General features: G+C 60.1%; 59 protein-coding genes and 1 pseudogene (1 of these 60 only partly in view). 18 read left to right on the top strand and 42 right to left on the bottom strand.

What is annotated here, in order from left to right:
• Window positions 1-181: the final stretch of an iron-responsive transcriptional regulator RirA gene (gene rirA / locus D3227_RS25925; protein WP_120017121.1), read on the top strand. 281 nt of this gene lie to the left of the window's left edge; 181 of the gene's 462 nt are visible here — the last part of the coding sequence; its start codon lies off the left edge, out of view; it ends in the stop codon at window positions 179-181.
• Between the two features lie 15 nt (window positions 182-196).
• Here the strand turns inward: rirA and D3227_RS25920 are convergent, their stop codons facing one another.
• From D3227_RS25920 to hemP, 5 genes are read right to left on the bottom strand one after another with little or no spacing between them, the layout of a single operon-like run.
• Complete coding sequence (locus tag D3227_RS25920) at window positions 197-985, bottom strand: heme ABC transporter ATP-binding protein (protein ID WP_120017120.1); 789 nt, start codon at window positions 983-985, stop codon at window positions 197-199.
• A gap of 7 nt (window positions 986-992) precedes the next feature.
• A complete protein-coding gene (locus D3227_RS25915; RefSeq protein WP_120017119.1) occupies window positions 993-2096 on the bottom strand; it encodes a FecCD family ABC transporter permease in 1104 nt (367 codons plus the stop codon).
• Window positions 2097-2106: 10 nt separating this feature from the next.
• On the bottom strand, window positions 2107-3012 hold the full coding sequence (locus D3227_RS25910; RefSeq protein ID WP_120017118.1) for a heme/hemin ABC transporter substrate-binding protein: 906 nt from the start codon (window positions 3010-3012) through the stop codon (window positions 2107-2109).
• 11 nt (window positions 3013-3023) lie between these two features.
• Entirely contained in the window at window positions 3024-4085 is a 1062-nt protein-coding gene (locus tag D3227_RS25905) for a hemin-degrading factor (RefSeq protein ID WP_120017117.1), read from the bottom strand.
• 27 nt (window positions 4086-4112) lie between these two features.
• Window positions 4113-4319: a hemin uptake protein HemP gene (hemP, locus tag D3227_RS25900; RefSeq protein ID WP_120017116.1), complete on the bottom strand. Its 207-nt coding sequence runs from the start codon at window positions 4317-4319 to the stop codon at window positions 4113-4115.
• Window positions 4320-4542: 223 nt separating this feature from the next.
• On the opposite strand from hemP, the gene D3227_RS25895 reads away from it, so the two are divergent.
• The 6 genes and pseudogenes from D3227_RS25895 (at window position 4543) to D3227_RS25870 (ending at window position 10314) form a co-directional block, all read left to right on the top strand.
• Window positions 4543-6630, top strand: a complete 2088-nt coding sequence (locus D3227_RS25895) for a TonB-dependent receptor domain-containing protein (protein ID WP_208646430.1) — start codon at window positions 4543-4545, stop codon at window positions 6628-6630.
• 23 nt (window positions 6631-6653) lie between these two features.
• Window positions 6654-7079 (top strand): hypothetical protein, encoded by a 426-nt coding sequence (locus D3227_RS25890; RefSeq protein WP_425374550.1) that lies wholly within the window; start codon window positions 6654-6656, stop codon window positions 7077-7079.
• Window positions 7080-7121: 42 nt separating this feature from the next.
• Window positions 7122-8441 carry a TonB family protein gene (gene tolA / locus D3227_RS25885; protein ID WP_120017113.1) on the top strand — a complete coding sequence of 440 codons (1320 nt, stop codon included), beginning with the start codon at window positions 7122-7124 and terminating at the stop codon, window positions 8439-8441.
• A gap of 149 nt (window positions 8442-8590) precedes the next feature.
• A complete protein-coding gene (locus tag D3227_RS25880) occupies window positions 8591-9562 on the top strand; it encodes an energy transducer TonB (RefSeq protein ID WP_120017112.1) in 972 nt (323 codons plus the stop codon).
• Window positions 9563-9628: 66 nt separating this feature from the next.
• Complete coding sequence (hmuQ, locus tag D3227_RS25875; RefSeq protein WP_120017111.1) at window positions 9629-9943, top strand: heme-degrading protein HmuQ; 315 nt, start codon at window positions 9629-9631, stop codon at window positions 9941-9943.
• Window position 9944: 1 nt separating this feature from the next.
• Window positions 9945-10314: pseudogene (locus D3227_RS25870) on the top strand (bleomycin resistance protein).
• 21 nt (window positions 10315-10335) lie between these two features.
• Here D3227_RS25870 and D3227_RS25865 read toward each other — a convergent pair.
• On the bottom strand, window positions 10336-11424 hold the full coding sequence (locus D3227_RS25865; protein ID WP_245451880.1) for a glycosyltransferase family 2 protein: 1089 nt from the start codon (window positions 11422-11424) through the stop codon (window positions 10336-10338).
• 60 nt (window positions 11425-11484) lie between these two features.
• Window positions 11485-15096: a bifunctional proline dehydrogenase/L-glutamate gamma-semialdehyde dehydrogenase PutA gene (gene putA / locus D3227_RS25860; protein WP_120017109.1), complete on the bottom strand. Its 3612-nt coding sequence runs from the start codon at window positions 15094-15096 to the stop codon at window positions 11485-11487.
• A gap of 161 nt (window positions 15097-15257) precedes the next feature.
• Between putA and D3227_RS25855 the strand changes: the two genes are divergently transcribed.
• Complete coding sequence (locus tag D3227_RS25855) at window positions 15258-15710, top strand: Lrp/AsnC family transcriptional regulator (RefSeq protein WP_120017155.1); 453 nt, start codon at window positions 15258-15260, stop codon at window positions 15708-15710.
• A gap of 1 nt (window position 15711) precedes the next feature.
• Here D3227_RS25855 and D3227_RS25850 read toward each other — a convergent pair whose 3' ends face one another.
• Window positions 15712-16908, bottom strand: coding sequence for a cytochrome-c peroxidase (locus D3227_RS25850; RefSeq protein WP_120017108.1), 1197 nt, complete (start codon window positions 16906-16908; stop codon window positions 15712-15714).
• A gap of 4 nt (window positions 16909-16912) precedes the next feature.
• The gene (locus tag D3227_RS25845; protein WP_120017107.1) at window positions 16913-17356 is read right to left on the bottom strand and encodes a FixH family protein; all 444 of its coding nucleotides are present in this window, start codon (window positions 17354-17356) and stop codon (window positions 16913-16915) included.
• Window positions 17357-17500: 144 nt separating this feature from the next.
• On the opposite strand from D3227_RS25845, the gene D3227_RS25840 reads away from it, so the two are divergent.
• A complete protein-coding gene (locus D3227_RS25840; protein WP_120017106.1) occupies window positions 17501-18415 on the top strand; it encodes a sugar kinase in 915 nt (304 codons plus the stop codon).
• Here D3227_RS25840 and D3227_RS25835 read toward each other — a convergent pair.
• The 4 genes from D3227_RS25835 to D3227_RS25820 all read right to left on the bottom strand — a co-directional run bounded on the left by D3227_RS25835 (window position 18412) and on the right by D3227_RS25820 (window position 22894).
• Window positions 18412-19437 (bottom strand): aldose epimerase family protein, encoded by a 1026-nt coding sequence (locus tag D3227_RS25835; protein WP_120017105.1) that lies wholly within the window; start codon window positions 19435-19437, stop codon window positions 18412-18414. The two genes, D3227_RS25840 and D3227_RS25835, sit on opposite strands and share 4 nt — an antisense overlap.
• Before the next feature lie 57 nt (window positions 19438-19494).
• Window positions 19495-20952: an NAD-dependent succinate-semialdehyde dehydrogenase gene (locus tag D3227_RS25830; RefSeq protein WP_120017104.1), complete on the bottom strand. Its 1458-nt coding sequence runs from the start codon at window positions 20950-20952 to the stop codon at window positions 19495-19497.
• A 203-nt stretch (window positions 20953-21155) separates the two neighbouring features.
• Window positions 21156-22106, bottom strand: a complete 951-nt coding sequence (locus D3227_RS25825) for an AEC family transporter (protein WP_120017103.1) — start codon at window positions 22104-22106, stop codon at window positions 21156-21158.
• Between the two features lie 521 nt (window positions 22107-22627).
• Window positions 22628-22894 (bottom strand): hypothetical protein, encoded by a 267-nt coding sequence (locus tag D3227_RS25820; protein ID WP_120017102.1) that lies wholly within the window; start codon window positions 22892-22894, stop codon window positions 22628-22630.
• 92 nt (window positions 22895-22986) lie between these two features.
• On the opposite strand from D3227_RS25820, the gene D3227_RS25815 reads away from it, so the two are divergent.
• The 7 genes from D3227_RS25815 (at window position 22987) to D3227_RS41765 (ending at window position 26807) form a co-directional block, all read left to right on the top strand.
• The gene (locus tag D3227_RS25815; RefSeq protein WP_208646428.1) at window positions 22987-23196 is read left to right on the top strand and encodes a helix-turn-helix domain-containing protein; all 210 of its coding nucleotides are present in this window, start codon (window positions 22987-22989) and stop codon (window positions 23194-23196) included.
• Window positions 23193-23651, top strand: a complete 459-nt coding sequence (locus D3227_RS25810; RefSeq protein WP_120017101.1) for a hypothetical protein — start codon at window positions 23193-23195, stop codon at window positions 23649-23651. Before D3227_RS25815 ends, D3227_RS25810 begins: the two co-directional genes overlap by 4 nt.
• Window positions 23652-23663: 12 nt before the next feature.
• Window positions 23664-24071, top strand: coding sequence for a hypothetical protein (locus D3227_RS25805; protein ID WP_120017100.1), 408 nt, complete (start codon window positions 23664-23666; stop codon window positions 24069-24071).
• Between the two features lie 166 nt (window positions 24072-24237).
• A complete protein-coding gene (locus tag D3227_RS25800) occupies window positions 24238-25314 on the top strand; it encodes a type I restriction endonuclease (protein WP_120017099.1) in 1077 nt (358 codons plus the stop codon).
• Window positions 25315-25583: 269 nt separating this feature from the next.
• Window positions 25584-25844, top strand: a complete 261-nt coding sequence (locus tag D3227_RS41200; protein ID WP_147377680.1) for a Rap1a/Tai family immunity protein — start codon at window positions 25584-25586, stop codon at window positions 25842-25844.
• Between the two features lie 280 nt (window positions 25845-26124).
• Window positions 26125-26634, top strand: a complete 510-nt coding sequence (locus D3227_RS25790; RefSeq protein WP_425374549.1) for an SOS response-associated peptidase family protein — start codon at window positions 26125-26127, stop codon at window positions 26632-26634.
• Window positions 26631-26807: a hypothetical protein gene (locus D3227_RS41765; protein WP_167480843.1), complete on the top strand. Its 177-nt coding sequence runs from the start codon at window positions 26631-26633 to the stop codon at window positions 26805-26807. The genes D3227_RS25790 and D3227_RS41765 overlap by 4 nt, the downstream gene beginning before the upstream one ends.
• A 63-nt stretch (window positions 26808-26870) precedes the next feature.
• Here the strand turns inward: D3227_RS41765 and D3227_RS25785 are convergent, their stop codons facing one another.
• The gene (locus D3227_RS25785; RefSeq protein WP_245451879.1) at window positions 26871-27674 is read right to left on the bottom strand and encodes an ATP-dependent DNA ligase; all 804 of its coding nucleotides are present in this window, start codon (window positions 27672-27674) and stop codon (window positions 26871-26873) included.
• 304 nt (window positions 27675-27978) lie between these two features.
• Between D3227_RS25785 and D3227_RS25780 the strand changes: the two genes are divergently transcribed.
• A complete protein-coding gene (locus D3227_RS25780; RefSeq protein WP_167480844.1) occupies window positions 27979-28281 on the top strand; it encodes a PadR family transcriptional regulator in 303 nt (100 codons plus the stop codon).
• A complete protein-coding gene (locus D3227_RS25775) occupies window positions 28278-28823 on the top strand; it encodes a hypothetical protein (RefSeq protein ID WP_147377678.1) in 546 nt (181 codons plus the stop codon). The genes D3227_RS25780 and D3227_RS25775 overlap by 4 nt, the downstream gene beginning before the upstream one ends.
• 226 nt (window positions 28824-29049) lie before the next feature.
• Here D3227_RS25775 and D3227_RS25770 read toward each other — a convergent pair whose 3' ends face one another.
• The 28 genes from D3227_RS25770 to D3227_RS25615 form a co-directional block, all read right to left on the bottom strand.
• Window positions 29050-29280 (bottom strand): anaerobic dehydrogenase, encoded by a 231-nt coding sequence (locus tag D3227_RS25770; RefSeq protein WP_245451878.1) that lies wholly within the window; start codon window positions 29278-29280, stop codon window positions 29050-29052.
• Between the two features lies 1 nt (window position 29281).
• Entirely contained in the window at window positions 29282-29656 is a 375-nt protein-coding gene (locus D3227_RS25765) for a hypothetical protein (protein ID WP_120017095.1), read from the bottom strand.
• 88 nt (window positions 29657-29744) lie between these two features.
• Window positions 29745-30176 (bottom strand): lysozyme, encoded by a 432-nt coding sequence (locus tag D3227_RS25760; RefSeq protein ID WP_245451877.1) that lies wholly within the window; start codon window positions 30174-30176, stop codon window positions 29745-29747.
• Between the two features lie 37 nt (window positions 30177-30213).
• A complete protein-coding gene (locus D3227_RS25755) occupies window positions 30214-30432 on the bottom strand; it encodes a DUF7940 domain-containing protein (protein WP_120017093.1) in 219 nt (72 codons plus the stop codon).
• Between the two features lie 267 nt (window positions 30433-30699).
• Window positions 30700-32031, bottom strand: a complete 1332-nt coding sequence (locus tag D3227_RS41195) for a hypothetical protein (protein ID WP_147377677.1) — start codon at window positions 32029-32031, stop codon at window positions 30700-30702.
• Between the two features lie 4 nt (window positions 32032-32035).
• On the bottom strand, window positions 32036-32446 hold the full coding sequence (locus D3227_RS25745; RefSeq protein ID WP_120017091.1) for a putative Ig domain-containing protein: 411 nt from the start codon (window positions 32444-32446) through the stop codon (window positions 32036-32038).
• A gap of 1 nt (window position 32447) precedes the next feature.
• Window positions 32448-33311 carry a hypothetical protein gene (locus D3227_RS25740; protein ID WP_120017090.1) on the bottom strand — a complete coding sequence of 288 codons (864 nt, stop codon included), beginning with the start codon at window positions 33309-33311 and terminating at the stop codon, window positions 32448-32450.
• 8 nt (window positions 33312-33319) lie between these two features.
• Complete coding sequence (locus tag D3227_RS25735) at window positions 33320-36550, bottom strand: phage tail protein (protein WP_120017089.1); 3231 nt, start codon at window positions 36548-36550, stop codon at window positions 33320-33322.
• Window positions 36551-37609: a DUF2163 domain-containing protein gene (locus D3227_RS25730; RefSeq protein ID WP_120017088.1), complete on the bottom strand. Its 1059-nt coding sequence runs from the start codon at window positions 37607-37609 to the stop codon at window positions 36551-36553.
• The gene (locus D3227_RS25725) at window positions 37606-38217 is read right to left on the bottom strand and encodes a DUF2460 domain-containing protein (RefSeq protein WP_120017087.1); all 612 of its coding nucleotides are present in this window, start codon (window positions 38215-38217) and stop codon (window positions 37606-37608) included. Before D3227_RS25725 ends, D3227_RS25730 begins: the two co-directional genes overlap by 4 nt.
• Window positions 38217-40049, bottom strand: a complete 1833-nt coding sequence (locus D3227_RS25720; protein WP_120017086.1) for a hypothetical protein — start codon at window positions 40047-40049, stop codon at window positions 38217-38219. Before D3227_RS25720 ends, D3227_RS25725 begins: the two co-directional genes overlap by 1 nt.
• Before the next feature lie 281 nt (window positions 40050-40330).
• Window positions 40331-40726, bottom strand: a complete 396-nt coding sequence (locus D3227_RS25715; protein ID WP_120017085.1) for a hypothetical protein — start codon at window positions 40724-40726, stop codon at window positions 40331-40333.
• On the bottom strand, window positions 40726-41175 hold the full coding sequence (locus D3227_RS25710) for a phage tail tube protein (RefSeq protein WP_120017084.1): 450 nt from the start codon (window positions 41173-41175) through the stop codon (window positions 40726-40728). The genes D3227_RS25715 and D3227_RS25710 overlap by 1 nt, the downstream gene beginning before the upstream one ends.
• Before the next feature lie 42 nt (window positions 41176-41217).
• Window positions 41218-41604: a tail completion protein gp17 gene (gp17, locus tag D3227_RS25705; protein ID WP_120017083.1), complete on the bottom strand. Its 387-nt coding sequence runs from the start codon at window positions 41602-41604 to the stop codon at window positions 41218-41220.
• Window positions 41605-41830: 226 nt separating this feature from the next.
• Window positions 41831-42154 (bottom strand): phage head closure protein, encoded by a 324-nt coding sequence (locus D3227_RS25695; RefSeq protein WP_120017081.1) that lies wholly within the window; start codon window positions 42152-42154, stop codon window positions 41831-41833.
• On the bottom strand, window positions 42151-42603 hold the full coding sequence (locus D3227_RS25690; protein WP_147377676.1) for an HK97 gp10 family phage protein: 453 nt from the start codon (window positions 42601-42603) through the stop codon (window positions 42151-42153). Before D3227_RS25690 ends, D3227_RS25695 begins: the two co-directional genes overlap by 4 nt.
• 39 nt (window positions 42604-42642) lie before the next feature.
• On the bottom strand, window positions 42643-43050 hold the full coding sequence (locus D3227_RS25685) for a hypothetical protein (protein ID WP_120017079.1): 408 nt from the start codon (window positions 43048-43050) through the stop codon (window positions 42643-42645).
• A 27-nt stretch (window positions 43051-43077) separates the two neighbouring features.
• On the bottom strand, window positions 43078-43608 hold the full coding sequence (locus D3227_RS25680) for a head-tail connector protein (protein WP_120017078.1): 531 nt from the start codon (window positions 43606-43608) through the stop codon (window positions 43078-43080).
• A 189-nt stretch (window positions 43609-43797) separates the two neighbouring features.
• Complete coding sequence (locus D3227_RS25670; protein ID WP_147377675.1) at window positions 43798-44169, bottom strand: hypothetical protein; 372 nt, start codon at window positions 44167-44169, stop codon at window positions 43798-43800.
• Between the two features lie 48 nt (window positions 44170-44217).
• Window positions 44218-45495, bottom strand: a complete 1278-nt coding sequence (locus D3227_RS25665) for a phage major capsid protein (protein ID WP_120017075.1) — start codon at window positions 45493-45495, stop codon at window positions 44218-44220.
• Window positions 45496-45597: 102 nt separating this feature from the next.
• Entirely contained in the window at window positions 45598-46227 is a 630-nt protein-coding gene (locus D3227_RS25660; RefSeq protein WP_120017074.1) for an HK97 family phage prohead protease, read from the bottom strand.
• On the bottom strand, window positions 46224-47525 hold the full coding sequence (locus D3227_RS25655; RefSeq protein WP_120017073.1) for a phage portal protein: 1302 nt from the start codon (window positions 47523-47525) through the stop codon (window positions 46224-46226). The genes D3227_RS25660 and D3227_RS25655 overlap by 4 nt, the downstream gene beginning before the upstream one ends.
• Window positions 47526-47537: 12 nt before the next feature.
• Complete coding sequence (locus D3227_RS25650; protein ID WP_120017072.1) at window positions 47538-49433, bottom strand: terminase large subunit; 1896 nt, start codon at window positions 49431-49433, stop codon at window positions 47538-47540.
• Window positions 49399-49659 carry a hypothetical protein gene (locus D3227_RS25645; RefSeq protein ID WP_245451876.1) on the bottom strand — a complete coding sequence of 87 codons (261 nt, stop codon included), beginning with the start codon at window positions 49657-49659 and terminating at the stop codon, window positions 49399-49401. Before D3227_RS25645 ends, D3227_RS25650 begins: the two co-directional genes overlap by 35 nt.
• A gap of 1261 nt (window positions 49660-50920) precedes the next feature.
• A complete protein-coding gene (locus tag D3227_RS25630; RefSeq protein ID WP_120017068.1) occupies window positions 50921-51355 on the bottom strand; it encodes a hypothetical protein in 435 nt (144 codons plus the stop codon).
• On the bottom strand, window positions 51352-52311 hold the full coding sequence (locus D3227_RS25625) for a hypothetical protein (protein ID WP_120017067.1): 960 nt from the start codon (window positions 52309-52311) through the stop codon (window positions 51352-51354). The genes D3227_RS25630 and D3227_RS25625 overlap by 4 nt, the downstream gene beginning before the upstream one ends.
• Window positions 52312-52352: 41 nt before the next feature.
• Window positions 52353-53042, bottom strand: coding sequence for a hypothetical protein (locus tag D3227_RS25620; protein ID WP_120017066.1), 690 nt, complete (start codon window positions 53040-53042; stop codon window positions 52353-52355).
• Window positions 53043-53320: 278 nt separating this feature from the next.
• Window positions 53321-55528, bottom strand: coding sequence for a DNA-primase RepB domain-containing protein (locus D3227_RS25615; RefSeq protein WP_120017065.1), 2208 nt, complete (start codon window positions 55526-55528; stop codon window positions 53321-53323).
• Window positions 55529-55647 lie beyond the last annotated feature (119 nt).

The following is a 55647-nucleotide window of genomic DNA, read 5'->3' as shown; positions in this document are numbered from 1 at the left end:
CGACGCGGCCGAATGCCCGCTGGTCGACAGCTGCGCGCTGAATTCGGCGTTGCGCGAGGCGCTCAACGCCTTCTTTGCCGTGCTATCGCGCTATACGATCGCCGACCTGGTGGCGGCGCGTCCGAACGTGCGCCAGCTGCTCGGCATCGACATGCTGGTAAAGCGGGCGCCTGCCGCCTGATCCTCTGGCCTGTCGCTAAGCGGCCGATTGCGGCAGCACGAACGGTACGTTGCCGGCCGGCAGCACGCCGACCCTCAGCCGGCAATCGAAGACCTTCTCTATCAGCTCGTCACTGAGCACATCCTGCGGCGCGCCGGCGGCGGCGAGCCGCCCGCGATGCATGACATGGATGCGGTCGGCATACATGGCCGTCAGGTTGAGGTCGTGCAGAATGGCGATCACGCTGCCGCCGCGCCTGGCGAAGTCGCGGGCGATGTTCATGATGATCAGCTGGTGCTTGATGTCGAGACTGGAAACCGGCTCGTCGAGGAACAGATAGCGTGGCTTGCCGTCCAGCACCGGCGCCCAGACCTGGCACAACACGCGCGCAAGCTGGACGCGTTGCTGCTCGCCGCCCGAAAGCTCCTGATAAAAACGCCCGGCAAAACCTTCGAGGTCGACACGCGCCAGCGCCCGTTCAGGCAAACGCGCATCCTCGCCTGGCAAGACGCCTGAGCGGCCGCCGACAAGGCCAAGCTTGACCACCTCCCGCACCGTGAACGGGAAGGACAGCGTCGTCGCCTGCGGCAGCACCGCTCGCTGCGTCGCGGCCTCGACCGGCCTCATCGCCGACATGTCGCGGCCGTTGAGGGCGACGCGCCCCGTATAGGCAAGCTCTCCCGACAGCGCCCTAAGGAAGGTCGTCTTGCCGGATCCGTTGGGGCCGACAATAGCGGCCACTTCACCTGGCCGCGCATCGAAATCGACACCGGTAACGATAGGTTTGCCCGCAATCGCCACCGAAACATCCCTTGCCTCGATCATCCAGGCCTCACAGGTCGATGACGCCGCGCTTGCGCAGCAGGATCCAGAGGAAGAACGGCGCGCCGGCAACCGCGGTGACGATGCCGATCGGCAATTCCGCGGGCGCCACGATGGTGCGCGCGACAGCGTCGGCCAGCAGCAGCAGCGACGCGCCGAGCAGCGCCGAGGCCGGCAGCAGGTAACGATTGTCGGGGCCGATCAGCAGGCGCAACAGATGCGGCACGACGATGCCGACGAAACCGATGCCGCCGCTGACCGCGACGGATGCGCCGACCGCTGCCGAGACACCGACGATCGCCGTGTATTTCAGCCGCTGGACCGGAATGCCGAGATGGCCGGCGGTCGCTTCGCCGAGCGCCAGCGCATTGAGGCCACGCGCCAGGAACGGCATCGCCGCCAGCGCCAGCACGATGACCGGCCCGACCGAGCCGATCTTCTGCCAGGTGGCACCGGCGAGCGAACCGAGCTGCCAGAAGGTCAGGTCGCGCAGCTGCCGGTCGTCGGCCATGAAGATCAGGATGCCGGTCAGCGCCATGGCAAGCGCCGCCAGCGCGATGCCGGCAAGCAGCATGGTGGCCACAGAGGTTCGGCCTTGCCGTGTTGCAACCTGATAAAGCAGCAAGGTCGTCGCCAAACCGCCGCAAAAGGCTGCCAGCGGCAAGGCGAGCGTGCCGAATGCCAGCGTGAGCGGCGCCAGCACCGTCGCGCCAAGCACGATGACGGCCACCGCACCGAGGCTCGACCCCGCCGAGACGCCGATCAGGCCGGGGTCGGCCAGCGGATTGCGGAACAGCCCCTGCATCACCGCGCCCGACACGGCGAGTGCTGCCCCGATCAGCACGCCCAGGATGACGCGCGGCAGACGGATGTCATAGACGATGAGACGATCGCGGGCGCTCAGCGCCGGGTCGCCCGGCACCGCGCCGAACAGCCAGTCGCTGATGACGCCGATGGGCGACGCGTCGGAAGCGCCTGATGTCAGCGACAACAGCACGGCAACGACAAGACCGAGGCATAGCAGAAGGATCACGAAGCGGGCGCGTCGTGAACGGTCTCCGTCTGTTGCAGCCGCCATCGTTCCCGCCGCAGCGACGATTGAATGATCGACCATGATGACCCGCTCAGTCCGTGACCTGGCCGCCGTAGAGCGAGACGGCAAGGTCGTGGATGGCGTTGGCCGTGCGCGGCCCGAAACCGAGCAGATAGCCGCCGTCCATGCGGATCAGCTTGCGCGCGGCACCGGCCGGCGTTGACGAAATGGCCGGATTGGCGAACAGTTCTTCGTCTGGCGTGGCACGCCCGGCATTGTTCATCATCAGGATCACATCCGGCTTCGCGGTGATAACAGCCTCGTCGGACATTTGCTTGTAGCCCGAAAAGCCGTCGATCGCGTTGACCCCGCCGGCGAGCTTGATGATGCCGTCGGCGGCGGTGTCGGTACCTGATGCCAGGATCTTGCCGCCTTGCATTGACAGCACGAACAGGATGCGCTTGCGGTCCTTGATCGAAGCGGTCTGCTTTTCCGCTGCCTTCAGCCTGGCATCGGTCTCGACCGCCAGTTCGGCGGCCTTGGCATCGGCGCCGATCGCCTTGCCGACGATACGGATCTTTTCGAGGATGCCCTCATGGTCATAGCGATCTGGCACCTCGATAAAGGGGACGCTCGATTTTTTCAGCACGTCGAGGGCTTCCTTTGGGCCGCTGCCGTGCAGCGCCAGGATGCCCGACGGATTGACCGACAGTACGCCTTCCGGCGACAACTGGCGCATATAGCCGACGTCAGGCAGCCGGAGTGCGGCCTCCGGATAGCGGCTGGTCGAATCGCGGGCGACCAAATGGCTCTGCTCGCCGAGCGCATAGACGATCTCGGTGATGGATCCGCCGATTGCCGCGATCTTCGATGCATCGGCAAAGACGCCAGTACTTTCGGTGGCACGAGCCGACGGCGGAGCCATGACCGGCGTCAGACCGATCACCGGTCCGAGCGCCAGCCTGAGCAAACCCGAGAGGCTGGGAAATAAAGCCATTGTCGTCGTCCTCAGGCTGCGGTCGGGCTTGGAATGCGTGGCAGGTTCTCGGCCAGGAACCGCCAGTCGTCGCGTTCGCCCTCGCCTTCATGGCGCTTGCCAAAGAACTGGATGATCATCCTGCCATCGGCTCCATAGACCTCGAGCGAGGTGACATGGCCGTCCTTGGTCGGTTTGCGCACGGCCCAGACCTCGTGGATGTGGTCGGTTCGCAGATGCAGATGGAAGGTCTCGTCAAGCACGTTGATCCACGGGCCCATCGGCTTGATCGACCTGACCGGGCCGGAATGGATCTGGATGCAGCCGCGATTGCCAACAAAGCACATGATCGGCATTTCACCGGCGGCGGCGTGGTGGAACATGGCGCCGACGGCGTCATTGTCGACCAGCCAGGCATAGTCATGGCCGACCATGCGCACCGCCTGGCGGCGGCTGAGCTTGAGCGTCTTCAGCATGCCGAAGAACTGGTGCACATCGGTCAGCCTGCTCCAACGGTCGCGCAGATCATCGACGCTTGCCACGGCACCCTGAACCTCGTTCTCCTCCTCGGCGCCGCTTGCCGAGACCGCCACGGTCGGTTCCTGGTTCGACGATTCCAGCCCCGCCACCAGCTTCTGATAGGCGTAGAGGTTGGATGCGGGCCGCAGATGCACCTTGTGCACGGCCTCGCCTGTCGCGTCGAAGAACTGCAGACTGCGACGGATGTCGCCGCCGTCGCGCTTTTCGACGGCAAAGCCATGTGCCCAGATTTTCGGGAAGATGCGCAAGTCGATGTTCTCGCCCAACACCATGGCGTTGTGGTTGCCGGTGACGACCTTGTCGTAGATGCCAATCTTCTCGTGCACCGCGCTTTCGTTGCGGGTCAGCGCCATCACCTCGCCAACGGCTTCGAGGCCGGTCAGAAGATCGTTGACGCGCGGCTCGACGCGAACGACGCCATCGCCGCAATGCGCCGCGACGAGCTCGGCCTCGGAAATGCCGAGCTGGGCGGCGAGATCGCGCTCGCGCGTTTTGGGATTGTCTTCCCGCGCCCGCCGGATTTCATGCGGCGACGGTTTCACGCGCTGATCCATGTCCTAGCCCCTTACTTTTCCTGAAACCTACTTGTTGAGGATCAGCTTGCCCTGGCGGGTGATCTTCAGCCGGTAGCGCGCGCCGTGATGTTCGATGCCGATCTCGTGCTCGCCCTGGAACAGCGTGTTGCTGGACAACGTCCTCACCACCAACGGAACCCGGTCATAGCGGACGGAACTGTCGTCGGAACGGCGGAGGCGATAGCGAAAGTCACTGGGATTGTGCGTGTTCATCTGTTCGGTCCCTTTCCTGTGCCGGCCACATGGCCGGGCGCCTGCGTAGAATGCCGATTCATTTCTTGACTCGAATAATCATGTTTACTAGTCAGTGCAATACCGGACTAAATGAGTCAACATTTAAGATGCCGGACACGATGAAAAGTGCTAGCGAGCGCCACGCCAGCCAGCATTGAACCTGGAATTTGGAGTTGGGGTGATGGGGCCGGTGGCAAAGAATATGGCTGCTCTGCTGAGCGGAGCGGCGGTGACGGTATTTTTTGGGATGCATGGCGCAAAAGCCCAGGGAACGCAGACGAACGAAGCGGAAAAGAAGGGGCGCGTGACGCTGCTGCAGAGGCTCGTACTGGGTGCAGGCGCCGAAAAGATCGCCATCGACACCCCGCAGGCGGTGACGGTTCTCAATCAGGAGGATATCGATCGTGAGCAGGCCGAAACGACCGGCGGGCTGTTCAAATCCGTACCGGGCGTAACCATGGTCGGCAGCGAACGTGTCTTTGGCGAAGCCTTCAATATTCGCGGCATCGGCTCCACCGAGAACTCGGCCGACGGCTCCCGCATCATCGTCAATGTCGATGGCGCGCAGAAATTCTACGAGCAGTACCGGATGGGCTCCTTCTTCTCGGATCCCGAACTCTACAAGAAGGTCGAAGTGCTGCGCGGACCCGCCTCTTCGACGCTTTATGGCTCGGGCGCGCTCGGCGGCGTCATCAATTTCGTCACCAAGGACGCTTCCGACTTCCTCAAGGAAGGCAAGGACAACGCGCTGCGGCTGAAGAGCTCCTATGAGACCAACGGCAATGGGCTGCTGGGTTCAGCCATCTACGCCCGCCGCCTCAACGACAATATGGAGTTCCTCGCGACGGGCAATTATCGCACCTCCGACGAGATCACGCTGGGCAACGACACAAAGCTTGTCGGCTCCGATTTCAAGGCCTGGTCGGGGCTTGTGAAGGGAACGGCACGATTTGGCGACAACAGCGAGCAGACCGTTCGGCTTTCCTACCAGCGCTGGGACAGCGATGCCGACGACCAGGCCTACGCCCAGACCGGCACGCAGGCGGTGTTCGGCACAGTCGATCGCCATGTCATCGACAGCACCGCGATCCTAAGCTACGAGAACCCGGTCAGCGACAATCCCTGGCTCGACGTCAAGGCAAGCATCTCCTATTCCGACACGGCCGTGGAACAGCGCAACGGCACGCTGGGCGGCTTCTCGAACATCATCAATGCGGACTACGGCTACCGCACCTGGCAAGCCAACCTACAGAACACGTCCGAGTTCACCGGCGAATCCTACCAGAATTTCCTGACCTATGGCCTGCAGGCCAGCCATCAGGATCGCGTCGGCGTTAGTCAGCTCGTCACCGGCACCGGTGACGCCATCAACACCCATCCGGAAGGCACCGACAACAAGCTCGGCGCGTTCGTGCAGAACGAATATGTCTGGAACGAAAGACTGACGCTGATCGCCGGCATGCGCGGCGATTTCGTCTGGCGCCAGCCCGGCGAAGCCGCCGAGTCGCTTGGCAACGCGGTCGACGTCAACGATCAGGCGTGGTCGCCGAAGATCGCGGCGCTCTACAAGTTGAACGACAATTTCGGCGTGTTCGGCTCCATTGCCCATACAGAACGGCTGCCGACGCTTGACGAACTCTATACGTGGTCAAAGGGCATCAGCCTCGACCTGAAAAAGGAAAAATCCAACAACTATGAGGCGGGTTTCACCATCTCCGGCAACGATATCCTCCAGGAAGGCGATGCCCTGAGCTTGAAAACCACAGGCTTCTACAACGACCTCAAAGACCTCATCCAGACGACCGCAACAGGTGCCACCAGCTACTTCTACAATGTAGGGAAGGCACGAATCTACGGCGTCGAGGTAGAGGGTGCCTATGATTCGGACTACGTCTTCGCCAACCTTGCCTATACGGGCGTGAAGGGCGAGAACTTGGTTCCGGGCTCGACCTACGGCAACCCGCTCACGACCATCCCCTCCCATAAGATCGTGTTTTCATTGGGCGGACGCTTGCCGGATCGCGACCTGGAGTTCGGCGGCCGCGTGACCCACGCATTCGAGACTCCAAACAGCATTCAGGGCACGGTCGCTTTGCCGAAGACGGCGGATGCCTGGACCACTGTGGACGTCTTCACCTCGTGGAAGCCGCAATCCGGCCAGTTCGAGGGCTGGCAGGCGCAGTTCAGCATCAACAACATCTTCAACGCCTACTACCGCGACGCATTGGCGCTCGACTACGCCAAGGGCCGAACCTTCAAGCTGACATTGGCAAAACAACTGGACTGGTGAGAATGATGAAAATCACGGCGGCTATGACGCACATCCTAAGCGCGGCGACTGTCGTCGCCGCCGTGGTCGGCCCAGCGCATGCCGAGGGCACCGCGCCGGGCCAGGGGCTCTCCCTCGAGCTCAACGGCGCGCAACCCTCCGACAAGGGTTGCCGGCTGACATTCGTGGTTGCCAACAATCTCGGCGCCGACCTTTCCAAGGCGGCGTTCGAGATCGCATTGTTCAACGATGCGGGCGTGGTCGACCGGCTGACCGTCCTTGATTTCAAGGACCTGCCGGCCGGCAAGACCAAGGTGACGCGTTTCGATCTCGCCGGCACCGATTGTGCCAAGCTCGGCCGCGTGCTGATCAATAGCGCGACGGAGTGCGTGGGCGCCGGCGTCGAGCCGGCCACATGCCTGCGCAGCCTGAAGACCGCGACCAAGACCGGCATCGCCTTCGGCCTGTGAGGGTGCGACGTGGGGCTGGAGCCGGTATTCTCCCAAAGCACCATGGCCTGGCCCCTGGCCGGGCCTTTTGTATTGCCGCAGGAGCCGGACGATCCCGATTTCACCATTCCGCACGGCTCGCTGCAGTCTTCGCTCCGCGACACGCCGGAGAAAAACTATATCGCCGATACCAGCGGTGAGCTGACCTCGACACCGGCCGAGCCGCTGGGCGTCACGCGGACACGGCAGCCAAGGCACAAATGGAAAGCCGCTGTGGTTTTCTCCTGCATCCTTCACGCGGCGGCGGCAATGTCTCTCCTTGCCACAGGCGATGAGCCCGTTCTGATCGAGGGCGCCGACCAGTCCGGCATCATGCTGCTCGGCAACGCGCCGGAGGACCAGTCGGCGGCCGGCGACATGACGCAAGCCCCGCCGGAGGCGACCAAGGTGACGCTGGTCACCATGCTCGATCCAAAGCCAGTGCAGACTGTGGAAGCGCAACCGATCGCGGCGACGGAAACGACCCAGCCGGTCGAAGCCACCGAAGCAGAGACGCCGGGCACGGCGACGCTGGAGCCTCTGCGGGAGGCACCGGATCGGCCCGCTTCCATACCCGACCGAGTCGATCCTGTCCCCGACGAGCCGGCGACGGCCGCGATCGTCAATCCCTTGCCCGAGATCCTGGCGGTCGATCAGCTGCAGCCGGTCGAAGACGACAACACCGTTCAGAAGCCCGCGGAGCAATCGACAAGCGAAGCAGCCGAGGCAGCTCCCGAGAAAACGCCACCCGTCGAAACCTCCGAAAAGGTCCAGACCGAGGCGGAGCCGCGACCGGCCTCTGCGGAAAAGAAGCCCCAGACTGCGAAACCCAGGAAAGCCGAGCCTGCGAAAAAGCCGACCAAGAAGGCGCAGAAGGCTGAAGCACAAAAGAAACAGGCTAGCGCGCAGAAGGAAGTGGAAAAGGCAACCGCCAAGCAGGCCAGCTCCGGCTCCGGCGGCCAGAATGAGGCCGACGCCAGGCGCGGCGTCGCCGAGGGTGAGGCCGACGGCAAGACTACAAGCAAAAGCCAGGGCGGAAAATCCGGCGTTGGCAATGCGTCCGTATCCAACTATCCGGGCAAGGTGGCCGCCAAACTGCGGCGTGCGTTGCGCGGCATTCCGCGTTCCGCGCGGGCGAAGGCGCGCAACGATGTGCAGGTGACCTTCGTCGTCAGCGCGAGTGGCGGGGTCGTCGGCATCCGCGTCGCACGCAGTTCCGGCTCACCTGAACTCGATGCGGCGGCGCTCGCGGTCATACGCCGCGCAGCCCCCTTCCCCCCCATCCCGGCGGATGCCGGCCGATCGAGCTGGGCGTTTACCTTGCCGCTCGGCATTGCGCGCTGATCCGGATGCTATGCGCGCCAGGACTGGAACCCGCCCTCGCCCGAAATACTGTTGCCTGGCTACTGCCCCGCTTCTTTACCCAGCTACGTGCGGCAATTGATCTTGATTTGACAATACCACCTCGCTCGCGGCAGTTCTCGCCGCGAGACATGCAGGAAATCAGCCCCCTCCCCAACGCCGGCAGCGAGCTGGCGATCCCGCCGGCCGAGCCGATTGCACCCGCGCGGCCATCACCCTGGAACCGCAAATGGACGGTGGCGATCATCGCCTCCTGCCTGCTCCATGCCGCTGCTGCGGCGGTATTTCTGATCACACCCGCCGGGACATTCGATTCCAGGGATGCAATACAGGCCGAAGGCGCCGATCAATCAGGCGCTGACGTGGTCGGCAGCGCCCTGGATGGCAAGGCACCCGACGTGATGGACGTTACCTTGGTGCCCGACCCGCGACCAGCCAAGCCTGAGGCCGTTCAACCCACGCCGCCAAAAGACACGCCTCAACCAGCAAAGGAGGCGGCGGCGCCTAAGCCGCCACTGGAAGCCGCCAAACAACCAACGGATGCTCCGGAAATACTGACGGCCGCCACCCCGCGCCAGGACGACCAGAATGTCGTTGCAAGCAGCGAACCGCCGGCATCGCCTGCGATCCAGACGCAAAGCACCGAGGCGCCGCCAGCTGATATCGGGCAGCCACCGGTCCCGAGCGCGAGGCCAAGCGCAACAGCCGGGCTTGGAGGAACAAGCAAAACAAACGATTCGCGCGGCGCGGCAGATGGCAAGGAACGCGACCAGGCAGTGATTTCCAGCAAGGGCAAAAAGCAGGCCGCGGCCGGCAATGCGATGGAATCCCGTTACAGCGGTGAAATTCAGAAGAAGCTTGCCCGCGCCAATCGTCGCGTTTCGAAATCCGTGCAAGCGAAGGCTCGCAACAATGCCAGGGTCGTTTTTGTCGTCATGGCCGACGGCAGCATCAGCGACTTGCAGCTTGCCGAGAGTTCAGGTTCCGCCGAGCTTGATCAATTCGCTTTGACATTGGTGCGTCAGCAAGCCCCGTTCCCTCCCATTCCACCCGAAACTGGCAAGTCAAGTTGGGTGTTCAAGGCGCGGATCGGTCCGTTTTAAGAGCCTCGGCCTCGCCGTTTCAGACCTCCATCAAACAGCACAATTCGCAATCCCGAAAGGAACCCAATGTACATCGCCATGAACCGCTTCAAGGTCCAGAACGGCTCGGAAACCGCCTTCGAGGACGTCTGGAAGAACCGCGACTCCAGCCTTTCGGATATGCAAGGTTTCAGGGAATTCCATCTGCTGCGCGGCCCGGTCAACGAAGCGGAAGGCTACACGCTCTTTGCCTCGCACACGGTGTGGGCAAGCCATGAGGATTTCGTCGCCTGGACCAAGTCCGAGAATTTCCGCGCCGCGCACCGCAATACCGGCACATCGAAGGTGCATTATCTCGGCCATCCGCAATTCGAGGGCTTTTCCGTCGTCGAGGGCGCCTGAGTTGGGAACGCCTGCTGAGGATCCCGCGCGCAGTATTCCTGTCCTGCCCTCGCCCGACATCGCGGCAACGCGCGATTTCTATAGCGACGAGCTCGGTTTCGGCATCTCGGGCCGGAGATGGACAAATATCTGATCGTTCGCCGCGGCGAAATCGAGATCCATTTCTGGAGGAGCGACGACCGCAAACTGCCTGAAGTTTCGTCCTGCTACATCAGGGGTGGCGAGGTGCCGGCGTTGCATGCCGAATTTTCGGCGCGCCGGGTCGAGAAGCTCAGCCCGTTCAAGTGCGGCTATGGAACATGAAGGAGTTCTACGTCCGGGACCCGCACGGCAATTTGCTGAAATTCGGCTGCGCGCCCGAGGAGATCTGAAGCTTCGCCGGGCAACCCGTGTCAGCGTGGCGCCTCACCGAACAGCTGCCGCACTCTCCGCGCGAAGCGCTTGCGCAGCTGTCGCCAGCGGTTCTTGCGACCGAGAAACGGCATCAGCCGGGGATCGGCGGCCAGAGTTCCGAACCGCCTGACGTGCTGCGCCATGAACCCGGGCACGAAATCCCTGCCGTTGATGGCGCGCAGCCGCTCCGCATGGGCCAGCACATAGTCGAGGACATCCGCGCCCATCGTCGCGTCGTGGGCAAGATAGGGCGGCGATTGCTGCACATGGCCACCGGCATAGGCAGCGCCGGCCGACGCGTTGCCGCCATGCAGGCGATAGAGGCCGAGGCTCTCGGACAGGATCAGGCTGCCAGCGGCCAGATGCGCGCATGTCGCGGCAAAATAGTCGGTCCCTGTCTTCACCCGAAACGGGAACGCCAGAACTGGTTCCAGCGCACCGCGCCGGAAAACCATCGACGAGGTCGGCGCCCACATCCAGCCATAGGCGCCGGGTCCGAAATAGGTCACCGGATGGTCCGATTGATGGGCAAGCTCGCCAGCCATCGCGCCAAGCTGCCTGAAGGCTGGAATGCCGATCCCGGCCGCCTCCGGTTCCGGTCGCGGCTTGCGCAGCATGACATAGGTGCTCGCGAGCAAGGTCCGCTCGCTGTCGATGAAGAAAACATCGGAGCTGGATAGCGATGCCGATCGCGTCGCGTTCAGATGCGCAGACAGATGCGCAAGCAAGAAATTCGGCAGCCAGATGTCGTCGGCATCGAGGAATGCAACGAAAGGCGCGTCGGTCGCCGCAAAGCCATCGCGAAATCCCGCGATCTGCCCGCCATTCTCCGAGCGCGCGAGCAGCCGCAGGCGCGAGTCGCCAATCGTCTGGAGGAGTTCGCGGACATGTTCGGCCGAGCCGTCGGTCGAGGCATCGTCAACGATGACGCAATCCCAGTTCCGGTAGGTCTGCGCCAACACCGAGCGGATCGCCTGTTCGACGTATAGGCGGTAATTGTAGCAGGTGATGACCACCGCCACGCGCGGCAGCTCAAACGGAGGGGACGTGTCTTCCATCTGATCGGCCTCGCCCGCTCGAATTGCCACCCATGTTCATCCGGCAGCTTTTCCTTTGCAACTGGATGCAGGTGAGCGAAGTACGAAAACCTAGGCGGCCGCCAGCAGGCTGGCATTGCCGCCCGCTGCCGTGGTGTCGACGCAGACGGCACGCTCATGTGCATAAGCCGCGGGGTTGAGCACCTCGCTGATCAAAGGCACGATCGGGCCGCTGCGCGCTGCGATGACCTTGCGCACGATACGCGCGGCCTCGGGCGTGCCGGAGAAGGCGACGACGTCGACGCGCAGCGAGCGGGCTTCGACGGGGTCCGGCCGGCCGTCGATGGCGGCAAGCGGCAACCCTTTGCCGGTCAGCGCCGACAGTGCCGCCGGTGCGCCGGGCGCGACCGCCAGCACCGCGTTGCCGGCGGCCAGTGCCTGGATCGCCTGCGCCAGCAGCGTATCGTGATCGGGACCGAGGCACAGCACCCGGCCGCGCGGAGCCAGCGACAGCGTGTTGGCTTCGCCGGTCGGCCCGGACAGGTCGACCTGGCCGAAATCGATGCTGGCGGCAGCCCCGATGGCCGCAGCACCCTTGCCGCGCAGATGCTTGCGCAGGATGGCGACGCGGTCGGGCCGCGTCGACCAGCCGCCTAGCGTCGGATCGGGCAGATTGTCGGCAAGTTCGGTCGCCGTCACCTTGTTTCCGTCCTCGAGGTGCGTGCCAGCCTCCGGCCCCTTGCGGAAGCGCCTCAGATAGTGCGGACCGCCGGCCTTTGGCCCAGTGCCCGAAAGCCCCTCGCCACCGAAGGGCTGCGAGCCGACCACGGCGCCGATCTGGTTGCGGTTGACATAGATGTTGCCGGCATGGATGCCGTCGACGAAATGCTGGGCGCGGCCCTCGATGCGAGTATGCAGGCCGAAGGTCAAGCCATAGCCCTTGCGGTTGATGGCGGCGATAACGGCGTCGATCTCATCGGCGTCGAACGTGGCGACATGCAGCACCGGGCCGAACACCTCGCGCTCCATCTCCTCGATGCCCTTGACCCGGAACACATGCGGCGCAACGAAGCGGCCGTCATTCGGCGCTTCGAGCTTGGCGATCAGCCGGCCCTGCAGGCCCATCTTCGTGCAATAGTCGCGGATCGAGGCCTGCGCCTCGTCGTCGATGACCGGGCCGACATCCGTCGAAATCTGCCACGGATTGCCGAGGTTGAGCGCCTCCATGGCGCCCTTCAGCATCTCCAGCATCTTCTTCTCGACGTCCTTCTGCACATAGAGCACACGCAGAGCCGAACAGCGTTGGCCGGCGCTCTGGAAGGCCGAGGCCAGGATGTCGCGCACCGCCTGTTCGGGAAGCGCCGTGGAATCGACGATCATCGCATTCAGCCCGCCGGTCTCGGCAATCAGCATGGCGTCGGGCGCTGCGGTCTCGGCCAGTTGCTTCTCGATCAGCTTGGCGACCTCAGTCGAGCCGGTGAAGCAGACGCCGGCAATGCGCGGATCGGCGGTCAGCGGTCCGCCGACCGACGGGCCATCGCCCGGCAGAAGCTGGATGACGTCTTCCGGCACGCCGGCCTGACGCAGCATTTCGACGGCGCGGAAGGCGATTAGCGGCGTCTGCTCGGCCGGCTTGGCGATGACCGAATTGCCGGTGACCAGTGCAGCCGCGATCTGGCCGGTGAAGATAGCGAGCGGGAAATTCCACGGCGAAATGCAGACGATGGCACCGCGCGCCTGCGTGCCCGCCTCGGCATTGACCGCCTCGGCAGCGTAATAGCGCAGGAAGTCGACCGCCTCGCGCACTTCGGCAACGCCATCGGCGAGCGACTTGCCGGCCTCGCGGGTGGCCAGCGCGAAGAACTCGACGGCATTGGCTTCATAGAGGTCGGCGGCGCGGTTGAGGATCGCGGCGCGCTCGGCGGCGGGACGTTTCGCCCATGCCGGCTGCGCCTCCACCGCGATGCGCACGGCGGTCGCGACCTGCTTGGCGTCCGCTTCGTGGACCGAACCCACTACTTCGTCCGGCTTCGCGGGATTGGTGACCGGGCGCTGCTTGCCGTAGCCCGCGGCGCGGGTGATCGGCTTGGCGTGCCAGCGGTCCGACCCGGCAAATTCCGCCTTCGCCTTTTCGATCGCGGCCAGCGTCACCGTATCGGTGATATCAAATCCCCTGGAGTTGCGGCGTCCACCGCCGAAGATGGCAAAGGGCCGGGCGATTGCCGGATTGGCGGCCGGACCCTGCCTCTCCACCGTTTCGAGTGGATCGCGGGCGATATCCTCGGGCTCGACTTCCTCGTCGGTGAGCTGATGGACGAAGGAAGAGTTGGCGCCGTTTTCCAGCAGCCGGCGGACCAGATAGGCCAGCAGATCGGAATGGGCGCCGACCGGCGCATAGATCCGGCAGCGCGTGCCCTCGGCCTGGCGCACCGTCTCGTGCAGCGCCTCGCCCATGCCGTGCAGGCGCTGGAACTCGAAGGCATCGCGGTTCGTCGCCATCGACAGTATGGCGGCCACCGTATGGGCATTGTGGGTGGCGAACTGCGGATAGATGCGGTCGGTCATCGACAGCAGCTTCTTCGCGCAGGCCATGTAGGAAACGTCTGTGTTGGCCTTGCGGGTGAAGACGGGATAGCCGTCGAGCCCGAGCGTCTGCGCCCGCTTGATCTCGGTGTCCCAATAGGCGCCCTTGACCAGCCGCACCATGATGGTTCGGTCGTATTTCCTGGCCAAAGCATAGAGCCAATCGATGACGAAGGCCGCGCGTGGTCCATAGGCCTGGACGACGACGCCAAAGCCGTTCCAGCCGGCGAGCTCCGGCTCGGCCAGCACGCGCTCGATGACGTCGAGCGACAGGTCGAGGCGATCGGCCTCCTCGGCGTCGATGTTGAGGCCCATGCGCGAATGGCGCGCGGCGAGTGCCAGCGACAACAGCCGCTCGGCCATGACCGGCAGCATCTTTTCCTTCTGCGCCACCTCATAGCGCGGATGCAGCGCCGACAGCTTGACCGAGATGCCATGGTTCTGGCGAATGTCCGGCCCGTTGGACCCGGAGTCGAGCGAAGAAATCGCGTCTGCATAGGCCTTGTGATAGCGCAGCGCGTCTGCCTCGGTGCGGGCCGCCTCGCCCAGCATGTCGAAGGAATAGAGATAGCCTTTCTGCGTCATCGGCCGGCCGCGCTTGACCGCCTCGGCGATGCTGCGGCCGAGCACGAATTGTTCGCCCATTTCGCGCATGGCCGCGGCGACCGCCTTGCGGATAACCGGCTCGCCAAGCCTGCGCACCATCGAACGCAGCGTGCCTTCGATGCCGCCCTCGCCTTCATCGAGCACGCGTCCGGTCAGCATCAGCGCCCAGGTCGAGGCGTTGACGAAGATCGAGCTCGAGCCGCCCGAATGCGCCGACCAGTCGTGCGGCGCGATCTTGTCGGCGATCAGGTCGTCCATCGTCTCCGTGTCGGGCACCCGCAGCAGCGCCTCGGCCAGGCACATCAGCGCCACGCCTTCCTTAGTCGACAGACCGTAGGCGGAGAGAAAGACTTCCATCAGCCTGGGATCGGACGAACCGCGCACCGCCCGCACCAGATCGGCGGCACGGGCCGAGATCGCATTGCGGTCCTTCGTAGACAGTTCTGTCGCCTCGGACAGGCGCTTCACCGCCTGATCTTCGTCTGGCAGATAGTTGGCACGGATCTGCTGGCGGATGGCATCGAGCGCTGGCATGGCGGTCCTGTGAACAGCAAGAGGGAGCGGGCCGGCGGTCACCGGACCGAATGGCGCAAGCTAGCACAATTGAGGATTTCGGTCGGTCCAAAGAAATCGACAAGGCAGGCCAACTGATCTATCGTTTGTGCCATTCGCTCGCCAATTCGACCAAGAAGCCAATGACAGTAGACCAATTGGACCGCATCGACCGGAATATCCTTTCGGCCCTGGCGCGCGACGGGCGGCTTTCCATGTCGGAACTGGCCGGCAAGGTCGGCCTTTCGAAGACACCGGTGCAGGCCCGCGTCAAGCGACTGGAGAAGGACGGCTTTATCAGGGGCTATCAGGCGATCATCGACCGCGAGCGCATGGGCGAAGGCCACGTCGCCTTCGTCCAGGTGAAATTGTCGGACACGCGTTCGGCTGCCCTCGACGCCTTCAACCGCGCCGTCCAGGCGGTGCCGGAGATCGAGCAGTGCCACATGATGGCATCGAGCTTCGACTATCTGCTGAAAGTCCGCACCACTGACATCGCCGCCTATCGGCGCGTGCTCGGGGAGCGCATCTCTGCGCTCCCCCACGTCGCCCAGACCTCGACCTTCGTGGCGATGGAGACGGTCAAGGACCGCTAACTCACTCCGCCAGCGTCTTCAAGAACGCCACCAGTGCAGCGCGCTCGCGGTCCGACAGTTGCAGTGGGTGGACCTCGGACACGCCTTCGACGCTTACCGGCGCCTTCGAATAATGCGCCACCACCTCGTCGAGCGACGAGAATTGCCCGGCATGCATATAGGGCGGTCGCGTCGCTGCACCCCGCAGAGACGGCGTCTTGTAGGCGCGGATCAGTTCCGGCCCTGTCTTGACCATGAAGCGCAGCTCACGACAGGCGCTGTCGTCGCCGTCGCGGAAGGCGCCGAAACAGTTGAACGGATCCACCGCGACCTGAGTGATCGCATCGACGCGGCCGCGGTCCTGCGGCAGGTCGGCAACCGGCGGCACACCGGTGTTGTGAAAACTGTTGTCGGTGAAGCGCGGACCGTTGTGGCAGGTCACGCAATTGGCCTTGCTGATGAACAGCTTCAGCCCGAGGATTTCCTCCGGCGAAAGCGCGTCGTCGACTTGCGGCCTGGCGCCCGACGCCAGATCGATGGCAAAACGGTCGAAGCGTGTCTGTGGCGGCTCGATCGACCGCTCGAAGGCGGCGATCGCCTTGCCGATATTGGCGAAGACGCGATTGACGTCCTCGGCCTGGCTGGCGGGCATCGCCTCCCACGCAGCCTTCTCGGCATCGGTGCCGAGCGGGCTGGCATTGGCCGGCACGGTCGAAAGGTCGGGCAGCGGTCCGAAGATGCGCTCGTAGCGCTCGCCGAAACGTCCCTTGATATAGTGCGCGAAAGCGGCGCGGTTGCCGGCCTGCTCGAGCGGGTTTTCAAGCGGCGTCAGCGCCTGCGCCCACAGGCTGTCGCGCCGCCCGTCCCAGAAGAACCATGGATCGCGCGCGACACCGGCCAGCGGCATGGTGCGCCGGTTGGTGCGGCCGACGCCGACCGCTTGCGGCAGGTCGTCCTGGAACTGGCGGTCGATCTTGTGGCAGGTCGAGCATGAGACCGTCCCGTCACGGCTCATGCCCTGGTCGAAGAACAGCGTCGAGCCCAGTGCGGCGGCAGCCGGTATGTCGGCGAAGCGGTTGGTGGTGTCGGGCTTCAGCGCCGGCAACGTGTTCAACGCCAGCGAAGCGATGGTTTTCTCCTCGGCATCGCTGAACTGCGGCTTGCCGCAGCCGGCAATCATGGCCATCACCACCAGAAGACACAAAAGACCGCGCTTCATCTAGTCACAGCACTAAATTGAAGACGACCGTATCGGAGCCGGCCGCCGCGGAAATGGCAAAGCGCAATTGCCACCATCCGCTCATGGTGAATTTCAGTCCGTCGATGCGGTAGCGCCCTTCGCCCAGATAGTCGGTCGCCTGCGGGCTGGTCGGCAGACCGTGATTGTGCAGCGGCATGCCACCGGAAACCGTGATTGCCGCCCCTTCCACCGGCACACCCTTGACCGTCTTCAGCGTCAGCAGCCAGGATTGCAGTTCGCCCTGTCTGATGACGCCGCGTTCCGGCTGGAAACTGGCGACGAATAGCCGGTTCGCGGTCGTCTTCGAGCGCGACGTGTCGGCACCCGGCGCCGTTTGCGGGGCGGTCAGGTAGACGATCGCCAGTATGCCGACCAGTAAGGCGGCCAGACCGAGGCCCGCGAGAAGATAACGCCATAGGGATGCCAAACCGGTTCCTTTTCCAAGACAACGTTGCAGCGGGCGGATCGCGTCCCACGGGAAAACGCTTCTGGCGCAAAAATCGGCCTGCGCCAAGCATGGCGCTACCGGACGCAAAAAGCTACAGCAGCAAAATCGTCAGGAGAGAGATAGATGGCCGGAATCGCATCGATCGGTGAGTGCATGCTCGAACTGTCGGGCCAGGCCGGGCCGAACTGGCGCATGGGCTTTGCCGGCGACACGTTCAACACGCTATGGGCGCTGCATGCGCTGAACAACGACCGACCGGCGACCTACGTTTCGGCCTTCGGCGACGACCCGTTCTCGCAGGGACAGATTGCTTTCTTCGCCGAAAACGGCATCGGCATCGGCCAAAGCCCGGTCATCGCGGGCGCCCGGCCCGGCCTCTATGCCATCACGCTGACAGGCGCCGAACGCGCCTTCACCTACTGGCGCGCCGATGCGGCCGCCAGGCAGCTCGCCTCGGATCCGCCCGCTTTGGCAAAAAGCCTTGAATATCAGGCGCTTGTGTATTTTTCCGGAATCACCTTGGCAATTCTGGACGATACCGCGCGCAAGACGTTGCTGGCGGCGGTGGCCAAGGCCCGCGCAGCCGGTTCGCTTGTCGCCTTTGATCCCAATTACCGGCCACGCCTGTGGCGCAACCGCCAGGAAGCACAAGCCGCGATCCTCGAAGCGCTTGCCGTCACCGACATCGCCCTGCCGACCTTTCCCGACGAACAGATGCTGTTTGGCGACGCCACGCCGCAGGCGACCGCCGAGCGGCTCGGAAAACTGGTCGGCGAAGTCGTCGTCAAGAACGGCGAGGAAGCGGCGCTGATCGCGACGCACGGAACATTTCAGCCGGTCCCGGCGGTCCATGTCGCGACCCCCGTCGACACCACCGGCGCCGGCGATTCCTTCAATGGCGGCTACCTCGCCGCCCGGCTCGCCGGCCATGCCCCAGCAGATGCCGTGCTGCGCGCACATCGCGTCGCCGCCGCCGTCGTGCAGGTACGCGGCGCGCTGGCGCCGTTCGAGACCCTAAGAACTGCTTTCGAAACCTAGGGTAGCCGGAACCGGTATTCCGTGACCTGATGGTAGATCTGCCCCGGCCACAGAGTGGCTTGCGGGAAATACGGCCGGTTCGGTGCATCCGGCCACACTTGCGCCTCCAGGCAAAAGCCCGAAAACGCCTTGTACTGGCGCCCATCCAGGCCCGGCGAGACCGGCGCCAGATATTGACCGGTGTAGAGCTGCAGGCCGGGCTCCGTGGTCCACACCTCCATCTCGACGCCGGAAGTCGCGCCCTGCGCCCACGACGCCTGCTTCAGCGGCCCGCGTGTCGGGGCGAGGCAGAAATTTAGGTCATAGGGGAGCTGCTCGCCCTCGCTCTCCATGCGCAATGGCCGCGCCTGGCGGAAGTCGAAGGGCGTGCCGTCGACCGGCTTGACCGTGCCTGTCGGGATCATCTCGCCGTCGATCGGCGTGTAGGCGCCGGCATTGAGCATCAGCCGGTGGTCGAGGATGTCGCCGGCGCCGCCGTCGTCGAGGTTGAAATAGGAATGCTGCGCGAGATTGCACAGCGTCGGTTCCTCTGAGGTCGCGGTCAGCTCGACGCTGAGCGTGCCTGGGATTTTTAGCCGGTAGGTGCAGGTCACGTCGAGCGCGCCGGGAAAGCCCATCGTGCCGTCGGGGTCGTGCAGGGTCAGCGTGACGAAGTCCCGGCCATGCAGCGAAACCGTCCACGGCCGGTGGAAATAGCCTTGCGAGCCGCCATGCAGCGTGTGCTTGTCGAGGAAGTTGCGTTCCGTCTGGTAGCGATTGCCGGCGATGGTGAAGCGGCCGTCGCGGATGCGGTTGGCATAGCGTCCGACGACGGCGCCGAAGAACGCCCCGTCGGTCTCGTACGGCTCGAAACGGTCATAACCCAGCACCAGCGGCGCATCGTGGCCGGAGAGCCGCAAATCCTGGATGATTGCGCCCAGCCCGATGATGTTGGCGGTAAGGCCGCCGCCACGGATGGTGAAGCGGCGGACTGCGTCGCCCGCCTGCGTCGTACCGAAGACCTCGCCGTCCTTCATCGTCATGCCCGAAATGCGGTTTGAGGATCGAGGCCTGCCGATGTCGGGCAGGCCTCGAAACAATCAGAGGCCGAGGCCGCCAATGCAGACATATTTGGTGTCGAGATAGTCCTCGATGCCCTGATGTCCGCCTTCCTTGCCGAGGCCCGATTCCTTGACGCCGCCGAACGGCGCTTCCGGTGTGGTGATGAGGCCTTCATTGACGCCGACCATGCCGTATTTCAGCCCTTCCATGACGCGGAAGGCGCGGCCGAGATCGCCGGTGTAGAAATAGCAGGCAAGACCGAATTCGGTGTCGTTGGCCAAAGCGACGGCCTCTTCCTCGGTCTCAAACTTGAACACGGGTGCGACCGGCCCAAAGATCTCTTCCTTCATGAAGCGCATCTTCGGCGTCGCGTTGGCAATGACCGTCGGCTGGAAGAACGAGCCGCCCAATGCATGGCGCTTGCCGCCGGCGACGACCTTGCCGCCCTTGGACGTCGCGTCGGCGATCAGTTCCTCGACCTTCTCGACCGCCTTCTCGTCGATCAGCGGACCCTGCTGCACGCCCTCTTCGAGGCCGGAACCGACCTTGAGATTGTCGCTGGCGGCGGCGAGCTTTTCGACGAACTTGTCATAGACGCCGGCCTGAACCAGGAAGCGGTTGGTGCAGACGCAGGTCTGGCCGGAATTGCGGTATTTGGCGGTGATGGCACCAGTGACGGCGCGCTCGATATCGGCATCGTCGAAGACGATGAACGGCGCGTTGCCGCCGAGCTCCATCGACACTTTCTTGACGGTCACCGACGACTTCTGGATGAGCATCTTGCCGATCTCGGTCGAGCCGGTGAAGGTGATCTTCGACACCAGCGGATTGGCGCAGATCTCGTCGCCGATTTCGGCGGCCGCACCGGTCAGGATATTGACGACACCCTTGGGAAAGCCGACTTCCTCAGCGAGCGCACCCCAGGCCAGGCCGGAATAAGGCGTCTGCGTCGCCGGCTTGACAACGGCGGTGCAGCCGGCGGCCAGCGCCGGGCCGAGCTTGCGGGCGAGCATCGAGGACGGGAAATTCCACGGCGTGATGGCGGCGATGACGCCGACCGGCTCCTTGGTCACCAGGATGCGGCGGTCCGCCCACGGCGACGGCACGACGTCGCCATAGGTGCGGCGGCCTTCCTCGGCGAACCACAGGATGTAAGACGCGGCCGAGCCGATCTCGCCCTTGGATTCGAACAGCGACTTGCCCTGCTCGATGGTCAAGAGTTCGGCCAGCACGTCCTGATTGTCCATCATCGCGTCATGTAACTTGCGCAGCAGCTTCGAGCGCTCGAGCGCGGTGGTCTTGCGCCAGGTCTTGAAGGCTTCATGGGCAGCCTCGATGGCGCGGCGGGTCTCCGCCTTGCCCGCCTTCGGCACGGTGCCGATCTTGAGGCCGGTCGCCGGGTTGTTGACGTCGAGCGTCTGGCCGCTGTCGGCCTGCACCCACTCGCCGTTGATGAGATTGGCCTGCCGCATGAAATGGCTGGTTTTCTGAAGCATGGTCTAACCTCCGTTCGGCGCAAGTGGCGGGCCGGCCGCTGATTTCTTCGGTGGAGCGTGCGCAATGGCCTCGAAGCCGGCACGCTGGGGCACTGCTCTTTACCTAGAGCGAGCCCGGCAAGCAATCGCAATATGGCATATAGGGGTTGGGCCAGAGAAGGCGAGAGCACGCCCTCCCGGATTCCGGCCCGAGTGCCCCAGTTTTATCCAAAAATGTGGACCACCCCCGTCAGCCAGAAAGCCGTGGTGACGACCGCGCTCGCCGTGGCGATGGTCATCTGGTTCGACGCCAGCGCCTGGCCGGTGTTGAACTGCACGGCGATGAGATATGTATTGCTGCCGGACGGCAGCGCTGCCACCAGGACCGCCACCTTTGCCGTCAAAGGCGGCAGGCCGAACAGCCAGACCAGGCTGAGCACCAGCCCCGGCATCAGGAACAGCTTCAACGCCGACAAAGCGAGCGCCGGCCCGACATTGCCGGAGATGCCGAAGCGGCGCAGGCTGAGCCCCATCGCGAACAGCGCGACCGGCCCTGCCGTGGCGGCCAACGCATCGACCAGCCGCATGACCAGATCGGGCAGCGGCGCCCCGGTAATGCGCCAGGCAAGCCCCACCAGGATGCCGATGATCAGCGGATTGACGAACAGCCGCCATAAGAAGCTCTGGATGACGCGCAGCGGATGCACAGGCTCGTTGCCGCCGCGGCCGAACATCTCGAACAGGATGATCGAGGCCGCCATCGTGACCGGCAGGTGAATGGAAACCAGTAGCGACAATACCTCGAATCCGTCCTGTCCAAAAATGCCGAGGATGAAGGGGGCTCCCAGCAGGACCACATTGGAATAGGCCGACGAAACGCCGCCGACCACGCCGGCGCGGGCGTCTCGCCCGAATATTCGCGTGGTGACCAGATGGCCGGCTGCCCAGGTGATGGCGAACGCCGTGAAATAGGCGCCCCACAACGACCATGGCGCGACGCCGTGGAAATCGGACTTCACCATCGTTTGCAGCAAGAGCAGCGGCATCGCCACGTTGATGGCAAATTCGGAAATGCCCTCGCCGCTCGCCGGCTTGAGATAGCCGGTGAGCCCGGCGAGATAGCCGAGCGCGACAAGGCTGAAGACAAAGAGGACGGTTTCGGTCAGCGGAGACATTTTTCCGATACAATCAATTGAAATACAAGAATAATTCAGATTGACGCCATAGGCTTTCCTAAAGGCCTTCCAAAGAAAAGCCCGCAGAGGCGGGCCTTTTGGATTGTTGCACCCCTCCCAGGCAAAATCACGTACCTACTCGAAACTCTCCGTGACACACGGCGCAAGAGTACCTGCGCGTTTCGGCAGGGTTGTCGTCTTCAGCAACCTCGAGTTTTGATGGCTTAATGACACCTGTGATGTGACATACCGGGCACCATGGATGTCCGTCCCTTACCGGCTCATAGCCATCGAACCGCCCCTGCCGTCCTGGCGTCTTCGCCAGTCGTTTGGCGATTTCGACTAGCCCACCATGGATGGGCAATGTTGAATTGTGCTCACGCATCTCTGGCTCCTGTTCTGACGGCAGCGAATTCGTCGCCCGCCGATTCACAGCATAGGACGCCCCTGCCGAATAAAGTCTGCGCGTGACGCACGAAAACCCGCCGAAGCGGGCTTTTAGGAGTTCCGGCCGAGAGCGCTCAGATCACGATGTTGACCTGCATCAACACCGACCAATCGCCGCCGTCTTCTGCGAAAGCCTCTGCGAGCTTTCGCGCCTCGGCTTTCGCCTCTTGAAACTCATTATGTGAATGGGTCAGCATGTTGGTACGCTTCCCGTGCCGGTCATGGTGACAGACGCTATATCCCGCAACTTGATAGCTCATATCGCCCCAGTAAGTGCCCGCAGGTGGCTTCTCTGGCGTATGGGCGATGTAAGGCGTATCAATCCTATTGGCGTTGTCCATTTTCCCAAACCCCTTGTTGATTATTTGTAGCGGAATCGCTACAATGTATCAACATTGGGCCAGGCCCTTCCAAACGTCAAGTGGAATTCCAGATGAACCCAATTCAGTGCAAGATGGCCAGGGCCGCGCTTGGTCTCGGGGTTCGCGACTTGGCTAAGTCAGCAGGGGTTGCGATAAACACGGTGACTCGTTTTGAGCGTGGCGAGGAACTTCTGCCCCGAACGCTGGCCGCCATCCGCGCAGCCCTCGAAGCCGCAGGCGTCGAGTTCATCAATGGCACGGGCGTGAAGTTGCGGTCGTGAATGACGATACGGTGCGCGACGAAATCGTTGTGCTGATGAGGAGTGGGGACGGCTACTTCGATCATGATCGACTGTCGCTGAAACGCCTCAAGAATGTGGTCCCATGTATCGGAGACCGCCTTACGCTGCATCTAGAGGACGAAGGGCTTGCCGTCTATCAGGTCGAAAATCGTTATCTGGTTGATCTAAGGCCAGACGATGAAGACTGTGGCTTCTGGGTCCTGATTGTTGATCAAATTCATGAAGACCATTTCTATAAATTGGACGAAGCGGTACGACGTATCCATCGCGAGGGCTTCCAAGTGGTTTGGTTGAGCGAACCGTTGGAGGTTGGTCCCATCGATACCGCCGAGACGCTAGACCGCTCCAACCGCGATCCTTCATACTGGACGTTTGAACGCAAAGAGATCCTGCGCAAGGAGCGCGAGGGCGCGAATTGCCGCGACAAGCGATGACGAGGTCAATAAATGAACGGCGAGCCACCCAAGATCGAAATCGCGTATTGGCTCGACGGCGAATTGCAACTTTCGCGGACCTGTGAAATCGCGCGCTTTGGCTTTGTGCCCGACGTCGGGGACATAATCGCTGACGAGATCCACGATCCCCTCAAAGTCCGCCGTCGCGTGTTCGTTCCGATGATAGGCGGGCGAGATATATGGTGGTTGGTTTGCGATCCGCTTCCGGACGACGCAGAGATCGGAAGCCTCCTAGTGTTTGATAAGGAGATGCGCGTAGAACTACAAACACTTGAGGAGGAGGCGCGGCTTGAGGAGCAGGCTGAAGCCATGCGCAGCAGCCGTAAATTGATCCTTCAGCGTGCCAAGCGCCCGCCACACACGAAGATGTTGACGGATAAAATCAGCGAGGGCGATTGAACTCCCCGCGGGAGGTGGGCGGGACGGTCGAATGTCCGGCCCTGCTGTAAAGCTACGGGCGTTCACCGTGACTGCCATTTGTCGACTCATAAGTCGCCGAATCTAGATCGACTTGCGCGAATCCATCTTTTGCACGATCCTGCCCCATAATTTTGGGAGGGGAACTATGAGTGTCGAAGAAAAACTTCGTGTTCTTGCCGATCGCATCAAAACTCACTCAAGCGCAATGCTTACGGAGGAAGCCCTAAAGACGGCAATCGTGTTACCTTTTTTGGCCGCCTTAGATTATGACGTTTTCAATCCCGACGAGGTCATCCCCGAGTTCTGTGCCGATGCGGTAGGGAAAAAAGGAGAAAAAGTAGACTACGCGATCAAAATTGATGGGGAGATCAGAATACTTGTCGAGTGCAAGCCAATCTCTACCGTTCTCGATCGAGTTCACCTTGCTCAATTGTATCGATATTTTTCTGTCACGAATGCCAAATTCGCAATTCTGACAAACGGTCGAGCCTTCCACTTCCATACCGATCTTGTCGCGCCAAACAAGCTCGATGATCGACCATTCCTCACATTCGAACTTTCAGACCTGCAGGGCCAATTGACGTCCGAATTGAAGAAATTCGCAAAGGCCGATTTCAATGTGGATGGAATTCTCCAGTCCGCCCATCGCCTGAAGTACACCTCCGCCATCAAGAAAGAGATTGGCGGCGTGATGGAGAACCCGCCCGAAGATTTTGTCCGGATGGTAACGGTTGGACTTTACCAGGGCCGATTTACAGCGCAGGTCAAAGAACAGTTCACACCCATGGTGAAGGCCGCCTTTCGAGAAATCGTTCGGGAGTCGGTTCAGTCTCGTCTTTCTACCGCCCTAGCAGAGACGGAGATATCGGAGATTGGCGCGGAGGGACTTGGCACCGAAGAAGAGGTTGTGACAACCGAGGATGAGCGCGAGGGATTTATGGTCGTCCGCGCAATTGTTCGCGACCTTCTGAAGCCAGCAAGGGTGATTATGCGCGACCAAAAAAGTTATTGCGGCATCCTTGTCGACAACAACAATCGTAAGCCACTGGCCCGACTATGGTTCAACAGGACCGTCAAATATCTCGGACTTTTTGACGGCGAGAAGGAAGAGAAGGTCAAGATCGACTCGCTCGACGAAATCTATGACTACGCCGATCGCCTGCGAGCTACGGCGAAGGATTATCTTGCCGGCGGCGTGGCCGTCCCAATACCAACCTCGTGACCTCAACCGAGGCTGCCCGCGTTAATCTCGTCGCGGTGACAACTGATAGGCGTTTTCCAATGCTGGATATTGCTCGATCGGTCCTCGAGAGAAGGGACGCGATTTGAGAAAGTTACAGAGAGTAGCTTACTGTGGTATTGCAATGACTGCGGCAGGAACTTTGTGGGCAGTGGCGGCGAGCGCCAAAGACGTCAGCGTTTACATGCCCGGCGACACACTTACCAAATACTGTCGGGAATTCCTTGAAATGAGAAAGATCTGGAGGATATGTGAGCACGCGGCAGGCATGGGATGCTGCCGAGTGCTACGGGTTCGTCGTTGGAGTCTTAGATCATTTCGGGATAATGAATTCTATTGGTGTTTCCGAGGTCGAGAACATCGGACCGTTCTGCCTCACCGATAGCGTGAATGCAAACGACGTTACGGAAGTCGTTGCACGTTTTCTCGATCAGCATCCGGAAAAGAGACATTTGGCTGGCTATCTCCTCACTCGCCAGGCGCTGACAGACGGCTATCCGTGTAAACAATGACACGCTTCCCTGGCGATATTCGGCTGCACCTCTGGCTTCTTTGCCGTGCCGGTCCTGCCGTCATTGTCGGCGGGGCAATCTATTGGGCGCTTGGTGGATCGTCGGCGCCCTCCTCGCCAGCCCCCTCTCCTAGCGCCAACTTGCTCGCTCAGTCCTGGGACTGCGGCACGCGACTGACTTGCGGCAAGATCAGATCCTGCGATCAGGCGATGTGGTACCTGCAGAATTGTCCGTGATTATGCCAGCAAAGTGGCACCGATTCCCCATTCATTGACGGCCATTGCGGCCGACGCAATTCAAAATCTCCGCAGCCCTCTCGATCACCTTGCTTATCAGCTGGTGGCGATCCTTTGTTGGCGTCGAGAACCGCTGCGTAGTGCCTGTGACAAGCTTCGCCGAGCCCTCCCCAACGCCCAACGACAAGGATCCCGAGACAGGCGTCCAGAAGAACTACTGGTTCGCGTTGAGCGAGGAGCGTCCGCTGTTCTTCTTCGCCGGCCCGGGGACGCCCTGGCAGGGCGTACGCAAGGTCAAGGAAGGGCCTGGCGACCATGAGCTTTACGGCTTCATGACCACCAAGCCCAACGCTCTCATCGCGCCGATCCACGAGAAGGCAATGCCTGTGATCCTGAAGACGCGTGACGACATAGAGGCGTGGCTGACGGCGCCGTGGTCTGAAGCGAAGCGACTACAGCGGCCTGCGCCCGACGATGCATTGGTGATCGTCGGGAAGCCGGCAACACAGATCAAGTTTCCCGTGCAGTCGCCAGCACAAGGCATCCTTTTGTGACTGATGAAATCAGGCTTCCACGGGCAGAGCACATCACGCCACCGGGCATCCAGCATCATCTCTGCGAGCACCCCGGTTGCGGCAAGGATGCCGGCTGGGGCTTCGCCAAGCCGAAGCAGCCGTCGCGTTGGTTCTGTTTCGAACATCGCGCCGACGGTGATCGGTATCTCTGAGAGATAGCCCGCTGCCGGGGAAAGCAGCGGGCCATTGGTAGAGAAAATCACTCCCGCGCTTGCTCATTCTTCCCGGAAATCCTGCAGCGAAGCATGCCGCAAATCTTCTTCGCCACGTAAGTGCTTCACGCGGCCGATCAGCCCTGGCTTGACCCACTGCGTTGCGGGCCGCTTCATGCCCTTAGGCGCCGGCCCGGAATGCTCCTGAACGCGCTTCCACAGGCGTTCGCGCATTTCCCGATTGAGGGTAATGAAGGCCGATCCGACATAGCGGCCGGTGCCCGGCTCAGCGAGCAAGGCGAATGCGGGCTTGCCGCTTTCACGATACGTGCTGCCGATCCGTTTCGATACCATGCCCTCGATGCCAGCCTGGTCGATCAACTGAAAGATGGAATTTGCGTCGCCGGGCAGCGGTTCGCTGAATTGGATCCTGCCGTTGGGCGGGATCACGCATTGAAGGAGTTCCCGCCGCACTTCAACTCCCAGATCGCGCAGGTCCTCTCCGTCGAGGTGCAACAGATCGAACGCGACGAAATACAGATCCTGCGGGCGGCTGGTGATCGCAGAGCGAAGCGCACGGAAGTCTGAAAGGCCAGCATCATTGGTGACGATGACCTCTCCGTCGAGGACGGCGCGTTCGACGTGGAGCGCCTTCGACGCCTCGGCGATCGGACTGTATTTCGACGTCCAATCGTGGCCGCGGCGAGTGAAGAGGCGAACGCCACTGTCGTCAATGACGATCTGCGTGCGGTAGCCGTCGAATTTAACTTCGTGTATCCATCCGCCGCCCTCCGCTGGCTTCTCAACCAGGGTTGGCATCATCGGGGGAATGAACGACAGCTGGGCGCCAGAAGCCTTCTTACGCATGGGACTCCACTCAGGGCGAGTCTCAAAGCGCGGGGCCTAATTTAGTTCCGTTAGCAGTTGCTGAAATATGGAGATTCATCAAAAGCCCGCGCCACGGAGGGAAGCGCGGGCCGGCCGATGTTTGCCCCACCAGCCTGCGCCGGACGCCAAGCAGCGGCATCCGACACCTAACGTAAATCGCCGGATGGCGCTAATGTTCCAGCCGCGCACTTAATGCGGCACCAATTCAGGTGCCTACGCTGGGCCCTTGATTTTCAGTCTTACAATGTGTAATAGCGGTTATACAGACTGTAGGAGCGAACCAATGAATAATGTGCCGCGCGTTTCGCGCGTGGAATTTGAGATTCTGAGCCTTCTGCGCTCGAAAGAGATGTACGGGCTGGAAATGGTGAAGGAGTCTTCGATCTTGAAGCGAGGAACCGTCTACGTGACGCTCGAGCGGATGGCCGATAAGGGCTACGTCAAATCTCGGGAAGCCGAGCGCGCGCCCCATGAGAGCGGTATGCCGAGACGCATCTACAGCATCTCAGGCTTGGGCCAACGTGCGTTGGCGGCCGCACAGGCAGCCGCGGCGGCCTACTTGTCTTGGGAGATCGTCCCTCAATGAGAAGTTTCCTCTCTGTTTTGAAGGCCATCGGCCATTTTTTAAGCAGCCCGCCACCGGGCCGACCGAAGGCAGAACGCTCACCTCGATTGAATCGCGCGCTTCCCCTCGGACGTCACCGATCAGCGAAGGTGCTTCGCCAAACTCTCCTCGCGATGGATGATATGAAGTACAACCTGCCGCGAATAAAGTCCCGTCCGATCCGGCTGGTATTGGGGGTCTCCTACGTCCCCGCCTTGATCGCTAACGAAGCCGTCATAGCAGCCGTCCTCCTCGCCTCCAGGAGGGGGCAAACCATCGTTTCCGCCCCTGCTTCCACGATCCTGGCCTTGATCAAATTCTTCGTGCCGAAGAAGGCCTTCGAGCGCATCTTCGCGCAATCTGTCGAAGATTTTCGCGAGGAGTACTACCTCGAACTCGCCGAAGGGGGGATTGTGGCGCGCACGCTGGCTTCATGTTTGCCTGTATGCGACGCTGCTCTCGACGGTCGCGCTCTGGCTCGGAACATCCGTAGCAAAGAAGGCGGTCAGTCTCTGGAAGATTAGCAACGGCTAAACGCAAAAAAGCCCGCCTGCCGGTTAGGGCAAGCGGGCGAATTCGAAACAAACGGCGACAGTTATCTGCCGCGTGAAACTTTGTAATAAATCTGAACGGCAAGCCATACGATGCCGAGAAGGGTAAGCGCCAGCGAAGCGCCGTCTTGTATATACGGGAGCCAGAGGACATTGGTCGTGGCCGCAGCTGCTATGCCATTGGTTACGCGTTCTTGGATCATTCCCCCGCCCAGCCCTTGCGCTTCTCGATATTGCGCAAATCGGCGTCGCGCTCATGGTAAAAGTCGCGCAGGGCGGCATGACGCTTCCCGCAGTTTATCAACGCCTTGCGGTCAGATATCCAAAGCCGCTCGACATCGCGCTGCGTCAATTCCCCAGAAGGCAACCGAACCGGACCAAGGCAGGCCGCCAGCAGGCGCGCATCTGGCTCAACCAAGGCGGGCGGCAAACTAATGAATCGCGTCGATACGCAACCCTGCGCCGCTAGACAAAGCAGGCCGATCACGATCAGGGTCAGCGTCCGCTTCATCCGATTTTTCCTTGATAAGAAGTTCTAGGGCTGCGTTCTCGGCCTCAAGTTGCGCAATGCGGGCAGCCTCGATTGCCTTCGCCTGCGCATTGGCTTGTGCCTGGCGGCCGATTTCCGCGGCGGTCGCCTTGGCAATCTCGACTTCGCGCTGTTCGTATTTTGCCGTCCCCTTGGTTTCGGCCTTGTCGTAACCCAAGTGATAGGTCCAGCCGAGAACGGCAGCGATTGCGGCTGCGGCAATTGCGTAGAGCACCAAAGAGGCATAGCCGCCCGTCAGCAGGTTGAGCCACTTCACAGCAGCCACCAAAGGACAAGAGCCACAGCGCCGACTTGCAACGCGCGCCCAATGTAAGGCGTAAGGAAGATTACCCACGTCTGGCCCATTAGTTTATGCCCTCAAGACACAGCGCGCGCTCCTGTTTGCGTCGCGTATCCAAGCCCTTGATGACGCGCAGCGGACGGCCGCCCTTGTTGTAGCCAAGCAAAGCATTGCAGGCCGCAGTCATGTTGCCGGCGTTGGCGTATCTGGCCACAGACGACTTACAGAAGCCTGTTGTGCCAATGTTGTAAGATAGCGAAAGGAACGCGGCATAAGGCTTGTCGGGTATCGCGTCCGGCGCCACCAAGCATTTGCGCATGCCTGTCTCAAACTCGACCAGCGCCGCGGCAAGCTTTGCGTCGCACTCACTCTTGGTGAATTTCATGCCGGGTTTTACGCCTCGCGTCTCGCCGTAACAGACCGTCCACACGTGGACGACATCCGGATAGCTATTCAGGCGCAAACCCTCAAAGCCGCCAATAAGGCCGATGGCCAATGCTCCGGCAGCCGTGAGCGCGCCGGCCTTCTTAAGCCTACTCATCTTTCAAGTTTCCTTGTGGGAGATGGCGCGCGACGATTGCAGCCATGCTGGCTACTGCGGCCAGCAGCGCGAACAGTCGGTCTGGTATCGGAAGCACGCCGTAGAGGTACGGAGTCGCAGCATCAATGCCGCCAAACAGGACGGCAACGGCCGCAAAGCGGTTGCTCCAGGCGCGCGTAAGCACCGCCCACCAGTTCGGTATCAGTTTCATTTGGGATCCTTTATTTGCCTACCGAACGCCCGCCGTGCTTGTCCCGCGCCTTGTGGGTGACTGGTCGATTCACCGATCTCTGCACCGATCTGAACACGGCCGTCGCAGGCTGCACGCCTGCCGTGCCGTGATGAGAGACAAGCGCGCTGCCGTCGATTGAACCCGAACAGCGCGTTCACCCTGAGCGGATTTGCTTGAGAGCTTCTGGCGAGTTCGCAAAGGGCTATAGAGGGAGCCGGCGTTCGTCGCGCTGGCTCCTTTTTTCGGCTAGGTCAGCGTGATCTTCGGGTCGATATAGAAGGTTGACGACGCAGCCCCTGCATTTACATAGGCAAGAATCCAACCCTTCTGTTGTGGCGTGAACGTGACGGCCAACTTGAATTTGGTTGTGCTTCCGCCCCATGTCCCGGAGCCAGCCGCAAGAGCCGAGCTTGATGCGAGAATGTCAGCCTTGCTGTTGTGGACGAAGCTGGCATTCGGCGACGACGCACTGCCGAGATATTCCACCTCAAGCCAGATGTCGTTATTGTTCGGCACGGCGCCGCCGCCCCATATACCCTCGATTGTCGCTGTTACCGATGATCCTGTCGTGTCGTTCCAGATGGCTATCGGAGGGCTTTTAAACGGAAAGTGTTCGGTGCAATTGGCGGTGGTGACAATCTTCTCTGCGATCGGCGTGGTGCCGTCGCTGGCACCGCCGCTGCGTACAATCGTCGTCTCCTCGGTCTGCGTGCCTTCATAGCGGACGCGACCGTGCTTGTAATTGGTGCCTCCGGAATCGACCCTTAGATAATCGAGCCCGCCGTCGCCGCGAGCTGCTGGCGTCGAGCAGAGCGTCACTGCCGTGTCGATCTTGCAATCCACCAATGATAGCTGAGCCGCCATCTGACCGGCGCTGTTTGTAAAAATCGTCTTGCCAGAGCCGAGCGCGCTAAGATCAACGCCGCTGCATTCTATACGAGCGCTTCTGTTAGATGCCGCCACGGTGAAAAGTGTGGTTGGTATTGTCGCCCCGGTTATGGCGGAAGGCGTATTGCGCCATAACACTTCAGCAGAATTAACTAGAATCTTCTGCCCGACATTGGAGAATTGAACAGTCGTGTTCACCAATTCGATGCTACTTCCACCAGTGCTGCCGTTTCCAAGGGTAATGTTGGAGCTCGCTGCGGTGGTGCCGATTCTAAGCGCTGCGTTTTGAAATTTGATAATCTTGTCAGTTGTGTTGAGCACCGTGAGAGTCGCGGAATTGCTGCTGCTGCCACAGGTGAATGTTATTCCGTCGTAGACGCAGAACGACCCAGCAAACGTCATTGCGTTGCCGAGTGTCGTTGATTCTGTCGCTGTTGTCCGGATATCGGCAGAAACCGGCGGCACCGACCCAGAATGGTTGACGCAGACGACCCTGACCAAAGATGATGCAGTGCCGGGTGACGTGTAGGTTTGCGACGCTGCGAGACTCGCTGCGTGATCCTCAGAGACATAGATCGTGTCGCCTGCGGCGGATGCGGTCAACGCGGCGGCAAGGGTCAGATAGGCGTTGGCCCAGTCGGTGCCATTGGCAGCACCGCCTGCCCCGGAGCGGACGTAGCGAAGGGTCATTAAATCATGCCTCGTTGATGAACGTGCCAGGCAACATCGACTGGCGAGGACCGTTGCTGTTGACGTATGCGGAGGGTGTCATTGCCTGGCTGGTGGCGCCGGAGACAGCAACTGTGATCGTGAATGCGGCCAGATCGGCCGTAGCGGCCACGCCATCGGTGACGCGCACCGACAGGCTGGCATAAGTCCCCGGTGTCGTTGGCGTACCCGATACTGCACCGCTGCCTGAATTGACCGTAATGCCAGGCGGCCACAAGCCGACCAGCGAATAGGTGTAGGGCAGTGTCCCGCCGCTCGCCACAGCCGTGAAGCCGGCGTAGGCAGAATCCTCTGTTGCTGTCGTGACGGGAGTGCCAGATATCGATAGCGCCCGAATGCCACCGACGCGAATTCCGCTCGCGAAACCCGGCAGCATGTCAGACCTTCATATCGTTGGCGACAAACACGTAAAAATTACTCGTAGTGACGCACAGAATGTTCAGCACGTCGACCGAGGCGGCAGCCGTCGTCAGGACCGGCTCTGTCCCGCCTGGGAATTTATACTGGTTGCCATAGACCAGCGTTCGCGTGCCCGTACCGTCCTGCGTGATGATAATTGTTCGCCACGTCCCCGGTTGGCCGTTAGTGGGGTTGTCGAGTGTCCGGTTGCCTCCGATGGTTAGCGCCCGATTGATGCCCGCATCCCAGTCAAGCGAGATGTTCGCACCGTCTGTCAGCGTCACTAGCGCCGAGGCACTTTCGATAAGATCCGAGGTAAGAACCTTGTCGGTTGTCGCGGATCTGACTTGCGCGGCAGTCGCCTTGGACATGCCGTCCTTCAGCAGTTTGCCGGTCGCACCATCATATTGTGCGAACGCACCATCGGTTGCACTTGCGGGGCCGACAACGTCGCCTGATACACCCGTTGTTGCAACACTTCCAACAAGCCCGTTGGCCGTGCCGTCAGTGTAGAATGTGCCAAGTCTTCCGGCCGGTACGGAGACGGTCGTCGCACCCCTTGTGACCGTAATTGAGTCACTCGCATCGGTATTGTGGACGAAAAACAAAGCTCGCTTGACGGCGGGGACTGTGAGTGCCCTCGTGGCCGACAGGCCGCTCGGCACAAACGTCATTGCCGAGCGGAACTGCACAGATGTAAGCGTAACGTTGCCGGCAGAGAAGTCGACCGTATAGATATCCGCAAGCGCATTGCCGAGCGCGGCGTCACCATCATTGCTGGTTTGCCATTGGCTATCGGCCTGGCCATCAGCGATGGCCGGGATGTTCAGATCATGTGCCATGAAGGCTCCTAAAGGTCGATAGTTGCTTCGCGGCTCGGGCAGATAACACCGGTTCCTGAGACCTGCCTCACATCGAAAGTGAGTTGGTCCGGGATCGATCCGAAGTCGGTCGCGATGTTTGCGGCGAGGTAGGTTTTGGTCGTCGCATCATCGACGGTGAAAGTGCGCAGAATGGAGCCACCGGGACCGTTCTTGATCCTGACGATGTACTGCTCAAGCGTCTCGGCTAATGGAGCGGTATAGTCTCCGTCGTCGGACCAATAATCTCCAACGCGCGCCCTGCGCACCCAATCCAGAGCAATATCCGAACCAGCCACGGTAGCATTCAATTGGCACGGCTTCGGAATCTTCTCGGCCTCTCCGGTCACAGTTCGATTAACCGCGGCTGTCGCAGCCAGGGAGCCGCCAAGTCCGACGGACTTGAAGTCGAACGCTTCATCCAAAGACGCAATCGAATATTCGATATTCTGGACGTTGTCCTCGGACAACCAGACGACAAAGTCGCCCGCCGCATGGAGGCCAGTGTATTCCTCCGACGACTTCCGTCCGCGGCGGAGGCCCTCAAAGGTGTAAGAGCCATCTCCATTGTTGGTGATGGTTATTACCTGACAGACTTCCCACCGCCCCGGCTGGCCAATGGCGAAGAAGTTGGCGCCGTTCATCATTTCCAGATAGGTCGCGGAGGTCAGAAGATCGGTGTCACCCGAGAAGATCGCCAGATCAAATGATCGAGAAAATTCCGTGACGTATGGAATACCCCAATCTGGCAGAGCCTCCAGCGCAATACCGACAAGGCCGTTGGTGACCTGTCCGGCGACTTGCTGATACTGTCCTGTCGCATCCTTTCGGTAAAGCGTCGCCCCGTCCCAGTAGGGCTGTCCGGCAGAGGCGAGGACATGGTACTGAACGAGCCCGCTCCCAGCGAGATCGTCGGCATCAGACAGCAGCGGAATGTCGAGATGGTAGTAGCGGCTTTCCGGCGTGCCGACTGGGTTGGGCTCTGTCGGATTTCCTGTGGCGCCTGAGATCGAGACGGACACGCTGGACAGGAATTCTGTCGCCGTTATGTCGATCATGTAGTCCGGGCGTACCGTGCATTCCAGAATCCGCGCGGTGATCGTGCGGTTGGCGAAGGTGAAGCGGATGACATCTTCCGGCTCAAGATCGGCATATTTAGCCCTCAGCGTCATCTGGAATTCGTGACGCTCAATGGCCAGCCTGTTTACCTTCTGAGTGGCGAGGATCTTGACCGTATCGGCGTCGACAATGATCGGCATGCTGAGTTTTACAGCCTGGTCGGCTGGTGCAACTGGTAGCGGCAATGAAGGTATCTCGCCGAACTGCGGTCGCTCCTGGTAAATCTCGGCCGGGTCGCGATAGCTGATAGCAACCCGCGCGATGAATTCCTCTGGATTATAGCGGCGCGCCTTGATCGCCTGGCCGCCGCTGTCGGAGATATCCCCCGCCGAAGAGATCGTCGCATCGATGGCAAAAGCACCATCGGTAAACGCCCGCTTGAAAATGATCTGTCCGGCACGTTCGAATATCGCGATTGAATAAGGCTCACACACCGAACGGGCTATATCTCTAACTCCGGCCGTGACATCCACGACAGCGCCATCGATAACGTCGTCCACGTTGATGACTTCGATTTCCGAGGAGTCGAACCCGCCAGCCTCCATCAGCGCCACTAGAAAGTCTTCCAGCTGCCGCTGCGTTCCATCATCCGAGATGATCCGCATGCGCTGCGGCACGCCAAAGACCGGTGTCCTGGTCAGCAGCGTGTCGGTCTGACCATCGTAGTAATAAAGCTGGGGGTTGCTCGTCGCGCCTGTAACAGAACGCGTGAGGCCGGTGTCGAGATTGGTGAAATAACTCGTGCTTCCTGTGACGTAATACAGTTCGTCGGTCAGCCGATGAAGATCGGGGTCGCCAAGGATACGAGAGGTAACGACTTCGATTTGGTATGGGACTGTCTTGGTGAACTCGACAGCCCCGGTCGTTCCATTGATCCGCTTGACTGTGCCTGCATCTGTCCAGACCACGACATCGCCGTCATCATAGACCGCATAGCGGAGATCATCCGCCAGAGTGGCGACAACGGTTGTGCTCTTGATAGTGCCTAGAGCCGTGAATGTGACCTTTACCAGATAATTGTCAGCGCAAACCCAGACGTCGGCCTCATTGCCCCTGTTTGCTCCTGGCGTCAGGCATTGAATGCTTGCGTACCCTCCCCAACTTGCGGCGGTCTCGGTCGCAAGCGTCAGCGTCTCGGTCGCTGATGCCTTGTAGTAGTAGCAGAATAGTTGCTGGTCATCGGTCGATCCGGCATAGATTGCGCCCTCGCCGATTTCGATCAGGCATGTCACGCCCATCAAGGCAAGAACGGTTCCAACTGTGTCGCTGGTGGCGACGACTGCACCGCTTTGCGCATCGCGGACAAGCAGGCGCCAATGGCCGGCGCCTGTTTGTCCCATGTAAAACAAGCGGTCATATGCGCGGCTGTAGCGCCAGCCGTCGAACAGAACCTCGAAGCCACCCACAGGCGAGATGGTATAAAATTCCTGCAGCGCGCCGAGAGAAAACCGCCTGATGAACTGGCCAGATTGGGTATAGCCGTAAAACTCCAGATCTTCCCAGACCGGTACAATGAAATTCACAACTCCGCTCGACAGCGTGGTGAAGCTTTCATAGTCGTGGGTCGTCGCGCCGTCCTGAATCCATTCGGCCTCAAAGACTGGCGGGGCACCGAGCCCGATGATGTCGAAATCCTTGACGACAATATCGAGATAGCCGCGATGGGCAGAAACGTTGACTTCTCCCTCTTCGCTGACCATGGTCGGGTCGCGCGGCTGAGTGCTTCTGCCGTCGTAAGTGGTGAACTTCAGCCCCTTTTGCCGATAGCCGATAGAGCCATCATAAACGAGCTTGCCGTTCGCGTAGAGCTTACGCATCGTCCATGTCGAATTCGGAACGAGCGGGCGAGCGAAGCGGAGGCGGGCCGACATCTTAGCCGTAGTCGAGGTGATCGTGTCCCAATACTCGATATGGGTTGAGGTGACCGTCAGGATTGGCGGCACCCAGATATAAGCCGCAGGCAGCCGGCACTTGCCGTAGACAACCGGGATGGTTTGGCCATAAGCCGAGGTCGGCAGCGTGACCTGAACATCGGGTGTTTCCGGAACGATCGGTGCGGCTGGCGTTTCCCATCCGGCCCAGCGTCCAAGTTTAAATGACATTTACTGCCCTGCTCCATTCAGAAAGGCCTGACCAGGCAACATGTCTTCGCCGCGAAAATTGATTTTGTTCAAGAAGCGGAGGCGACACATTGAATCTGTCTTGTCGCAACCGGGAACAATCTCGAACGTGTCAGCGACGGCCACTGTCCAGCGAGCCGCGCCCCAAAGCTGAATGCGAGATGTCGATTGCGTCCAGACACGGACCTGATTGTAGAGTCCGGCATTAAGGCCAGATGTCCACTTGATGACGCCGTTCGTAAACCAGCCATCCACAGCGCGGCCTTCGGTAAGCGTGCCGGTGAAATCGCTGTCATCTGAAACCGTGGCGACAACGCCCGAGCGCACCCATGCCTCTTGGGCAGCGAACACGGCAGTCCCGTCCGCTGTGGTCGCCGCGACTGTATAGTTATAGGCTGGCGCACTGCCGGCTGTCGTTCCTGCTGTGGTGCAGACGAACATGCGGTTGTGATAGTCGCCAGCGTCCAAGGCACGGACATAATCTCCAACGGCATACGCTGTGCTACGCGCCACATCATCCGGATAAAGCGGGACATTGCAGTATCCCGGACGCATATCGCCGAGGTCGGAGCGGCAGGAAACCGATAGTTCCTCGACTGTGATTTCCTTTGCGCGCTGAAGGATGCCGCGAACCTCGAAAACAGCTACCCTTCCCCTGTCGTCATAATTGATCTCGGAGACGGGATAAGGGCCAAGCTGCATCATCCCTCCATCTGACGGGCTGTTGAAACTCACCAGATAAAGCGTGATTTCCATGCCTTCGAACGTTCCGGCATAGACATCTTCCGAATCGTACGCATCCGAGATTGCGGCAGGCGCCGTGACATCACCATCCGGGACCGAGCCATCGCCCTGGAACTTGAGCGTCGAGCCCTTGAAGCTTTTATCTTTCGTCCACGTCTGGGAATTGAATGACTGGTCCTGACCCGTTCCCGAGACGCGGATTGTTGTTCCATCCGCAAAGACGAATTGGCCAAGCCACCCCAAGGTATGCGGCGTTGAGGCCATCGCGGCCTTGAGTCCAGACAGGGTAACTCTCACCGGAGAACTTCCATCAAGGTGAAAGGGCCAGCCGAAGCAAATGGCGTCGCGGTGTCCGGCCCAATAGGAAGGGAAATAGGATTGTAATCCGCCATGTATCGGACGCGGACAAGCCAGTCGCAGGAGACCGTAATTGCCTGCCCGGCAGTCGGGATATTGCCCCCGGTGAAGGTGATCACGCCATCGGTCTGCGTGTAGTGCGTGGTGACAGTTTTTGTCACCCCTGCCACCTTCACTACCAGGTTGGAAACGATGGTGATCGGCCGCACATAGGGGCGGTCGGAATCGGAATAGGTCTTCTTGATCTGGAAGGCTGCGGTTACGCCGTCACCTGTCCCGATATTCTCGTCCGTGAGAGTGTTGTCCAGCGGGTCGCGCAACGGGAAGGAGTTGGCGGCTCCGCGCCGGCCCAGAATATGCGAAAGGAAAGCTCTGATCTCAGACAGCGGGCGATGGTTCAGGGAGACATCGTAGCGCCAGAGCGCGACTTGCCAGTCCTGATTGCGGTCCTCATATCCGCCCATCAAGGCGATGACGGTCGTCTGGAAAGACGGCCCCATCCTTGCGTCGAGGGCGAACTTGTTGTTGATTGCGACAGTATCGACCATTATGCCCTCGACGCCTGCAGGGTTAGCTCGTCATACATCTGGCGGGATCGCTGACGGGCCGTGCCTTCGCTCTCACCCGCCGCCGCCTGGTAGTTCAACGTTATGTTGGTGCCAGGCTGCTGAACATTGACGGATGTGTTGGAACTGCCATCGGTTGCCGTGGAAGAAAGCTGATATGACGGGCGCTTTAACTTGCCGACGCCCCAGCTTGAAATGTAGCTGCCATATTGTGAATCGAATGCATCGCCGAACATGGTGTCGCCAGTGCCGGTCGCGCCGCTATCATTGTTGTGGACCAGCGCAGCAAGGATCGATGAGGACAGCAGGCCGAACGTCTGTGCGGTGACGTCCTTCAGGCTGTTGATGACGATGCTCTGTGCCTGGATCTGCTGGGCCGAGTATTGGCCCATGTCCTTGCTCAGGCTCTCCAGATAGGTCTTCGTGTTGCTGTCAAGCCTTGAGACATTGCCGGCCGTCTCCTCGGTGTTGTCGGCTGTTTCGCCTCCATACTTTGTCAGGTTGACGCCGGAATCGTTGGCGTTCTTCTGCACGCTGGAAGTGTTGCCGGGGAGTTCTATCTTGTCCGGATCGCCGCCGTAGCGGGTAACCTTCGGCAGGTTGTTCGTCGTAGACCCAGCCGCTTTCTGCATTGCCTCCAACGCGGCCATAGAGGCGTTTTCAGAAGCCCGGAACGCCTGCGCAAAATCAGCTCTCGCAAGCTTGGATGCAGCGGAATCGATATCGGCCAACATCTCGCGAAGAGCCTGCAGCTTGTCCATAGCAAGCGCTGTATCTAGACGGACATCGACACCCTCAGCGGCCTGCCGCTTTAGATCAATGAGGGTCTCCTCGACTTCCTTGATCTGCTCCTGAACCTTTGGCATTCCAGCGCCAAAGTCAGACCAGCCCTGTAGGACATTCTGAATCCCGCCCTTGCCAAAGAGCTTGGCAAAATTGGCCAGACTCGGATTTTCAAGGAATGCATTTATATCCGCCGCAGTTTTGTTCAACTCCTTCGAGAAGTCGGAGAAGCCAGTCGTTGCACCCAGAAGGACAGGGGCCAGATTAATTAGCGCCTCGCCAAGTTGGACGTGTATAATTTTGGATAGATCGTCAAGCACGGCGTCTAGTTCTTTGCCCCGCTCAAGTAAGTCCTCCGGGATGATAACCCCCAGTTTCTTGGCCGACTCCCTGAAGTCATCAATGGACTTTCTGCCGTCCTCAAGAATGCGCGCAATCTCGACGCCGCCCTTTCCGAAGATAGCAGCCGAAAGCGCGGCCTTCTCTGTCGCATCGCTGGTCTGCGCCATCGCATCGGCGACCAGTTTTAGGCGCTCTTCCTGATCCTTCGTGTTGAGAATGTTTTGTAGCAGTTCGGGATTGAGTTTCTTCAGGCCCGAATAGAGCGCGCCCTGTCCTATCGCTGCCAGCCCGGCGTTCTTGGCGAAAATGTTCAGCGCGGAATTATAGCTTTCCTGGCTGATGTTTGCTTTCTGTGCAGCGAAGGCGAGCGCCTGATAGGTATCTGTGTTCAGTCCAGTCGTTTTGGCGTTGGTCGCGATCTCGTCGTATTCGGAAATCGTCTGCTTGAGCTTATCGAAGGCCCCGCCCAGAGAGGCGAGCGCGGCAAGACCAGCGCCAGCGGCAAGGCCAGCGCCGAAGTTCTTCAGCGTCCCGGCCGCACGTAGTGTGTTCTTCTCAATGTTGGCAATCGATTTCGCCATCCTGCCGGACTGCTGATCAACCGTGTTCGCAGCCGACTTGAAGCCAGTGGCGAATTTGGCCGCATTCGTGCTCAAATCAATAGAAATAGAACCGACTGTTGCAGCCACGACTTAACCTCATTTTATCCCACCAGGGCGGCCGAATGCAGCAGCCAACGCCAATTCGGGCGCGACTGGTTTTTGCCAATACGTGTCTGGTGAACCGGGTAGTTTCTTAGGGTCGTGATAGGCCATCGCAATTAGTTTGGCGCTACACCAAGCCTCTGTCCAACGGCCACGAAACACACGCTCATGGTATGCTATGACACGTTGCTCGATCGCATAGTACGTTGATGACCAGAACTCGCCAATTGGTACTTCGGCGCGGTAGGCAGCCTTAAGGGCCTCGGCTACAAGACCTCCGCGCCGTCCTTGGGGTCCGCGTCCGCATCCTCCTCCTCGACCACCGGCTGCGCCTGCCACTCATCATAGGACTTGCCGTAGATAAATAACGTAAGCGCGTCCTGGCACTTCTTGGCCAGCGGCGCCAGCGGCTTATCGGTAGGCCAGGACGGCAGCGAGCCGCCTGCCAAGAACAACGTGCCTTTATTGTTGCGCAGCGCGAGATTAAGGACGGTGCGGATTTTGACCGCCGACACCATAGACAGTCCATTATAGAGCCGCGGCGCCCAAGTGAACTCGCCGTACTCTTCCTCTATGCGCGCCAGCCCATCCATATCTAGCCGGATGACGCAGCCGTTGCCGAATTCATCAGCCGCGACTTCTCCAAGGTGCCTATTAGCCATTACGCCGCAGTGCTCCATGTAACGGCACCAGAGACCTCTAGTGTCACCTCGCGCGTGATGATTTCATTCGGTGCAATCTGAATCGGACCAAGGTTCACGTAGGCCGCAAAGGAGATAAGGTTGTTCGTGGCCCAGATGGCAGTCAGGTCGATCTGGAAATTCGTAAGGGTCTTGTCGTCAAACTTCTTTTTGAGACCGGTCGATGCGTCATGCGTCGCATTTGTCGGATCGAAGTGGCAGTTCATAGCGACCTGCCCGCCGTCTTTCATGCCGGGGATCTTTTCCGTGAACTCGCCGGAATCCAGATGCGTACCGTCAAGCATGGTCATGGTCTCATTCGGACCAGTCACGCTGGCGATATTAGCAACCGCCGTGAAAATTTCCGGGCCGCCACCGTCGCCCATCTTGAGCTTGGCGCTACGGCCAGCCTTGCCAGTCGTTGCAGTCATAGTACGTTCTTTCTGTTAGGATGGGAGCGCCAGGGCGCGGTTTTATCGCCAGCGAACGGCGAAGCTCATCACGCGCCTATGCGTCGACAAATCGTCGGCAAAGTCGGTGAAATCTAGCGGCTCCTTGCTGAACAAGGCATCGGCTCCGCCCGTCGTGTAGTGCAGATCGCGCAGCGCCACCTTAACCGCTTCGCCAAGGTCGGTGGCTTCACCGGCTTTTGTAGCAATGCAGTGTATTTGCACTGAGGTTTCCGGATATTGCGATGCTCCGGCAAGCAAATATGTTTCCGCTTCGGCATTCATCGCTACAGCGATCGCTGGCAAAGACATCTTCAGCGGTATCGGATAAGGAACTACCCGCCTTGCGACTAGAGCGCCAATTCCAGCGTCTTCCAAGAGCGCATTAACCGTCAGCGATACGGCGCTCATTGCTGCCTCAGATCGATTATCTGGACGGCGCCGTACACCCTTTCGTGGACGATTAGGTTACCCTTGGTAACAAGGTTTCCTTTGTCATCGCGTTTTGTGCGAATTATGTATCCCGCCTCATCGTTAGCGAAGGTTACGTCCCTCATGTCGACGCCGTGCAAGAGGATGCGATTATGACCAATGAGATCGCGAACGTAGTGCGGGCTCTTGGGATTAGCGGAGAGTTTCATTCGATCAACCTCGCCTGCAATTTAAGGAACTGGCGCCGCCCTATTTCGCGCGGACGCCCGAGGATTTCGTATGTGCCATCTTCGAAGATGAGCCGATGCTTGGGGTCAACGCCGGGACGCCAACGAATGGTAAAAAACAGACCCATCTCAGCATACTGTCTGGCGGACGCTTCACTTTCGGTGGAAGAGTGGAACTCCATTTTCGCCCATGGCGAGGCATAGGTTGCCCACGTCAGCACTTCCTCGTTGTAGTCAGCGCTGTTGTTAATAGTCGCGCTTTGTAGTTCTATGCGCCTATCGAGATCGCCGGCACCAGTCATGTCTTGCCCGCCTTTTTCGCCAGCTTAGCCGCGCGCTTTTCCATCTCTGGGCCGATCTTCTGGCCGAACCGCTTAACCACATCCTCGCGCGTGGCGAAGTATGCCGGCGTTAAGAACGGCATAGGTCTTGTGCCAGGATGGACTGCTCCGCGTTCAGGCTGGTAGTGCGGCGCCGTGCCGAATTCGATAAGATGCGCATACCTAACCGGGCGCCGCGAACCGTATTGCGTGGCGCGCTGTACGGCAGCATTGGGTCCAACCTGAAAGGTCGGATTGACCTTCGACGTCCTCGGCTTCTGCTTGATAACGAGTGAGGCGGCCAGCGTCCCTGTGCTCTCCTTGAGCGGCAGAGCCCTAACGTTGGCCTTTGCTGCCCTAAGCGTTGGCTGCAGCGCAAAACGAGAGGTGGCACCAAGCGGCACCGCTATCTGCCTAGACAGTTCCCGCATCGCAGCCGACGCCTCTCTCGAGCCGCGGACAGCCATTGACTACAGCGCGACGTTCGGAAACTGAATATCGATACCAATAACGGTTGCCGAGGAGGCAATACCGATCAGGCAGACATATTCACCCGTGCCCACATCAGCGAGCGGGCAAATGCTGCCAGGCGTGTCGGAGAGGTAGTAAGCTGTGCCGGCAACCACTGTTGCGCCGATGGTGATGTTGCCAGACTTCTGCACAGTGACGGGCTGATTCAGCGAGGCGCCATTAAGCGCAATGCCGGTGGCCCTGCGCGCAAGCGCGGTAGCCGAATTGGAATCGGCCAGCATCCATTTGTTGGTGGCCGCGAGATAGACGGCCTTGCCTGCGGCGATAGTCTCGCCCGCAGTGCCATGCTCAATCGCGCCATTGCCGCCAGTCACCACGGACGCGGCGGTAATCGTAAGGTCTGCCATTTGTTTTCCTTATTTGCGCCGCGGCGCCTAATAATATCGATGGTTGCTCAGCAGCGCATCGAAGGCAGTCCAGCCGGACTCGTCTTCGCTACCGCGACTTTCATAAAGGTCGGCAAGGCGTATAAGGATTGCGTGCTTCACCGCCGGTTCAACAGCAGTAGCGCCGATAACGGCAGTAACCGTAATAAGCGACCCAGTTTGCACCGATGGCCACGATTGGCCGTATTTCAAGATGATTGCGTCGCCGCGAAGTTCGTACACCGCAGCGTCAAGCGTCTGGGTGACGCCAACTGCGTCTACGTAGGCAATCGACGCAATCGACTGAACCGGAAAGACTGATAAATTAGTAAAATCGCTCCAGGCGTCTGCCTTAACCACAACCGTTTGCGTCGCTAGAGCCGCACCGCAGTACTTTTCAACGTGGTTGCGCGCTACAGAAATCAGGTCTGTTAGATAATCATCATCATAGGTTGCGTCGACGCGCGCATGCCGCTTCGCCTCAACCAGGCTTACCGGCTCACTAGTTGGCGCCACCGACACTGTTGGCGTGTACCACATTATTGCCGCGCCTCCCGCGCTTCTCCGCTACAGGCACGGCGACCGCGCGCTCAATCTTTTGTTCAGACACAGGGGCAGCAAAGCCCGCAGAGATAAGGCGTATCGCCTCATCCTGCGGGAAGTCGTACTCGTCGTTTGGGCCAAGCGAAAACGCGGAGCCAGACAAGCCGACGAGTAGCCTCACCAGCACTAAGCGGTAGCCTTGAGAACAAGGAAGTTGATGACAAGTACGTTGTCGCCGGCAGCCGAGGCGTGAAGGTTGGTCAGTCGCAGCGTAAACGATCCAGCCGCTACGGCCGAAACCGCCGCAATGAATGAGCCCGCAGAGGTGTGCGTCTTGATGCAGGCAACGATCACATCCGTGGCCGCAACCTTGCTGTTCGTCACGACAATATCTGCTTCGCCTGCAGCCGCGACGGTCTGGCTGACAGTGGTAATGACACCAGAGTAAGCGTCGACGGTGACGCCAGTGGTAATCGAGGTGATCTGCGTGACGGCAACCTGGCCTGCCACTACCTCTACGCTATCGCTATTGCGATGGCCAATTTGATTATAAGACATGCATCTTCTCCAGAGTTTGAGGGCGCCCTTTCGAGCGCCCCGTTAAAATTACGCCTGGATCAGATGCTTGACCGCGGCTGTGTCGCCGAGTTCGCCGTCGAAGCGAATGAGACCAGCAATGCCAAGGTCGGGCCAGAAGCGTTCGCGAAGCACGCCGATAACCGGCGAGCCGACCTTGCGGACGAAGTACGCGCCGAAGTCACCGAAGATCATGGTCTTGTTTCCGGTAGCGAGATTGGCCATGGCCTGGTTGATTGAATAGCGGTAGCCGATGATGTTACCTGGCACACCGGTCTGCACGTCGCCCATGGTCCAGATGTATCGACCATCACCGTCCTTCAGTTTCCGAAGGGCGCCCAGCGTCAGATCGTTGAACATGAAGCGCACTTTTGGCGACTGGCGATAGGCCGGGTCGACCGAGTGCACGAGGTCAATGATCTCGTCATAGGTAACCGCAGCGACTGCCGCGGCGGTCTTGCCGAGGCTGGATGCCGTAACGATGCCGTTAGGATCGCCCGTGCCGTCACCGACAGTGAGTTCGTTGTTCGCAATGCGACCGAGACGCTTGCCGAGCAGACCGCCGAGTAGGTTCTCCATATTGAAGATGGAGTCTTGGGCCAGTTCGTATGAGAACCGAACGAATTCGGTGTCATACATGTAAGCGTCGAGACGCTTCTGGCCGAACGTGGCATCGGAGCCGCCGTCGTCGGTGAGAGCGGTACCCTCGGTGTGTTTCACGGCGGGAACGCCCGTATCGTCAACGGTCGGCAGATTAATCTGGTTGCCTGACGCCGTAGACATAACCGTGCAGATGTCCTCGTCGTACATCGGACCCCACGCCTTCATCGATTCGATGATGACGTTTTCGAGCTCAACCGGGACCGTATATCCGCCTGCGGTAGTAGTGCCTGCGGTCTGGATGCGCTTTTCCACGTCCTTCGAGGCTATGCCGGCGCGCAAGATCGCACGCTCCTCGCCGCTCAGTGAGGCATGGTCGCCGCCCGAAGCGATGAATTTGTGGAAGACATGGCGATACTCGAGCGCCTCGCCCTCGTCCTGGCCGCGCTGCTCGGTGTCAGAGCCATTCGGACGACGATTGCGACGCTCTTCATCGGCCCTGGCGTTGAGGCGTGCCTCAGCCGCAGTCATACGCTCTTCGCGGGCGATCGTGGCTTCAATCTTGTCGAAATCGGCCATGATGGCGTCGTGGCGAGCATCAAGCTCTGCCGCGCGGGCGTCATCGGTGTTCTTCTTGATGGCGTCGAGCGCTTCGCGCGCCTGAGCAACAAGCGTGCCGCGCTTTTCGTTCAATTCCTTGAGAGTCATTAAATTACCTTTCGGGCAATAAAAAAGGCCCGCCGAAGCGAGCCCGTCTGGGGTTGAAATGGCAGGACGTTTCGTCCGGCCCTCCCGGCTTTGCCGGGGTGACTACGGAGCGTCCTGCCGGATGCCCCGAATTCTCTGCTCTTGGAGCGCTTCACGCTCCGCAACGCGCCTCTTCGCAGCCGCTGCATCAGCGGCGCGCTTTTCGGCGTCCTTCTTCAGCTTTTCCGCCACTTCACGGGCAGCCTCAAGCGACCGAACACCAAGTGTCGTGTCGTCATATGCCGGAAAGGCGCACGCGCTCACTTCGAAGAGTTCAACCTCAAGAACGGTGCGGACGGGCATGTCGCCAGTCTCGTCCCACTCCTGCTTGGTGACCCTGAAGCCGAATGACATACCGCTGATGTCGCCACGCTCGACCAGCGTCCACAGATCGCGACCGTCCACGGTATCCGGAACGTCGATTTCGACCTTGAGGCCGCGGTTGTCGACTGTTAGGCGCAGTGTGCCGGACTTCGTACGGCCGATTACCCTACCCGTGTCGTGGTCGACCAGGGCGCGTACGTCTGACTTGAGCGCACCATCGAACGCATGAGGGTCGATTCGCTCCACGAAGTAGTCGCCAATGGTTGTGTCGCTGTTGAAGATAGCGGCGTAACCGATAAGCGTCTTTTTGCCGTCGTCGGCGCGCGTCTCGACCCCGTGAAGGCCGCCGCGTTTCTCAATAATCGTCATGCCGCCTCGGCCTCATCATTTTCGTCGGATTGGGCGTTGTCGTTCGCTGGCAGAGCAGCACCAACCTTGTTTTGCTGACCGTACGTCGCGGTTCCGAGTGGCGCGGTTGCGCCTTGCAGGAACAACCCGTCGCCATGCGGCATAGACGGCCGGTTCTCGAGAGCACGCGCCTCATTCGGCGTCATCAGAGCGTTCTGCACGGCCTTCGCCAAACCTGCCATACGAGATGCAAAGTCACCGCGGAGCAGTCCGTCGAGGACGTGCGACACGTACCGATTGCCTGTTGAGCGCCCGAAGAATTTTAGATTGATCTCATCTTCCAGCGCCTTTGCCCACTGTCCAATGAGGTGCTGCACGAGCATCAGATTCTGCTGCTCGGTGTTGGCCATGGTCCCGTGGGTGAGATCCTGCAGAAACACCGTCGGCAATTGGTATGTGCGTGCGATCTCTTCCACCTGGAAGCGCCGCGCCTCAACCATCTGCCCTTTCGCAGGATCGATACCGACCGGCGTAAGTTTGTAGCCGGCAGGGATCGGAAAGACTGGTTCGTTGGCATTCTTGGCTGCGTCGACAGACCGCTTGATATCGGCCTGCGCACGCTTTATCGCTTCCGCGCCAGCGGGTAGCGGACCTTCAAGCGCTAAAGGTGGCACACCGCCGCCCGCGAAGAAGTTGCTCCCGTAATCGTTCATGGCAATCGCGAGCTGGATAGCTTTGGCTGCCATCGCGATCGGGCCGTAGTGTTTCAGGCCGCAGCTACGCCGCATGAAGGGCACATCGATGACGTCCGCCGCGTCGTATGTTTTGCCCTCGTAGGCGTAGGTAATTTTCAACCCGGAGCGCTTGATCGTGGCCTTCGCGGGATCCATCGGCCAGAGCGAGTCAATGCCCTGAGGCGTTCGCTCGATGTAGGCAAGGCCGCGACCGCCTGTAAAGACTTGCTGCCAAAACCATTGCCAGAAGGCGAACGATCCAATGCCATCATTCGGCGCCGCATTGACGACCGCCTCTAACTTTCCTCCAACGCGCTTTGCGCCATCCTTAGTGTCGCGATAGGCGTGCCGCGGAAGAGCGGCCAGCGTCCTTGAGAGAAACGCCACCGCAGCCCATACCGCGGGCACTGCTAGCGCCCGGTCGATGGTCACATGCGGCAGATTTGCAGACTGCACTCCGAAGAATGCCAAGAAATTCTCGGCACTCACCGGGATGGTTGGATTTTCAATGGTTGCCCGCGATTCCAATGCGTTTTTGGCCGTGCTTGCCGATTTGCGGCGGATGTCGAGACCTAAAATATTCATTGTTCCGCCAATTCAGGCCGCTGCGGCCAACGAAAAATCAGGGTCGTCCCACGGTGACGTAGGACCCTTAGTTGCGGGCTTGTCCGCAGCAGCGCCGCAAGCCATGGCGATGGCCACAGCAGAATCTATACGGACGGAAGCACGGGTCTTTACAAACCATCGGTTGCCATGAGGGTCAGGCGGATGATTAAACGTCGCGCCCATAAGAGCGGACATCAAAACCGGGCTTTTCCTCAGCCTGATGCGTCCGTCGATAATGAGATTTTCAACCTCATTAACAGACCCAGGCATCCACAAGCCGAGTGGTGGCTTTTCGCCTGCTGCCTTGGCGGCTTCGATCTTCTCTTCAGATGGTCGAGCCCTTACCTTGCCACCTTGTGGATGGGGTAACTGCTCTGCATCGATGCCGAAAACGTCTAGCTCGTCTTTGAACGCCGAGTAGGCATAGTTGTCGTATGCTATCGACTGGATGTCGTAGAGGCGGTCCAGTTCTGCGACGCGTGCTGCAACGATGTCGAGCCGAATCCGTGGTCCTTCAGGCGCGTTCAGGTATCCATCGCGAACCCAGATATCATACGGCTGCTTATCGGCCATTACGCGCGCGGCAAGAGTATCGCCTGGCGTCCACGCCTCAATCCAAGCGTCGTATGTGGGCAGGCTAACTGCCACGCCATCGTCTCGCGTGATTTCCCTAAATCCTGTGGGATGCACACACGCAACGACGGTCATGTCCTTGGTCCCGGATAAATCAATTCCGAGAAAGAGCGGGCCGCCTTCTGGCAATTGCCAATCCGACATAACGCCATCGACCGTCGCGCGTGCCATCCATGCCTTATCGGCGTCGGTCCACACACAAAAATGCAAGCGGAGAACGTTGTTCAGTTTGCCGGGGACAGCACGGGCTTCAGCCACGACGCCAGCGAGGTATTCCTCTGTTAAAATCGTGCCGAGGAGCGGGTTCGCCTTGATCCAGCACGCCGGATCCGTCATTGGATCATCGTCTTTGTCCAGCGAACACACGTAGGCGAAAACGCTATCGCTGCCTTCCCACACTTCACCAACGTAGGTGAAGTCCTCGTCGGGCGTCGGTGTGCCGGCAAGAACCTTGACGGCACGATCGCGCTCTTCCCAGCAGACGGAATTGCGATCGCTGCCGCTATTGGTAATCATCAACAGCAGCGGGTTCTGACGAAACTTAAAGCCACGCTGAAGCATTTCCATAATGCTGCGATCGGGGTGCTCATGGACCTCATCGCAGAGCGCGAAGTGCGGCCGAGGGCCAGAGCCGGTCTTGCCAGCTTCTTTTGAAATCGGCCTGAAGAACGATCCCGACCTGTGGTGGGCAATATTGAATTCTTTGCCGAGACCGCCGCTAAACTTTACTCGATCTCGAAGAGCGGGCGCCTGCCGGACCATTTTGCACGCATCCTGAAACAGGATCTGCGCCTGGTCTTTTTTAGCCGCGGCTGCGTAAATCTGCGCTCCAGACTCCTTGTCGGCGGTGAGGCCATACAGGCCGACACCGCCGGCAAATGGCGATTTGCCGTTACCCTTGCCTTCCTCGATGTAGACCGTTCGGAATCGGCGAGTGCCGTCCGCCTTCTTCCACCCAAAGATCGAGCCGAGTTTGAACGCTTGAGATGGATGCAGCAGGAACGGCTTGCCGTCGAATTGGCCCTCGGAGAGCTTCAGCCGCTCCTCGAAAAAACGGAATACCCGGTTCGCCGCTTCATCATCCCACGAAAGACCGCGTTCAAAGCCTGCCTCAAGATCGGCGAAGTGACGCTTGCAGGCATTCCGGACGTGCGGTCCGGCTATGGTCTTTCCGTCTAGAACGTCCAGCGCGTATTGGCTTACACGCCGCAGCGCTACCTCAGTCGAGGAGGTCGTCTTTCTCGTCCCCTTCATCCGGCACCGTTATCTTGCTGGCATCGGCTGGCGACGCACCCATCTGCCCGAGGCACTGCCGAAGCAGATTCATCGCCTGAACACCTACGTCCTGGCCCGCCATAATCCGCCCCTGAATGTTCGCGGCCATGCCGACAAGCATTCGATGAGATTGCGTCAGCCAAGGAATCTCACGCTGAAACAGCAGCCAGGCCGACGCGGCCTTGCTCGTGTCGGTATCGATCAACCACTTCGGCGGAGCACCTAGTGGGCCGCCAGCTTTTGGCTCCCTACGCTGCTTGAACCGTTTCGGGTTCTTCTTGTCGCTAGCCTCAACCGCCGCTTTGGCGAGAGGCGTTCTTGGCCTCGCCATGGCACTTCCTTGGGGTCATATTCTCAATTGTGGATGCGCACAGAAAGCGGGGGCACCGGTCTATGGGGTCACGGTCCGGGAGGTCGCTGATCACCCCCCCCCAGCCCGTCAGATCGGCCAGCCGTACGCCGAGAACCTGATCACCTGCTGCCCATTGTCTTCACGCTGCCCGCGGCTCGCGTGGCATGGCTTGCATGTACTGATGAATGGACCGGACCAGAACTTGGTGACGTCGCCTTTATGGCCACCGTCGGCGTGGTGCACCTCGGTAGCAGGCTCGATTACCTCTCGCTCTAGGCACCACTCGCACAACGGGTCTTGCGACAGCTTGGCCAGTCGCAATTGGCGCCATCGTGCAGTTGAGTAGAGGCGGCGATATTCTGTGGCTTCTGCTGTTCGGCCACTATGTGAATGCTTGCGAATCATAGAAATCAATGCTCTGCTGCGCTTTGCGAGGGAGCGAAATTCATGTGGCCACGAAATAAATATACAGGCGTAGGTGGCGGTCTTTACACCGGCGTCGGTGGCGGAATGTATACTGGAGTGGGCGGTGGCGCCTACTCTGGAGTGGGCGGCGGACGATACACCGGCGTGGGCGGCGGGCTCTATACCGGCGTTGGTGGCGGCCTTTATACAGGGGTTGGGGGTGGTCTCTACACAGGCGTAGGTGGCGGGCTCTACACTGGAGTGGGAGGTGGTCTTTACACAGGCGTAGGAGGAGGTCTCTCAACAGGTCCAGGTGGAGGTCTGTATACCGGCGCCGATAATAATTCGTACCGGTCGAATTGGCCGCCAATCCCAGATTTGCTCGAGGCGTTAAGAGTGCGCGGGCTCGGTCATGTATATCAGCTGCTCGGCAGGGCGCACGGATACCTCTGATAAATTGTTCGCGGCCTTGCACCGCGCCGACCGTCCTGCCGGCTACGCCAGCACCGCTCCAACGGCTAAGCGAATGCCACAACGCAGCGGGAAACGCGCGATGCGGCAATGATTGTTTCCCTCCGCTGATCGCTCGCGGAGGGTCGGTCACCACAGAGTTGGGCGCACCGAAACGCAAAACGGGCGGCGTCTCCGCCACCCGCAATTTTTGATCCTGATTCATAATATCAAATCAGATGCGCATGGTGCGCACGAGTTATTTTGGCCTGACTGTGTTGGTGAAAAGAGGCTTCGGAAGCGACAGATTGTCGATTGCATCGGAGGTGTTGGTGGGCACGCCGTGTTTAGTCTCTGCTCGCTCAGACGCCCTGTTGCGCATGCCCTCGGCCGCCTTCTGACGCGCTTCCTCCGCTTCGATTCTTGACACCGAGGCTTTCAAGAACAGATCGAGATCGGCAATCCGCTTGCGAAGCTTCGCCGTCTCCATATCCATTCGAGCCTGAACTTCCCTCCGCCCTTCAGCGATACCCTCGTCGCGGGCCATTCGCTCCAGTTGGTGAAGAGCGTATCTTATTCGGCCCTGACTGCCTTTGCTTTCAGAGATGGCCCACTCGATGATCCGAACGAACCACTCAGTTAGCGGCTCGCCGTTCTTGGAGCGAATGTGATCGAAATTATAAGGAGCCTTCATTTCCGCAGAATCCCATACCGCTGCGCCAACAGACGAAGCCCACTGTTCAATCGCTCGCCTGCAGCAGCGATTGCCTTGCCGCGGTCCTTGAACCTCGTGACTTCTGCTCCTACCTGGCCTAATGACTTGCCCTCAATGACGACGGCATCGACTACGGCACCGTAGCGCGATCCAAGCAATGAGCGTGCGGTCCTGTACCGTTCACGTGCATCGGTCACCAGACGGGGCACTCCTTCCGACGAGCCGTGGTCAACTTTGACGCGGCTGTAGTCGATAGCGCCGAGCGGATTAAGACCTGCCAGGTGGTGGTCTTGCTCGTACCGCAGCCCTGCCGCGTGGAGCACGTCGTTAGTTTCCACATCGTCATCCAACTGCTTCGCGGTATGCATCCGCTGAAAATTATCGGACGTCCTGAAAATGCCGCCTCTTGCTTCCGCGGCATCGACTGCAGGCTGGTTGTCGTTCGCAGCCACAAGGATGGGCTCGACGGTCGCCTTCCCACCCCAGAGATGCCTCGCTACGTCGGCCAGGCCCTGCGCGCAGCGGTGCGGGTTGTCTAGGTCGGTGTTCGTCTCATCGACCACCAAGGCTTGCACAACCGCCTTACGGCGCGGGTCGTATCGGATGGCAGCAATGCAGGCGTCGAGAGCCGGACGAATGGTGTGACGCTGAACCTCGACCTGGCGCCACTTACGATCGGCAGTGCGTGCAGTGTAGCGAACGATTGGGCTGTTGAGTTTGGAACGGGCTATGGACGCCAATTTGATGACGTGTTCGCCCGCGTCTCGCTCGTCCTGGCCGATATGGCCGTGGGAGAACAACCATCCGAGAATTGCCGACGCTGGCATCCCGGTGGTTTTTGCTTGTTGCATTTCGGCGAGGTTGTCGTTTGCAGCTTCGTAGGGGTCGTGCGCCATTGCGTCGTTGATTTGGCCGGCTCGGATTGCAGAGTGCATCTGGATTCCTGATTTCAAGGGAAGTTCTGGGGCTGCTGATGTTAGGGGCTTATCGGGAACCCAAGCTGCCGTGCCAACTGTTGCGCTTCTTCCGGCTTAAGCCATGACGGCGGAATGAAGCATCCTGGCGTTTGTTTGCACATCGTGACCATACGTCGGATGTCGCTAATGTAGGCGTCAGACCGTTCGAGTTTCGGATTCAAAATGCTTTTCGCGTACCAGAACTCGGACACCCTGAGGACGTCGACGGCAGCGTCAGACACGTACCAATCGTCGGGATCATCGCCGACACTGCGAGCTGACTCATTAAGCTCCCTGCCCTCATTTGTTGCGAAGCCTTGATGATTAGTCCACCGAACAACAGGGATGTCCGCAACAGGGAACCCGAGGGCGATTCGATTAAGGGCCATAGCGTTGACGTGATCTGATGTTGTCTTGATTTCTTTTCGCTCACCGGTTGTTTTATCGACGGTGAACATTGAGGCGCCGGCGGTAAGCGTCCTAGGAATATCAAGCTTCGTTGTGAACCAGGCGAGAGCAGGGAAATCGTTCATTGCCCTTCGGGTTATGGAATCCGTCTTTATCTCACCGAGCTTTGGGTGAATCGCACCCTTTGATTTCCCCTCAACCTCAATAACACCCGACATCCAGATCAGGTTGGTTCGGAGCAGGCTCGTATGGTGGTAGACAGTCGGAACTGCCCTCTCTCGCCTCCGCTTTGCTTCACCCATTTCGATCCTCCGTTTGCAACTTTTGAACTTTTGAACTTTTCCCACCGCTTTGACAGACAGGGGGAAAGGTGGGTCTAAGGCTATGGAAAACCAGATTCCCAATCCGTTGGGAAAAGTTCAAAAGTAATAGATAATTATATATATATTCTCCTATATATTATTGATTTATATGAGGTTTTTTCCGCCGCTGAACTTTTGGCAGGTTCACAAGTTGGCAAAAGTTCCAAAAGTTGGCCAGCAGAAAAAGCCCTCTAACTTTTGAAGTTGGGCCTCAACTTTCATTCCTCCAAAAGTTTGAAGCTGGCTCGAGCACCGGGTTTGCTCCTGCCGCTCAGGTCCGCGACTTTGCCGGTTTCAACAAGCCACGTGATCGACTTGGCAACGTCCTCACTGTCGGCCTGACTCACGCCCTCACGCTGTAGCAGTTGGGACCACGGCAGAGTTTTTCCCTTGGCTTGTGAAAGAGCGCGCACGATAGCCTTGCGGAGCGACTCGGCCATCGACCCAGCCATGTGGCGGTCAACGCCATCGGTGATGACCGAGATTGACCGGTGAACGATGGCCCATCCCCACTCAACGTCGTCGGCCGAGACGAACGGCATGCTCGGTTGCCGGCTGACCGCACGAATGGACGCGAGACGGATCGTGTTTTCAGCGGCGCGACCGTTCACGTGATATTCGCGAACCGACCATACCTTTGAGTGCTGCCAATGGAACACATCAGACCATAGGCGATACGCTTCTCCATCTTCGCCGCCCTCAAACGGTATCTGGTACTTCGGCGAGAAGAGTTGCGTGGCCGACTTGGGCTCCTTGGGGAAACTGTCGTATGCTCGCTTGAGTGACGCAATGAGTTCCTTCGGCAACGATACGGAGCGGTTCAATCTCGGCGCCGAAACTGTCTCAGGCCCTTCGCCTTCAATGAAGACGAAGCGCGAGAGGAAGCCGTCATTCAACGACTCATCCGAAAGGCCGGCGTACAGCGTTGACGGCGTCGTCATGCCGAGGATGGTTAGGGCTGGGCCAATCAGCGGCGACTCATCGCCCTTCGTTTCCGAGGACGCGTACTGCCGACCGTGAAAGGTCGAGTCGGCCTGGTCATAAATTGTCAACAGGAACTTGCGGATAGACGCCGACGCGGAGCTTTTGTGCCTGTTGTTCACATCTTGTAGCGTGACGCCGAGCTCATCAAAGACGCAGACGGTGGAGATGTTCTTTCGGAGGATGCGCTCGATTGCAGCGTAGCTGGTCGGATCACCGTTCGTGACGGCGCCCGGCTTGCCCGCGCTTGACGACAGGCTGATGATGCTCTTCGGCGCATGACCTTTGCCGCTGGCCACGCCCATCACGGTCGCAAGGTAGAGGTTCAAACCGCTTCGCGTCGGGCCAAGCGCCCTGTCACCGAACATGCCCCCAAGTAAGGCAATGGCCGACGTGAGGGAAAGTTCGGGGACGGGAATAATCGCAGTTTCGGTGATCCATTCTGAAATCTCAGCCAAGATGCCACCCGCACTCGAGAGCGAGAAAGGATCCCGGCACATCGATGGCAGCGCGGGTAGAAGACGCGGCGGCTCGGCTGCAGCAGAATTGTCATTTGCCGCTTCGGGAACTTCTTTCGCCTTACGCACTACCAGACCTGCGGCGGCTTGAGCGCCCGCTTCTCGCATGTCCACATGCTGTTGCCCGTACTTCGTCCAAAGCCGAGAGCAGTCGGCGCGGGCTAAAGCTTCTGTTTTGTACCGCTTGAGCCAATCGCCGGACGCAGCAAGAAAGAGAGCCATCGCCTCTTCAGCGGTGTGGCCCTCGAATGCCAGACGCTCCACGACGCGTGATGCATGCTCCGACCGATCGCCGACGTCATTCTCGGCAAGCATGGACGCCGCATCTTCCGATACCACAATCCCATCGACTTCCGGCAGTTCGCCTATCGCGGCCTGCTTGCCATCTACCGGCGCCGTCATCCACGGTTGGAGAGCAGTGCGAAGCTCCTCGAGCGAAGTAAGTTCGCCGTCCCACTCAAGGTCGACCGTCACGGTTGCGGGGTCCGAGGGCCGGCCGCGTTCGATTTTCTTTTTGTTCGGCCAGTTATGGGTGCCGGGTATCCGCCAGACATGCGCGACGTCGGCCGTTCCATGGTCGGAGCCAGTCGCACGTTTGAGTGCAACCGCCAACGGCTTAGCTTCCTCACGGGATAGTGGCCGATCGAAGATAATAAATGGCTGGTAGTTGCCGGGCGAGGTCTCGATGACGTAGCTGGGTTCAACCGGCATTTCTCCGGTCTTGCCGGTATCTGCGTCTAGGTCGATCACCAACGCGAGGACAGCAACGATGTCAGCTTCGGTTCCGCGTGAGCCACGAGCTAGGCCACGACGCATCACCTGTGCGCCGAGATAGACATTAGCGCCGGGTGTCTCTGAGTGCGCTTCAATCGCGTCGATGGTGCCATCGACGTCGCCAACCGCATGATGAGTGACTACGCTAGTCATCTGAATCTAAATTTCGTGGCATAAGGATTGTTCCGCCTTCTGGCAGAAGCGTTTGACGGAGGCGAGAATGTCGTCTGCGGACTTGGTCCATCGATATGGCTTGGGGTTCTCGTTGTGGC

This window comes from Mesorhizobium waimense, assembly GCF_003601975.1.
In the GTDB taxonomy this organism is placed as follows: domain Bacteria; phylum Pseudomonadota; class Alphaproteobacteria; order Rhizobiales; family Rhizobiaceae; genus Mesorhizobium; species Mesorhizobium waimense.
Note: the sequence above shows the minus strand (reverse complement) of the source record. Positions and strands in the feature narration are given on the sequence as shown.

What these genes read in the sequence shown, in the direction of transcription:
- D3227_RS41195 (WP_147377677.1), bottom strand. Translation starts at nt 32,031, where the DNA reads ATGACCCTTCGCTACGTCCGCTCCGGGGCAGGCGGTGCTGCCAATGGC.
- D3227_RS25665 (WP_120017075.1), bottom strand. Translation starts at nt 45,495, where the DNA reads ATGACTCTCAAGGAATTGAACGAAAAGCGCGGCACGCTTGTTGCTCAG.
- D3227_RS25830 (WP_120017104.1), bottom strand. Translation starts at nt 20,952, where the DNA reads ATGCTTCAGAAAACCAGCCATTTCATGCGGCAGGCCAATCTCATCAAC.
- D3227_RS25850 (WP_120017108.1), bottom strand. Translation starts at nt 16,908, where the DNA reads ATGAAGCGCGGTCTTTTGTGTCTTCTGGTGGTGATGGCCATGATTGCC.
- putA (WP_120017109.1), bottom strand. Translation starts at nt 15,096, where the DNA reads ATGCCAGCGCTCGATGCCATCCGCCAGCAGATCCGTGCCAACTATCTG.
- D3227_RS25650 (WP_120017072.1), bottom strand. Translation starts at nt 49,433, where the DNA reads ATGAAGGGGACGAGAAAGACGACCTCCTCGACTGAGGTAGCGCTGCGG.
- D3227_RS25775 (WP_147377678.1), top strand. Translation starts at nt 28,278, where the DNA reads ATGAGAAGTTTCCTCTCTGTTTTGAAGGCCATCGGCCATTTTTTAAGC.
- D3227_RS25915 (WP_120017119.1), bottom strand. Translation starts at nt 2,096, where the DNA reads ATGGTCGATCATTCAATCGTCGCTGCGGCGGGAACGATGGCGGCTGCA.
- D3227_RS25670 (WP_147377675.1), bottom strand. Translation starts at nt 44,169, where the DNA reads ATGTCTTATAATCAAATTGGCCATCGCAATAGCGATAGCGTAGAGGTA.
- D3227_RS25800 (WP_120017099.1), top strand. Translation starts at nt 24,238, where the DNA reads ATGAGTGTCGAAGAAAAACTTCGTGTTCTTGCCGATCGCATCAAAACT.
- D3227_RS25815 (WP_208646428.1), top strand. Translation starts at nt 22,987, where the DNA reads ATGAACCCAATTCAGTGCAAGATGGCCAGGGCCGCGCTTGGTCTCGGG.
- D3227_RS25695 (WP_120017081.1), bottom strand. Translation starts at nt 42,154, where the DNA reads ATGACTGGTGCCGGCGATCTCGATAGGCGCATAGAACTACAAAGCGCG.
- D3227_RS25630 (WP_120017068.1), bottom strand. Translation starts at nt 51,355, where the DNA reads ATGAAGGCTCCTTATAATTTCGATCACATTCGCTCCAAGAACGGCGAG.
- D3227_RS25825 (WP_120017103.1), bottom strand. Translation starts at nt 22,106, where the DNA reads ATGTCTCCGCTGACCGAAACCGTCCTCTTTGTCTTCAGCCTTGTCGCG.
- hmuQ (WP_120017111.1), top strand. Translation starts at nt 9,629, where the DNA reads ATGTACATCGCCATGAACCGCTTCAAGGTCCAGAACGGCTCGGAAACC.
- D3227_RS25690 (WP_147377676.1), bottom strand. Translation starts at nt 42,603, where the DNA reads ATGCGGGAACTGTCTAGGCAGATAGCGGTGCCGCTTGGTGCCACCTCT.
- D3227_RS25890 (WP_425374550.1), top strand. Translation starts at nt 6,654, where the DNA reads ATGACGCACATCCTAAGCGCGGCGACTGTCGTCGCCGCCGTGGTCGGC.
- D3227_RS25895 (WP_208646430.1), top strand. Translation starts at nt 4,543, where the DNA reads ATGGCTGCTCTGCTGAGCGGAGCGGCGGTGACGGTATTTTTTGGGATG.
- D3227_RS25655 (WP_120017073.1), bottom strand. Translation starts at nt 47,525, where the DNA reads ATGAATATTTTAGGTCTCGACATCCGCCGCAAATCGGCAAGCACGGCC.
- D3227_RS25835 (WP_120017105.1), bottom strand. Translation starts at nt 19,437, where the DNA reads ATGACGATGAAGGACGGCGAGGTCTTCGGTACGACGCAGGCGGGCGAC.
- D3227_RS25680 (WP_120017078.1), bottom strand. Translation starts at nt 43,608, where the DNA reads ATGTGGTACACGCCAACAGTGTCGGTGGCGCCAACTAGTGAGCCGGTA.
- D3227_RS25710 (WP_120017084.1), bottom strand. Translation starts at nt 41,175, where the DNA reads ATGACTGCAACGACTGGCAAGGCTGGCCGTAGCGCCAAGCTCAAGATG.
- D3227_RS25735 (WP_120017089.1), bottom strand. Translation starts at nt 36,550, where the DNA reads ATGTCATTTAAACTTGGACGCTGGGCCGGATGGGAAACGCCAGCCGCA.
- D3227_RS25615 (WP_120017065.1), bottom strand. Translation starts at nt 55,528, where the DNA reads ATGACTAGCGTAGTCACTCATCATGCGGTTGGCGACGTCGATGGCACC.
- D3227_RS25685 (WP_120017079.1), bottom strand. Translation starts at nt 43,050, where the DNA reads ATGGCAGACCTTACGATTACCGCCGCGTCCGTGGTGACTGGCGGCAAT.
- D3227_RS25740 (WP_120017090.1), bottom strand. Translation starts at nt 33,311, where the DNA reads ATGGCACATGATCTGAACATCCCGGCCATCGCTGATGGCCAGGCCGAT.
- D3227_RS25840 (WP_120017106.1), top strand. Translation starts at nt 17,501, where the DNA reads ATGGCCGGAATCGCATCGATCGGTGAGTGCATGCTCGAACTGTCGGGC.
- D3227_RS25855 (WP_120017155.1), top strand. Translation starts at nt 15,258, where the DNA reads ATGACAGTAGACCAATTGGACCGCATCGACCGGAATATCCTTTCGGCC.
- tolA (WP_120017113.1), top strand. Translation starts at nt 7,122, where the DNA reads ATGGCCTGGCCCCTGGCCGGGCCTTTTGTATTGCCGCAGGAGCCGGAC.
- D3227_RS25620 (WP_120017066.1), bottom strand. Translation starts at nt 53,042, where the DNA reads ATGGGTGAAGCAAAGCGGAGGCGAGAGAGGGCAGTTCCGACTGTCTAC.
- D3227_RS25780 (WP_167480844.1), top strand. Translation starts at nt 27,979, where the DNA reads ATGAATAATGTGCCGCGCGTTTCGCGCGTGGAATTTGAGATTCTGAGC.
- D3227_RS25905 (WP_120017117.1), bottom strand. Translation starts at nt 4,085, where the DNA reads ATGGATCAGCGCGTGAAACCGTCGCCGCATGAAATCCGGCGGGCGCGG.
- D3227_RS25715 (WP_120017085.1), bottom strand. Translation starts at nt 40,726, where the DNA reads ATGGCTAATAGGCACCTTGGAGAAGTCGCGGCTGATGAATTCGGCAAC.
- D3227_RS25820 (WP_120017102.1), bottom strand. Translation starts at nt 22,894, where the DNA reads ATGGACAACGCCAATAGGATTGATACGCCTTACATCGCCCATACGCCA.
- D3227_RS25785 (WP_245451879.1), bottom strand. Translation starts at nt 27,674, where the DNA reads ATGCGTAAGAAGGCTTCTGGCGCCCAGCTGTCGTTCATTCCCCCGATG.
- D3227_RS25910 (WP_120017118.1), bottom strand. Translation starts at nt 3,012, where the DNA reads ATGGCTTTATTTCCCAGCCTCTCGGGTTTGCTCAGGCTGGCGCTCGGA.
- hemP (WP_120017116.1), bottom strand. Translation starts at nt 4,319, where the DNA reads ATGAACACGCACAATCCCAGTGACTTTCGCTATCGCCTCCGCCGTTCC.
- D3227_RS25920 (WP_120017120.1), bottom strand. Translation starts at nt 985, where the DNA reads ATGATCGAGGCAAGGGATGTTTCGGTGGCGATTGCGGGCAAACCTATC.
- D3227_RS25660 (WP_120017074.1), bottom strand. Translation starts at nt 46,227, where the DNA reads ATGACGATTATTGAGAAACGCGGCGGCCTTCACGGGGTCGAGACGCGC.
- D3227_RS25755 (WP_120017093.1), bottom strand. Translation starts at nt 30,432, where the DNA reads ATGAAACTGATACCGAACTGGTGGGCGGTGCTTACGCGCGCCTGGAGC.
- D3227_RS25625 (WP_120017067.1), bottom strand. Translation starts at nt 52,311, where the DNA reads ATGCACTCTGCAATCCGAGCCGGCCAAATCAACGACGCAATGGCGCAC.
- D3227_RS25745 (WP_120017091.1), bottom strand. Translation starts at nt 32,446, where the DNA reads ATGCTGCCGGGTTTCGCGAGCGGAATTCGCGTCGGTGGCATTCGGGCG.
- D3227_RS25880 (WP_120017112.1), top strand. Translation starts at nt 8,591, where the DNA reads ATGCAGGAAATCAGCCCCCTCCCCAACGCCGGCAGCGAGCTGGCGATC.
- D3227_RS25725 (WP_120017087.1), bottom strand. Translation starts at nt 38,217, where the DNA reads ATGGTCGATACTGTCGCAATCAACAACAAGTTCGCCCTCGACGCAAGG.
- D3227_RS25805 (WP_120017100.1), top strand. Translation starts at nt 23,664, where the DNA reads ATGAACGGCGAGCCACCCAAGATCGAAATCGCGTATTGGCTCGACGGC.
- gp17 (WP_120017083.1), bottom strand. Translation starts at nt 41,604, where the DNA reads ATGAGCGCCGTATCGCTGACGGTTAATGCGCTCTTGGAAGACGCTGGA.